Here is a 44,486-nt window from a genome sequence, read left to right as displayed (position 1 = left end):
GGCCGGCGCAGCTCGCCGTGATGTTCCCGCTGGTATCAACGGTGACTGAGCTCGACGCGCTCCTCGACGAAGTGAGCGCAATCGCCGCGGACCTCGACGACGCGGGCGTCGACTACGCGGTCCCCGAACTCGGCGCGATGGTCGAGACGCCGGCGTCGGTCTTCCTCGCCCGCGAGTTCGCCGACCGCCTCGACTTCCTCAGTATCGGGACGAACGACCTCACGCAGTACGTGATGGCCGCGGCCCGCGACGACGACCGCGTCGCCTCGTTACACGACCCGCTTCACCCGCCGGTCCTCCGCGCCATCGCGCGGACGGTCGAGGCAGCCCACGAGGGTGACGCCTGGGTCGGCATGTGCGGCGAGATGGCCGGCGACCCGGACCTCACCGAACTGCTCGTCGGACTCGGTCTCGACGAACTGAGCATGAGCGCCGTGACGATTCCCGACGTGAAGGCGGGCGTCCGGGACGTCGACGACGAGTCGGCGGCGGCGCTCTCCGAGGCGGCCCTCAGCGTCGAGACCCGCGAGGACGCGCGAGCACTCATCGACTGAGCGACCGACGACCGGGCGCTCGTCCGGGGAGAACCGGCCGCCCGCAGCGTGTTTTTCTCAGCCGTCGAAATCGACACAGCGCTCGACGACGAGGTCGAGCAGGCCGTCGGCGTCGCGGCGCTTCGTCAGCTCGGCGAACTCCTCGGCCTGAAAGAGTTTGGCGAGGTTCGAGAGGAACGACGAGTAGCCCTCGGTGTCTGTCACCAGGAGCAACACGACGACTTCGGCGTCGACGCGCTCGTCGGGGTTGTCCATGCTTCGGAAGGCGACCGACTCGCCCGCGGGCGGCAGTCCGAGGAGCACGGCCTGTTCGGAGACGTGGTCGGGGTCGGCGTGGGGGATGGCGATGCCGAAGCCCATCGTCGGGATGTCGAGCCCCGTCGGGTAGTCGGCTTCGCGTGCCAAGAGGGCGTCCGCGTAGCTCTCGTCGGCCCAGCCTCGGTCGTAGGCGTACGCGCCGAGTTCCGTGAGGACCGCTTCGTCCGTCTCGCCAGTCAGTTCGAGGCTTTCGGTTCGCATCGATGAGTCGTACGCGGGTCTCCGAGAAAAGTGTTGGTACCGGTTCGCCGACGGTTCGGCGAAGCACGGTGGCTCGTCGCGGTCGGGCCGCGGACGCCAACGGGGAACTGTCCGGTCAGTCGTCGGAGCGATTCTCCGCGCCCGCCGTGTCGACGGTCGAGCCGATTTTGTTGGGAAGGAGGCCGCCGCCCTTGCCGGTGTGTCGGCGTTCGACGGTCTCCCGCGCCTTCTCTTCTGACGCGCCGGCGACCATGTACATCCGCTGGGGCCACGTCCGGAGGGCGACCCAGATACCGAGGACGATGACGAGTCCGACCGCGAGGGCGACCGGCGCCGGGATGAGCGCCAGGATGCCCGTCGCGGGCGACCCCGCGTCAGCGACGGGCGACGTGATGAGCCCGCGGCCACCGAGGTCGAAGCCCGCGCTCCCAGCCGCCTGCGTCAGGAGCGGAGCCACCGCGGAGGAGATGTAGTGCAGCGGAATCAGCAGGATGGTCCCCGTGACGACCATCTTCACGATGTTGCCGTTCATGATGGGAACCATCAGCGCGAAGAAGAACGGGAACGTCGCCAGGTCGATGCCCCACAGCACGTCGTTGCCGGGGAGGATGATCGACATCACGATGGCGATGGGGACGATGAGCAGGCTGGACGCGATGACCGACTCGTGGCCGATGAGGATGGCCGAGTCGAGGCCGATCGCCATGTCGCGGTCTTCGAACCGCGAGGTCATGTAGTCCCGAATCGACTCCGAAAGCGGCGTCAGCCCCTCCATGAGGATACCGACCATCATCGGGAGGATGTGCATCACAGCGGCGAACGAGATGCCGGCGGTGAGGATGGCGTACCAGCTCTCGGCGACGAACAGCGCGTTACTGTAGGCGGCGATACCGATGACGAGCCCGATAGCGAGGCCCACGAAGATGGGTTCGCCGAGGATGCCGAACCGGTCTTGAATCGCGTCGGGGTCCGCTTCGATGTTTCCGAGAGGTGTCTTGTCGACCGCCCAGTGAATCGGAATCGCGGCGACGGCGTACGGCGCCGAGGTCCCGTGCGGGATGGAGATGCCGGGCGTGTCGAACGTCTCTTCGACGGCCGGTTGCGTCCAGTCCGCGGCCACGAGGACGAACAGCCCCAGCGTCAGCCCGACTGCAACCGAGTACAGCCAGTTGTTCGTGCTCATGTAGACCAGCCCGCCGATGAAGGCGAAGTGCCAGTAGTTCCAGATGTCCACGTTGAGCGTGTAGGTGAAGCCGATCGCGAAGAGGACGAGGTTCATCGCCACGAACAGCGGAATCATCCAGACGCCGAGTTCCGCGATACCGAATGCGATGGCGGCGGCGGCGGGCCAGCCGACGTCGACCGCCGGCAGCGTGATACCGGTCACCTCGACCATCTGTTGGGCCAGCGGACTGATGTTCTCGCTGAACAGCCCGATGACGAGATTGATGCCGATGAAGCCGATGCCGATGAGGATGGACGAGCGCGCCGCCTTCAACACGTCCACCCGGAACGCGAGCGCGATGAGGAAGATGATTATCGGAAGGAGGACGCTCACGCCCAACGATTGGATTACGCTGTTGATCGAATTCAACAGGGAACTCACACCACTCTGTAAGAGTACTTCTGGTACTGCCATGCTATTAACTCACAACCCTGTCTCAGGATGAGAGTGAGCCCACATAAACATTGCTATCGTTCGTGAAAAATCCGCGTCGCCGACGTGTCAATCAGTCTTCGAGCGCCGCGGCGATGTCGTCGAGGACTTCGTCTTGACCGATACCGGTCATGAACGCCGTCGTGTGGATGACCGGGATGTCGAACTTGTCTTGGTTGAGTTGCGTCGTGGTGACGATGAGGTCGAAGTTCCCCGACGAGACCTTGCCGGGAGCTTCCGTCGCCTTCGCCTTGGCGATGGTGCCGATGTCGAGGCCCCGCGCTGGGAGCTTCTCTTTCAGCGCTTCCTTGACGACCGTCGACGTCGCGACCGATGTGCCACACACTACGAGGATGTTTTTGGTTGTCATTGACGTGTATTGCACATCATCGATGACCACTAAAAAGATTGCGCCGGTCCGACGCGTCGCAGTCACCGAATGGGGCGGGACGGCGCGGCGCGAGACGGCGCGGCCCGCTGTCGGCGACCGTCTCAGGGGAAACTCGCGGCGATGTCGCGGAGGAGCGACTCCGGGTCCGACGCGAGCGACACGGCCGACGCGGCACCGGTCGCGTGACCGCCCTGTTCGAACGCGAGGCGGACGTCCTCGGCAGTCGAGATACCGCCGCCGACGAGGACACGAGTGCGCGGGTTCTCCGCCTCGACCATCGACATGAAGTCGCGAACGCGGTCGGGGTGGGTCTGCGTGATCGCGCGGTCCGACGAGATATCCTCGGGCATCTCGTATATCATCGAGTCGGGGTCGAACTCAGCGACTGCGCGACCCATCTCGATGCTGTCGACGCAGACGACCGAGTCGAGGCCGAGGTCGTGGCAGCGCTCGATTTTCCACACGAGGTCGGACAGCGTGTCGCGGTTCTCCGCGTGATTGATGACGACACCGTCGGCCCCCGCGTCCGCGATGGTCTCCGGGAGGATTTTCCCCATCCCGCGACCGGGCTCGACGGCGTCCATCGCGGGCGCGGTGACGGCGAGGTCGGTGTGTTCGGTTATCAGCCGGATGTCCGGCAGTTGCGGCGTCAACACGAAGCGCGCGTCGGTCTCCGCCTCTATCGTTTCGAGCATCCGCGCGAACGCGAGCGCGTCCTCGCCGCTCGTGTCCGGATACACCTTGAAGTTGACCTGAAAGTGGGGGTACGGGAGATTCATGGGTGGGTTCGGGGGCTCCCTCGGGGAGTCATAACAGCGTCTCCGCCTCCTCGATGGTCGCGCCCTCGTGGACGATGGCCGAGAGCGCGTCGATGATGGCCGCGGGGTCGTCCCGCTGCCAGACGTTGCGGCCGAACATCACGCCCTGCGAGCCGGCTTCGACGGCACCGTGAACCATCTCCAGTACCTCTCGGTCCGTCTCGACGGCGGGACCCCCGGCGATGTACGTCGGCACCGGCGCGTTGTGCACGATGCGCTCGAAGCCCGTCGGCGGGTACGGCGTCTTCAGGATGTCCGCGCCGAGTTCGAAGCCCAGGCGGTTGGCGTTGACGAGGTAGTCGGTGTCGAACTCGTCGTCGGCGCGCTGGCCCCAGAGGGTCGGCTCGACGATGAGCGGAATCCCCGCGTCGTCGCAGTCTTCGGCCGCGGCGGCGACGAACTCGGCGTTCTCCTTCAGCACGTCGGGGCTCTCCCGTCCGAAGACGAGCGCGACCTTCGCGGCGTCGGCCACGTCGGCGCAGTCCTCGACGCTGAACACCTGGGAGTGGATTTCTGCGTTCTCGATGTCGCCCGGCATCGTCGAGTCGTACAGGAGGTCGAGCGTGCCGATGGTGTGGACGTCGGCGGCGTCGATTCGGTCCTCGAAGCGCTTCAGGAACGGCACGCTCGCCAAGATGCCGTCGGGGCCGGCGTCCAACACCGTATCGAGGAGCGCCGCGGGGTCCTCGAACCCTTCGAGGGAGCCCCAATGGAGTCCGTGGTCGATAGCGACAGTCACCGATCGTCCGAGTGGTTGGTCCGTCATGGCTATTGGAGAATCGTCGTGGTAATCGTTCGCTCGCGCGGGCCGCACAGTTCGAAGAACATGACCTCCTCCCAGGTCCCGAGGTCGAGCTCCCCGTCGCGGAGGACGAGAAGAACCGGCCGCTTGATCATCGCGGAGATGAGGTGCGCGTGGGCGTTCGGCTGCTCGCCCGCGGTGATGTGGTCGAGGTCGTGGTAGTAGCCCTCGTCCGGGGGGGCTATCTCCTTGAACTTGTCAATCATGTCGTCGAGGAGCTTCTCTTCGTACTCGTTGGTCGAGAGCGCCGCAGACGTGTGCGGCGTCGACACGTACACGAGTCCATCGGTCACGCCGAGGTCCTCGATGGTCGCTTCCACCTCGGGAGTGACGCTCAGAATCTCGAACCTGCTGTGGCTCTCGATGGAGAAGCTCTCTGTCTGTATCTCCATACTCCGTAGCTCAGAGAGTGAGCGTAAATAGTTTTTGCCGCCCTGTCCCCGAATACGCCACAGCGACCCTATTTCCCCCGATTTCCAGCGCTGACAGTTTTACGCCCGCCGTTCGAACGGTGTCGCCGGTCCGTCCCGCCGTCGCTCCGAGCTGAACAATCGTTCTACTGAATAGAACAAACTATTTAGGACCGTCTCGACGACACACAGTCATGACAGAGAACGCGCCCCACCGGGTCGAAACGAGTCGGAAGACGATTCAGATTCTCGACGCGCTTCGAGAACACGGGTCGAGCAGCGTGACGTTCATCGCCCGAGAACTTGAGATGAACAAGAGCACGGTCCACAACCACCTCAGCACGCTCGAAGCCGAGAAGTTCGTCGTCCGCAACGGGACCGATTACGAACTCAGCCTCCGCCTGCTCGGGTTCGGGGGGTACGTACAGCACCGCCACCCGCTGTATCAGGTGGCGAAGCGCGAGGTCCACCGATTGGCGTCCCAGACCGGCGAGCTGGCGAACCTGATGGTCGAGGAGTACGGACAGGGCGTCTACCTCGCCTCCGAACAGGGCGAGCAGGCGGTCGATTTGGACATCTACCCCGGTCTCAGACGGCCGCTACACGCCATCGGCCTCGGAAAGGCGATACTGGCGCACCTCCCGTCCGAGCGCGTCGACGAAATCGTCGAGGAACACGGCCTTCCCGCGGAGACCGACCAGACCATCACCGACAGAGCGGAACTCGACGCGCAGTTGGCGACGGTCCGTGACCGCGGCTACGCCGTCGACAACGAGGAACTCATCCGAGGACTCCGGTGCGTCGGTGCGCCCATCATCGCGAAAGACGGGACCGTGCTGGGTGCAATCAGCGTCTCACAACCCGTCAGCCGCACGAACAGCGAACACTTCACCGACGAGGTTCCCGATATCGTTCAGAGCGCCGCGAACGTCATCGAACTTCACGCGAACCACTGAGGATTACGGACCTACATCTGTAATCTACATCTCGGCGACCGCTGCCCGTCTGCGGGGCTTCGTCCACACAGTTCATCTGAAGTGAACGAACGTTCCCAAATATAGAATACTGTGGTGGCCGCCGGAGATTGGCGTTTGTCCGCTGACTGCACCGAACGTCGTCAATTATCGTGAAATAGCGGCGTCTTCGCTTCGTCTGTCAATCGAACGCGATTCCAGGCCCACCGTGTGATAATCGTTACCAATCGAACGTCGTTGCGGCCGACCGGCCGGACTGCGCCCTCGCGCGCTCGTTGGGGTGCCATCCTCGGAAGGATTTAATTGCATCCTGTGTGACGGCGTGGTATGGAGAGCCCGCAACTGGTCGGCGTTCATCTCGGTACCGCGAGCGTGCATGTCGATGTGTACAGCACCGACGGCGAACGACTCGCCGGCGGCGAGGCACCCGTGGCCGAGCAGACGACGCTCGCGTGGGAGCGAGCGCTCCACGAAGCGGCGCCGGCGCTCCCGCAGACCGGCATCGGCTCGGTCGCGAGTACGTCGGGGACCGCCGTGCTCGTCGATAAGTACGGCGAGCCGGTGTTTCCCCCGCAGATGTACTTCGATTCCGCGCCCGAACAGGCGTCGAAGCTCCAGGACCTCGACCTCTCCGACCTCTCGATTAACCAGAACATCGCGTTTTCTCCGACCAGTCCGCTTCCGAAGATTCTGAAGCTGCGGGCGGAGTATCCCGACAAGTTCCAGACGGTCGAGTGGATTCTCAGCCCGACGACGTGGCTGTTGTACCGGCTCCGGTTCGACGCGTCGACGCCGTGGCGCGATATCGAGACCGACTGGACGAACGCGTTGAAGTTCGGCGCCGACGTGACGACGCCCCTCCCCACGTGGTTCGAGTCGCTGTTCGAGACGCTCGACCTGCCTCGGTCGCTCTTTCCGGCGATTCGACCGCCGGGGTCGTTCATCGGCGTCGCCGACGGCCAGTTGGCCGAGCGGACCGGCTTCGACGGCATCAAACTCTTTCAAGGACTCACCGACGGCAACGCCTCGGTGCTGGCGAACGGCGGCGTCAAACCGGGGGACTTCAGCATCACCTTCGGCGCGTCGAGCGTCGTCAAGTACGTCTCGGAGTCCGTCTCGCCCCACCCGGCGCTGTACTACCACCGTCACCCTATCGACGGCTACCTGCCCGGCGCGTCGTTCGACACTGGCAACCTCCTTCGGTGGTTCTTCGACCGCATCCTCAACTGTACGCCGGAGCGCGGGCTCGAACTCGCCCGGCAAGTCCCGAGCGGTCACGGCTACGAGATGTTCCTCAAGGGCAACCGAAGCCCGTTTTTCGACGCCGACGTCGCGGGGTCGCTCCTCGGACTCAACTACGACAACTCCCTGTCGACCGAGGAGGTCCACGGTCGGCTGGCGCGCGGGCTCATCACCGGCATCATCCTGACCGAGTGGACCTACATCTCGCTGGTCGAAGAGCACTTCGAAACCGACATCGACCGCGTGCTCGTCATCAACGACGGGACGCCGACGCTCGACGGCAACTACGACTGGTGGAACACGCTCCGGGCGTCGATATGGGACCGCCCGGTCGTCGAGATGGAGCCGCGGACGACTGCCGGCGCGGTCATGGCTCCCGCGCTCATCACGTCGATTTACAGCGACGTCGAGACGGCGGCGGAAAACCTCCTCCGGGAGCGCGACGTTATCGAACCGGACCCGTCGGTCGGCGCGGACTTCGATACCCAGAAAGAGACGTACTTCGACCGCTGGCGGGACATCGCGGAGTTCTATCAACGGGAGTGACCCCGACCGCGACGGCGTAGCCCGCCGACTGGACGACAACCGGCCGCGTCGGTGGCACGGACGCGGGAACCGTAGACGACCACGTCGCACGCGTGCCGATGCGATCGAGCGCGTTCTGCGTTTCGTGACCTGACTCCCGGAGTGTTACAAGCGTATATCTGTAATCTATGCTGTCCATCGCGCATCCGAGCGAAGCACGTGACCGGCCGGTCCGAAACGGTTTCCAACCCACATGGAAAGTGATGCACACCGACCCCGACCAGCGGCGACCATTCCAACCGGCGTTGCGGTTCCGCTGGTCGCCCGCTCGCCGCCGAGCCACTCCAACGACGCTCAAAACGTGCGCTCGCGCGGTTATCGCGGACCAAGTCCCCGCGCAGTGCACCCGACACGTCTAGTGCTTTCACCCGGAGTGGAAACGCAAGCATCGACCCAAACCGCTCGTAATCGTGGCATTACAACGCAGAGGACGCCGGAGATGTCCACTTGTCGCACACAGAGGCGGACGTTCAGAAAGCGGTTCCCCGCGTGCAACGGTTCCGTTTCGAGGCGGAGACGCAGAGCCCTCCGCCGAACGGTGGCCGGCGAGACAGCCGACAACCCGTCCCAGGGTCACGTTCTCGACCAGCGTTCGATTCAGCAGTCGCGACCGTGCTAACCCACGCCCCAAACCCAAATATTTAATCAGGGTGGAAATAGTGTGTTATCGTATGGCAACCAACGAACCACGAACGCTTGAGGCGGTTGAGCGGACCCTCGAACTCGTCGAGGCGCTGGTGGAGGAGGACTCGCTGGGGGTAACGGAACTGTCGGAGCGAACCGGACTTCCGACGAGCACCGTCTACGTCCACCTACAGACGCTCCGAGAGAACGATTACGTCGTCAAGGAGGGCAGCAAGTACCGACTCTCGCTTCAGTTCCTCCACTACGGGGGCAAGATCAGAGAGCGGCTTCCGGTCTACCGACACGGGCGAAAGGTCGTCCACGACCTGGCGAAAGAGACCGGCGAACTGGTCAATCTCGCAATCGAGGAGAACGGTCGCGGCGTCGTGATATTCATGGCGCGCGGCGACAACGCCGCCGTCGACCTCGCGCCCGTGGGGAAGCACTCGTACCTCCATCGACCGGCCTTCGGGCGGGCCATCCTCTCGTGTTTCTCGGACGACGAGGTGAACGACATCGTCGACAAGTGGGGGCTTCGAGCGGTCACCGAAAACACCGTCCGCACGCGCGAGGCGCTCTTCGAGGAACTCGACGCCACGCGGGAACGCGGGTACGCTATCGAGCGAGACGAAGGCGACGTCGGCATCAGCTGCGTCGGCGCGCCGATTCAGGACATCGAGGGCAACCCCGTCGGCGCGATCAGCGTGACCGTCCCGTCGAACAAGCTCCGGGACGACCGCGTCGAAGAGGAACTCTCACACAAGATCCTCAACGGGACCAACATCATCGAACTCAAGATAGAACACGCGTAACCGACGACACGATGTTTCCACGTCAGTTGGAAACGCCACCGAAACCACTTGACGGGTTCTCCGCGTTCGTCACGCTCGCTCGACGGCGACGCGGGCGGCGGTCCGAATCGCGTCGACCATGCTCGACTCGGATGCGATGCCCTGCCCCGCGATGTCGAACGCCGTGCCGTGGTCGACGCTCGTCCTGATAATCGGCAGTCCGACCGTCATGTTGACGCCGCTGACGGTGTCGGTACTGTCGAAGCCGAGCATCTTGATGGGGATGTGTCCCTGGTCGTGGTACATCGAGACGACGCAGTCGTAGTCGCCGGCGGCCGCCTTGACGTAGACGGTGTCCGGCGGAATGGGGCCTTCGGCGTCGATGCCCGCCTCGCAAGCCTGTTCGACCGCCGGTTCGATGGCGTCGTCGTCCTCCGTGCCGAGGAGTCCGCCCTCTCCGGCGTGGGGATTCAAGCCGGCGACGGCTATCGTCGGGTCGTCGATTCCCAGGTCGTGCAACCCCTGAGCGGTGACCGTGATGGTGTCGAGGACGTTCTCCGTCGTCACGAGGTCGCAGGCCTCGCGGAGCGGGACGTGCGTGCTCACGTGCGTGACGCGCAGTCCCCCCTCGATGAGCATCATCGAGTAGTTGTCCGTCTCGGTGTACGCCGCGAGCATTCCGGTGTGGCCCGCGAATTCGCTTCCGGCCCGTGCCGTCGCCTGCTTGTGAATCGGGGCCGTCGCGATGGCGTCGATGTCGCCTTCGATGGCGAGTTCGATGGCGCGTTCGATGTACTCCAGCGAGGCTCGTCCGTACGCTTCGTCGATTTCGCCGTGGGCGAGCGACGCGACGTTGTCGAGGTCGAGGACGGACAGCGTCGACGGGTCGGCTCGAACGTCAGCGACGGTGTCGACCGCCTCGACGGTCAGGTCGCTCCCGCACTGCGCTACCGCGTGCCGGACCACGTCCGCGTCACCGATGACGACGAGGTCCGCGTCGTCGGTCACCTGCGGTGCTGCTTTGACGATTATCTCGCTTCCGATACCACCGGGGTCTCCCATCGTCACGCCGACGAGGGGTCTCTCTCTTGCCGTCATCACCGCGTACCGATGAAGTCGAGGCAATTAACTATTGTCGTCGGGTCACCGAACGACCCCGCCTTGGTCACAAGCAACGTCTCGTCCGCCGGTCCGCCGCGAACTCTGGTGAGCGGAACCCCCTCCGCGAGTTCGATTCCCGTCAGGTCGAGCGACGTCACGTCGAGTTCGTCGAGCACCGCGATGGTCGTCGAGCCGCCGGTCGTGAACAGGCCGGTCAGCGGCCGCGACTCGTGGACTGTTCGGACGGTCGCGCGCAACGCCGCCGCGATTCGGTCTTTGACGGCGGCTTCGTCGAGTCCGAGCGCGTCCGCGGTCCGATTCACCGCATCGACGGCCCCGGGAGACGCGGCCGACGCGACGACAGCGAAGCCGTGGACGCGCTGTGCGTCGAGAAGCGGCCCGAGCGCAGAGGCCGCGGCTTCTTCGGGGCGTTCGAGCATCGCCTCGGGGTCCAGCGCCACGAGCGCGTCGTCCGGGACCGCGGCGAGTTGCTCGAACGACGTCTCGCTGACGCTCCCAGCGACGCCGAGTACCGCACCCTCGCCCCCGCCCGAGGGTGAGAGCGATAGCGCCCCCGCGAGTCCGCCGCTCCCCGCGTAGGCCACGCCGGCGGTGAGTTGGTCGGCCCCCTCGGCGAGCGACCGAAGGTGCGTCTGAGATGTCGCGTCGGCGACGACGACGGTCGGCTCGTCGTGGCGTCCGTGTATCTCGGTGAGTCGCGACCGGACGGCCTGCCGTCCCGCGTCTACGATGTCCGTGTGCACCGTTTCGACGGGATACGGAACCGACGAGAGCAACGCTACGACGGATGACGTCGAGGGGAGGTTCTCCGAGTCGGTGAGCGTCCGGAGGACCGGTTTACCGTCGACCAGTTGGACGCCGCCTTCCGTCGTCCGTCCGTTCGCGGGGAACGCCGGCGCGAGCAACAGCAGGTCCGGTGTCGCGGCGTCGAGGAGCGCCGTCAGTTCGTCAGCGACGTTCCCCCGGAGCGTCGAGTCGAGTTTCTTGTACAGGACGGGCGCGTCGTGCGCTGTCACGGCGGTTCGAACCGAGTCGTACGCCTCCGTCGGCGGCGCTTCCCGCGTCTCCGTGTCGACGACGAGAACGTCACAGTCCGCCGGTGTGCTCGGGTCGAACACGACGTTCGTCCGATACCCCCGACTGGCGAACTGACTTCCGGTGTCGTTCGCTCCGGTGATGTCGTCTGCGATGACGACGGCATTCAAATCGGCCATACCGTCCGGTTCCGCCCCGCCCCCATGAATGTTCGGCCGTTCTGTGCCACATGTCAACAATAGTTAGAAATGTATTTACATTACAATCATGAAGCAGATTCCATGGCATCGAACGAATGCCGAGACAGCGAGAGGAGTGTCACCCGACGCAGGAACGTCCTGAGAGCCGTCGGCGGCTCAGCGGTCGCCGGGCTAGCGGGGTGTATCGGCGGCGGCGGCGGCGGTGGCGGCTCAGGGTCGACGTCGACAGAAGGAAGCACGACCGGTTCGGTACAGGAAAACGGTTGGCCGGACTACAGCGGGCGCGAGATGCGCGTCGTCACCGACGAGTGTTCGGACGTGTTCAAGCGCGTCTGGGAGGACGCGTTCGCCGAGTTCGAAAACAAGACGGGCGCGTCCGTCACCCTCGAATGCGGCGCAGAGGGCCAGAGCATCCAAGAGCGTATCATTCAGCTCATTCAGTCCGGCAACCCGCCGGAGCTGTTCCCGACGTCGGTGACGCAGTCGACGCAACTCCAGAACCAGGGGACGCTCGCGCCGATGACCGACTTGGTCGAGACGGTCACGGACCGACTGGGTATGCCCCACGAGCGGTCGTTCCTCGAACGCGACGGCGAGCACTACACGATTCCCTTCTTCGCGATTCCGTACCTGCAGTGGTACCGAGAGGACGTCGCCGAGTCGACGCCGGACTCCTGGGAGAACATGCTCGGCTGGATGGAGGAAGCCAGCAACTCTGACGAGGTGACCGACGCGACGCTGCTCCCGTGGTCGACGCACTACTGTAGCGAACTCGTCGCTCAGTGCTTCCTCCGGAGTAACGGCGCGAACATGGCGACCCGGAACGACGACGGCGAGGTCGTGGTCTCTATCGACCAGGGAGAGAACCGCGAGCGCTGGATCGAGATGCTCGAATTCCGCAAACAGCTCCAGCCGTACACGGGACCCGGCTCGGACATCGGCTGCGAGGAGCGAATCAACGCGCTTCACACCGAGTCGTCGGCGCACACGACGTACGGCGGTGCGCGGCCGAAGATTCAGTCGATCGAACGCGACCGCGACTTCCACCAACACATCCGCGCCGAGCCGATTCCGGGCCCCGACGGCCCCGGGGAGTTCTTCGGCGTCATCAAGTCCATCTGCTCGTTCCAGGGGTCGAACACGGACATGGCGAAGACGTTCCTCGACCAGTTCATCTTCCAGCCGGAGTACTACGAGCGCTACATCAACATTCAGAACGCGCCGCTGTACCCGAAACAGAAAGAGGAGATCGACATGCGCGAGAAGCTTCCGGACTCCTACACCGACGCTGACATCGAGGCGTGGAAGTCGGTGACCGACGCGATTCCGCCGGCGCACGAGACCAGCCCACCGAACCCCTACGTCGATTCCATCTTCACGACGCGACCGGGGTCGACCGCCATCTCGCTCGTGATCAGCGAGGACATGGACCCAGGAGAGGCGGTCGACCAAGTCGCCGAGAGCGCCCGCGAGTCGCTGAAACAGGCGAAAGGGCCGTAACGACGCGTGAATCTCATCACAGACGCCGACGCCGGGGTCCGTCGTCTCGACGTGCCGAAGGCCCCGTAACCACGACAGCGGACCAGGTTACATTCCGAACGACACACCGATTCAAACACGATTCCAACAACAGATGACCAACGAACTTCACGGCGTAAATCCCCCGCTTATCACCCCGCTCGACGCTGACGGCCAACTGAAAGACGACGCGTTCAGAGACGAGATTCGCTACCATCTCGACGCCGGCGTTTCCGGCGTCGTCGTCGGCGGAAGCACCGGCGAAGGAATGCGGATGAGCAACGACCAGCTCCAGCACCTCTACGAGGTCGCGGTCGACGAAGTCGACGGCGCGGTTCCCGTGGTCGCGGGGGTCATCGCGCGGCAGACGCACGAGGCCACCACGAAAGCGGGACTCGCCCGCGATGCTGGCGCCGACTTCCTCATGGTGATGCCACCGACGGGGTACGCCGGCTCGCATATGGCTGACAACGACTCGATTCGCGACTACTATCGCGCGATTGCGGACGTCTCCGAGCTTCCGATCGTCATTTACGACGTCATGTCGTTGCTCGACCTCGACGCGGAACTCGTCGGCGACCTCGTCCGGGACATCCCGGAAGTCGCCGGCATCAAGGTCAGCAGCACGCTCGGCAACTTGACGCACTACCTCCGAGCCATCGGCGACGACGGCTTCGTGCTCGGCGGGATGAGCATCGCGCAGTTCCCGACGTACACGCTGGGCGTCAACGGCGGTATCGTGGGTATCAGCAGCGTCTGCCCGCGCGTCTCCGTCCAAATCTGGGAAGCCACGCAGCGCGGCGACTACGACCGCGCCCGCGAGCTTCACCTCTCTATCGTGCCGCTCATCCGCGCCGCGATGGAGGACTACGAGTCGAACTTCCCCGCCGGCGAAAAAGCCGCCATCGACGTCCTCGGGCGCGACGCGGGCCATCTCTTCCCCCCGTTCGACGAGGTGGCGAACAGCGACGAGAAACGCGCGGCGATCGAGCAGGCCGTCGCACACATGCACGAACGAGGAACCAGAGAAATGGTCCCCGCCGACGATTAGGGCAGTCGTCCCCCGTCACGGACCAGTCTGCCATCCAACCGCGACGCAGACGCCGGTGCCGTCCTGCCTGCGACGACCCGGCGTACGGTCAGCGTCCCCTGCCGGCTTCCCTTCTGTATCACTCACGTACCGTTTCCGACGCGTGTCCGGTTCGGACCCCGACGCGCTCGTCACCTCGTGTGTCACGTCACTGCCGGTGACTCTCCCAGACGGTTCGTAAAATCCCGCTCTCGGGTCGGCGTTACCAGTCGACCCAGTCTCGGTCGGCGATTCGTAGCTCGCGGTCGATATCGTCGATGCGAGCGAGTTCCTCCGACGCGAGTTCGATGTCCGCGGCGTCGAGGTTTCCTCGGATGTGGTCTTCGCTCGACGCCTTCGGGATGGGGTGGACCCCGTCTTTCGAGAGCAGCCACGCGATGGCGACCTGCGCCTCGCTGAGGCCGTTTTCGCGGGCGATATCGGTTATCTCCGGAATCTCGAAGACCTTGCCGCGGGCGAGCGGCGAGTAGGCGACGACGTCGATATCGTGACCGCGACAGTACTCGATGAGATCCGGTTGCGGGAGCAGCGGATGCAGTTCGACCTGATTGACGGCGATTGGGGCGTCGCAGGCGGCCCGCGCCTCGTCGAGCAGGTCGGTGGTGAAGTTACTCACGCCGACGTTCCGAATCAGGCCCTCGTCTCGGAGTTCGGAAAACGCGCCGAGCGTGTCGGCGGGGTCGTAGTCCTTCGCCGGCCAGTGCACGTAGAGGACGTCGACGTAGTCCACGCCGAGGCGGTCGAGGCTCTCGGAGACCGCTTCGGGGACGCGGTCGGACGCGAGGTCGCCCGGCCAGAGCTTCGTCCCCAGCGTTATCTCCTCGCGGTCGACGTCCGCTCGTTCGATTCCGTCGCCGACGTAGGCCTCGTTTTCGTACAGTTGCGCCGTGTCGATGTGGCGGTAGCCCATCTCCAGCGCCGTTCGGACGCTCTCCGCACAGGCGTCCGGGTCGGTGTTCTGCCACGTTCCGAAGCCGACTCTCGGCTCTCCAAATACCATGGTCGTCAGTACGTTCTCGCATACTCCTACAATAATCTATGGGGGAGGATACGCCTTCGAGGGTCGCGCTCCGCCCGCTTTCATCCCGTTCACCCGCTCCGACGACTGCGGTGATGGGAAGATTTTTACCGTTGGTTCATGAAGAATTGGCACGTTCCATGAGTACAATCAACAAGCATGGCTCTCGGGCTCGGGAACTACGAGACGAGGTGTTCGAGTTCCTCTCGAAAAAGAAGGTACTGGCCGCGCTGACGATTCTCCCGCCGATGTTGCTCTTCACGTTCGTGAATCTCGTTCCGATTGTCGGCGTCATCGGCGCGAGTTTCTTCAGCATCAACGCCTTCTCGAACGAGTGGCAGTGGATCGGCGTCGCCAACTTCGAGACGCTCTTGTCGAGCGATTCGTTTTACGATGCGCTCAGCCGGTCGGTCGTCTACGCGGGCGGCTCGGTCGTCATTCAGGTGGTCTTCGGCACCACCCTCGCGTTGCTACTCAACCGGTCGTTCAAGTTCGTCAACATCGCGCGGACGTTCGCGATTCTCCCGTATCTCATCCCGAACGCGGTCATCGGCTTCATGGCGCTCTGGATGCTCAACTCGCAGTGGGGAATCGTCAACCAACTCGCCGTCCAGATCGGCCTCATCCAAGGCTACGTGTCGTTCTTCGGAAGCCAGGAGTCGGCGATGCTCGCGGCGATTCTCACGAGTAGTTGGAAGGACTCCATCTTCGTCACGGTGATGGTGCTCGCTCGACTGCAGGCCATCCCGGAGAGCTTCTACGAAGCCGCGAAGATGTCCGGCGCGACGGCGTACCAGCGCTTCCGTGACATCACCTTACCGAACCTGAAGGGCGTGTTCTTCATCGTGCTGCTGCTGCGTGCGGTGTGGATGTTCAACACCTTCGACTACATCTGGGTCCTCACGCAGGGCGGCCCCCGCGGGGCGACGACGACCGCACCCATCTACGCGTACAACGTCGCCTTCGGGACGAGTCGGCTCGGTATCGCGGCGGCCGTCTCGACCGTGTTGTTCATCGTGTTGTTGGTCGCGGCGGTGTTGTACTTCCGCATCTTCGAACCGTCCGCGGAGGTGCGTGCAGAATGAGCATCCGAAACGACATCGGGCAGAAGTGGTCGAGCGTCAAGCAGCGGACCGTCGACAAGCCGTGGAACCCGCTGACGCACCTCTCGCACCAGGGTCGGTCGAGAGGGTGGAACCTGCTTTTGAACGCCCTGTTGGTGCTGCTGCTGTTCGTCGTCATCTTCCCCATCTTCTGGATGGTCAGCACGGCGCTGCGGCCGACCGACATGATCTACAACGTTCCGCAGACGCTGTTGCCGCAGGCCTTCTCGGTCGAGAACTTCGTCAACACCTTCGAGGGGACGAACTTCCCGACGTACTTCACGAACAGCATGATTCTCTCGGTCGGCGTCGTCGGCGTCACGACGTCGATGTCGACGCTCGCGGGCTACGGACTCACGCGCATCGACATCCCGCACAAGAAGACGTTCGCGAGAATCATCCTCTTTGGGTACATGTTCCCGCAGATCCTGCTCGCGATTCCGATGTTCATCTTCTGGAGTCGCATCGGCCTCATCAACAGCCACCTCGGTCTCATCCTCGCGGTCACGGCGACGGCGCTTCCGTTCGGCATCTGGCTGATGTGGAAGTTCTTCCAGAACGTCCCCATCTCGTTGGAGGAGTCCGCCCAGATGGCGGGCGCGTCGCCGTTCCGCGCGTTCTACGAAATCGCACTTCCGATGGCGAAACCCGGCGTCATCGCGGTCGCCATCTTCTCGTACGCGACGGCGTGGGGCGCGTACACGATTCCCCGCATCATCATGCCGACGAGCGAGAACTGGCCGCTGACCGTCGGTATCCACATGTTCACGATTCAGAAACAGACGCTCTGGGGAGAGGTGATGGCCGCGAGCGTGATGATGGTGATTCCGGCGTTCATCTTCGTCTTCGCGCTCCAGAAGTACCTGCTCGAAGGCTTCGAAGTCGGCGGGCAGATGTGACGCTCGGCCGACCCCCCTCACCGACGTAACCTCGATCTCTTCTCCTCTCGTTTCGAGGCCGAGAATCTGCAGCCACCGAAACGTATAATGGTAACGTCTCTCAATCTGTATGTGGTTGTCAATCATGACTATTGAGGTCAGCTCCCTGCGGAAAGAGTTCAGTTCGCCGTCCGGCACGATAACGGCCGTCGATGGCATCGACTTCAGCATCGACGAGGGTGATTTCTTCACGTTCGTCGGTCCCTCCGGGTGTGGGAAGACGACGACGCTCCGCTGTATCGCGGGGCTCGAAACGCCGACGAGCGGGAGCATCCGATTCGATGGCGAGGACATGACGGGGAAACCGGCTCACAAGCGGAACTTAGCGATGATGTTCCAGAACATCGCTCTCTACCCGCACATGAAGGTGAAAGAGAACATCTCCTACCCGCTGAAAGTCCGGAACGTTCCGAAGCAAGAGCGATACGAGAACGCCGAGGAAGCCGCGGACATCATGCAGATTCGCGAGTTGCTGGAGAAGTACCCCGGCGAACTCAGCGGTGGCCAGCAACAGCGAGCGGCCTTAGCGCGAACCATCGTCCACGAACCGGAAGCGTTCCTGATGGACGAGCCGCTGAGCGACCTCGACGCGAAGCTCAAAGTCGAGATTCGCAAGGAGATTCAGCGCGTCCACGACCGCGTGAAGAAGCCGACGATCTACGTGACCCACGACCAGGAGGAGGCGATGACGATGAGCGACCGTATCGCGGTGTTCAACGACGGCGGCATCGAGCAGATCGGGACGCCGGACGAACTCTACCAGCGGCCGACGAACCGGTTCGTGGCGAACTTCATCGGCAACCCGTCGATGAACTTCTTCGACGGCACCGTCGACCGCGCGAGCGGCGAGACGGTCGTCGTGTCGGTCGACGGCCGAGAGGTCGAGCTTCAGGTGGTCGATTCCACGGCGGTCGGCGTCGGCGACGAAGTCACGATTGGCGTCCGGCCCGAAGACGTCAGACTCGACCGGAACGGCGGTGATCTCGAAGGCGAAGTCACCCTCATCGAGCGGATCGGAAAGCAGATGCTGGCGACCATCGAGGGCCCGCAGGGCGAAGTCAGGGTGACGCTCCCGGCCGACAACTCCTACGAAAAAGGCGAGGTGATCCGCCTCGCCATCGAGGCTCGGGCGACGCATCTCTTCGATTCCGGCTCCGACGATGTCGTGACTCGCGGTCCGGACGTGTGACGGGGTGACCGATGAACTGGCTGCGTCACCGCGATTCGACCGTGCTCGACCGAGTCAGGAACCCAGCGTACACGGGTGACAATCGGTGTCTCCCCTGTACCGGCGTGAACGCCGTCTTCGCCGTCGCCCTCGCCGGAGTCGTCGCGTGGGTGGGGTCGCCGCTCTTGGGTGCCGTCGCACTCGCGGCGTCGGCCGCGGCCATCGGCCTCCGGGGGTATCTGATACCGGGGACACCGACGCTGACACAGCGGTACCTCCCCTCGCGGGCGATGGCGTATTTCGAACACGGGCCGGAACAGACGGCCGTCGATTCGCACCCGGAATCAGTCGACGTGACAGACGGCGACCGCGACAACGTCCTCGTCGAAAACGGCGTGCTTGTGCCGTGCGACGGCGGGGCCGATTTCTGTCTGACGGACGCCGTTCGTCGTGCGTGGACGGACGCAATCGACGCCATCGATGCCGACGTAGACACCGCGCTCTCGGAGTCCGCGCTCGTCGATGCCGAGCCGTCAGAGTTCGTCGTTGACGAATCGGCCGGCGACTTCGCCGTCTCCGTCGACGGGGCGCACGCCGGTCGGTGGCCCTCGCGCGAAGCGTTCCTCGCCGACGCGGCCGGTGCGGTTGCGTTGGCTGACGAACTCCCGGGCTGGCACGGGCTGTCTTCGAGAACGCGCGGCATCGCCCTCGGCGAACTTCGACTGTTCCTCGACCGCTGTCCGACCTGCGGCGGCGAACCCGATTTTCAGCATCGAACCGAAGAGACGTGCTGTCGGACGCGAACCGTCACGACGATGCGATGTGCGGACTGCGACGCCTCGTTCGTCGAAGTCGTCGGCGCGTGACCCGTTTCGCTACCGTCTGCGGTATCTTTAATATCCCCGCCCCAACTCTGTGAAACAGACGCATGCTAGCCTCACCCAAGAGAGTCGAGAGTGCCGAACACACCGTCGTCTACCACGGTGACGACGAGTTCTCGGCGTGGCCTTTCAACGGCGGGATGTGGAAGACCGACGACGGCGTGGTCGTCGCGTTCATCAACCACGACTGCGACTACTCGGTGCCGGAAAACCTCCACGACGCCAAGGTCGTTCGCTACGGGAGCGTCGTCTCCCCGACCGAGAACAAACAGAACCAGCTGAGCCACGCGCGCATCGAGACCTACGGCGCTATCCGTGCGATGCGAACCACCGACGGCGGCGACACGTGGACGGACGACGGCGTCATCTCGGATAACGTCGAGACCTCCGAACAGGTGCTCTACAACGAGATTCCGGACGTCGAACCCCACGACTTCTCGAACCGGGATACCCTCATGGCCTGTTGGTCGTCGCCGCATTCGGCCGCCTCGGACGCGGTTCCCTGGGTGAAACTGTCCGACGACGGTGGTGACTCGTGGGGCGACGCGAAGCGCCTCCCGATGTTCGACTTCGAGCGAATACAGGGCCGTCCGTCGTACATCACGCGCGAAGACGGCACGCTCCTGTTGATGCTGACGGGAAAACGGCCACGGACCCCCACGACGTGCCGATCGTGTACGCGTCGTTCGATGGGGGACAGAACTGGTCGTTCCTGTCGCAGATCGACGGGAGCGAGAAGTACCGCATGCTGTGTCCCTCGCCGGTGCTGCTCGACGACGGGACGCTCGTCGCGGCCGTTCGGTGTAAAATCTCAGTCGACTGCGAGTGGACCGAGATCTACCGCTCGACCGACGACGGGCGCAACTGGTCGTTCGTCTCGCGCGTGAACGACCTCGGCGCACCGAGCAAACTCCTGGCGTACGACGGGTCGCTCGTGTGCATCTACGGCTACCGCCACCCGCCGTACGGCATCCGCGCCCGCGTGAGTCACGACGACGGTGCCACGTGGAGCCGAGAATGGATTCTCCGGGACGACGGCGCGAACTACGACCTCGGCTACCCGCGGGCGGCCGTGCTCGACGACGGGACCATCCTCGCCACGTACTATTTCAACAAACGGGACGACGACGTCGCCGTCGACGGGGGTCCACGACACATCGCGGCCACCAGATTCGACCCGACAGAACTTCTCGCCGAGCGATGACCTCCCTGCGAACGACCTCGTAACCGCGCTTTTGCCACTAGCCGTGGCACCGTCTCGTCAGATGAGTCGCCGTTTCGATGTATCCCGACTAGTGGCTCGCTCGTCGTCCGCGGCGCAGTCCGCGGGAACTGCTATCGTCCCCGAGTAGGCATGCGACGAAAACACAGAAGACGTGATTCTGACAACAATATATTGTTTTCAATACACAATATTGTCTCTGGGCGGACTCTCTATCTGATTCGGGACAACGTTAATATCGCATCCAAATAGGATTTTATTACAATTCTGAATCGGATATCAACACACATCGTGTACACGCCGATTATATCCGAAAATACACGCGATTGGGTCAATTCTGTTAGTTGATTCGAACCGATTCACCATCCGATTTTCACGGTATATTATTGCTCATTTAATACTATACTGTTCGATGCTATCGGGAGCTCGACTTCGCCATACACTACCTGTGACAGCTCGAAGTGAACGCTATCCACCCGGTCGCGCGCGACGCTCCCCGGCGGCTACCGAGGCGAGAGAGCCCCCGCTACGTGCGGTCGAACTCGTCGTCTATCACCGCCAGCGTCCCGCCGGAGTTGAAAAGCAGGCGGCTCACGACCACCCACGTCGGCACCGCGAGGACGACCAGCGCGACGGTGCTCGCCACGGGCGACAGCGGCGGCAACAGCCCGCGGTAGAACCACACGATGGCGAACGTCAGGACGATGCGGAGCATCGGTTTGACGGCGACGTTCATCTGTCGTCGTCACCTCGGCCGTCGGTGACGAGCGTCGGTTCGGCGTCGAAGTTCTCGATGCTGAACCGCTCGTCGACGCCCTGCGCGGCGCTCGGGACGCCCGCGCCGGTTTCGAACTCGTCGACGTGGATGCAGGCGGCCTTGTGGCCGCCGGTCGCGCCCGCCACGTCGTCGAGCGTCGGGTCGACCGACGTGCACTCTTCTGTCGCCTCGGGGCACCGCGGGTTGAACGAACAGCCCGACGGCGGGTCGAGCGGCGAGGGGACCTCGCCTTCGAGCACCTGTCGCTGCCGCGCAAGTTCGGGCACCGGCTGCGGAATCGCCCCCAACAGCGCCCGCGTGTAGGGGTGTTGGGGGTTCGAGAACAGCTCGTCGGCGTCCGCGAGCTCGACGATTTCGCCGAGGTACATCACGGCCACGCGGTCGCAGACGTGACGAATCACGCTGAGGTCGTGGGCGATGAACAGAAGCGTCAGGTCGAACTCCTCCTGCAGGTCGTCGAGCAGGTTGAGAATCTGTGCCTGAATCGATACGTCGAGCGCGGAGACGGGTTCGTCGGCGACGATGAAATCCGGGTCGACAGCGAGCGCGCGGGCGATGCCGACGCGCTGGCGCTGGCCGCCGGAGAACTCGTGGGGGTAGCGGTTGGAGTACTGCGGCGGCAGGCCGACCGTCTCCATGAGTTCGTCCACGCGGGCGTCGCGTTCGCCCTCGTAGAGCCCGTGAATCTCCATCGGCTGTTTGATTATCTGTCCGACGGTCTTCCGGCGGTTGAGACTCGACGCGGGGTCCTGGAAGACGATTTGGATGCGCTTTCGCATCTCCGTCATCTCCCGGTCCGACAGCGCCGTCAGGTCCGTGCCGTCGTAGCTGACCGTCCCCTCCGTGGGCTCGTCCAGTCGGAGGACCGACCGCGCCGTCGTCGACTTGCCGGAGCCCGACTCGCCGACGAGGCCGAGCGTCTCGCCGCGCTCGATGTCGAAGCTGACGCCGTTGACGGCCTTCACCGTCTCGTCGGCCCCGAGCAGGCGGTCGATGAAGCCGTCGTTCTGGGTGAAGTGCTTGTGGAGCCCCGAGACGGACAACAGCGGCTCGTCGCTCATTGCGACTCACCTCCGTCGGTCGCGGGGGCCGTGGGGCGTCCGCCGTCCGCCTCCGCGCGCTCCGTCTCGATGGCCGACGGCGAGAGGTCGTAGCCGCGGGCGTGGAGACACGCCGCCTCCCGGCCGGGTTCGACCGCCCGCAGTTCGGGGTCGTACGACTCGCACTCGGCGGTCGCGTGGGGGCACCGCGGATGGAACGAACAGCCCGACGGCAGGTCGGTGAGGTTCGGCACGTCGCCCTCGACGGGCGTCAGCCGGTCGGTGTCGTCGGTGAGCCGCGGAATCGACCGCATGAGGCCGCGGGTGTAGGGGTGCCGCGGGTTCTCGAAGAGGGCGTCCACGCCGGCGCGCTCGACGACGCGACCGCCGTAGGCGACGGCGACGCGGTCGCAGGTCCCGGCGACGACGCCGAGGTCGTGCGTGATGAGGATGATGCTCATCCCGTACTTCTCCTGCAGTCTGTCGAGGACGTTGAATATCTGCGTCTCGATGGTCACGTCGAGCGCCGTCGTCGGCTCGTCGGCGATGAGCACGTCCGGTTCGCAGGAGATGGCCATCGCCAGCAGCGCGCGCTGACGCATCCCGCCGGAGAACTGGTGGGGGTAGTTGTCCACGCGCGAGGTCGGTTCGGGGATGCCCACGTCGGCCATGAGTTCGATGGTCCGCTCGCGGGCCGCCGCGTCCGACACGTCCTGATGGGTCTTGATGACCCGGCTGATCTGGTCGCCGACGGTGAACACGGGGTTGAGGCTCGTCATCGGGTCCTGAAACATCATCGCGATGTCGTTGCCCCGAATCGACCGCATCTCGGCCTCGCTTTTTTCGAGCAGGTCGTCGCCGCGGTAGCGGACGCTCCCCCCCTCGATGCGACCGGGGGAGTCGACGAGTTGGAGCATCGACAGCGCGGTCACGGACTTGCCGGAGCCGGACTCGCCGACGATACCGAGCGTCTCGCCCTCGTAGAGGTCGAACGACGAGCCGTCGACGGCCTTGACGGTTCCCTCGTCGGTGTAGAACCGCGTGACGAGGTCGCGGATTTCGAGCACGGGCTGTTCGTCCGGTTCGGCGCTCATCGCTCGCCTCCGTCGTTGCGGGGGTCGAGCGCGTCGCGCAGGCCGTCGCCGAGCAGGTTGAACCCGAGGATGGTGACGACGATGACGAGGCCGGGGAACACCGAGTACCACCACTCGCCGCTGTAGAGGTAGCCGCGGGCGTTCGACAGCATCAGCCCGAGGCTCGCGTTCGGCGGCTGGATGCCGAGTCCGAGGAACGACAGCGCGGCGCTGGCGAGGACGGCCGTCCCCATGTACAGCGTTCCCTGGACCACGACGGTCGGCAGGGTGTTGACGGCGATGTCCTTCACGAGGATGTGTCGGTCGCTCGCGCCGAGGGACTTCGCGGCGTCGATGTAGTCCTCTTCCATCTCCTTGAGGACCGACCCGCGCATGACGCGCGCGAAACTCGGGATGTAGACGACGCCGATGACGGCGATGACTTTCACGATGTTCGGGAGCGTGAACGAGCCGTACTCCGTGCTTCCGACCCCGAGCACGCCGAGCACCGCGATGGCGAGGATGAGACTCGGGAAGGAAAACAGGATGTCCATGAAGCGCATGATGACCTCGTCGACCCAGGTGTTGCGGTAGTAGCCGGCGATTGCGCCGGCGGTCACGCCGAGCGCCATCGCGAAGCCGACGACGCCGAGCGAGACGGTCATCAGCGTCCGCAACCCGTAGATGATGCGCGAGAGGATGTCCCGACCGTGGTGGTCGGTACCGAGGTAGGCCGTCGTCGTGCCGACGACCTCGCCGGCGTCGTTCTCGACGATCATCTCGGTGCCCATCGGCATCGGGTTGTGTTCGCCGTCCGGTGCCTCGAACTGCGTCGTCGGGTCGTGGGGGGCGAGAAACGGCGCGAACAGCGCGGTCAGGAGCATCGTGAGGATAATCGCGGTCCCCACGAGCGAGAGGGTGTTCTTGCGGAACTCCTTCCAGAACATCTCGAACTGACTGTGGTGCGTACCGGGGGCTTGCGCGGCCGGCACCGCCTCGTCCGTGTGGTCTGTCGTTGCCATGTTAGTTTCCATCGTGTCTGATGCGGGGGTCGAGGTAGGCGTACAGCACGTCCACCGCGAGGTTCGCGAAGACGAACACGCTCGCGATGAACAGGATGAGCGCCTGGATGATGCGGTAGTCGCGGCGGTCGATGGCCAGTATCAGAAGCTTGCCGATACCGGGGAGGTTGAACACCGTCTCGGTCAGAATCGCGCCGTTCATCAGTTGGCCGAGTCCGACACCGATGACGGTCACGACGGGGATGAGCGCGTTCTTCGAGGCGTCCTTGAGGACGATTTCGCGCGCGCCGATGCCCATCGCGCGGGCGGTCTTGACGTAGTCCTGACTGAGCGTGTCCAGCATCTCCGAGCGCATCATCCGGGCGATGAGCGCGGAGTAGGCCGTCCCGAGCGTGATGACCGGGAGGAACAACTGCTGGAGGTTCGCCACCGGGTCGACCCACGGCGGCGTCCAGCCGCCGGTCGCCCACGGGAACGAAAACTGCACCGCGAAGATCATGATGAGGATGATTCCCAGCCAGAAATCGGGAATCGAAATCCCCGACAGCGCGGCGATGCGCGCGGCGTGGTCCGCGGGCTTGTCCTTGCGGACGGCGCTGATGATGCCCGCCGGGATGGCGATGAGAATCGCCGTGATCATGCTGAGAATCGACAGCTCGACCGTCAGCGGGATGCGCTCGACGATGATGTCAGTCACGGGCGTCCCCTGCTGGACCGTCCACGACACGCCGAAGTCGCCTTGGATGGCGTCGAGCATCCACAGACCGTACTGGACGTACAGCGGGCGGTTGAGCCCCATCTCCAGTCGAATCTGCCTGACGAGTTCCTCGCTGCTGAGCGGGCCGAGCATCACCCGCACCGGACCGCCCGGCGCGAGGTGGACGAGCGCGAAGACGACGACGCTCACCCCGAGGAGGACGGGAACGCTCAACAGCAGGCGCTTGAGGACGAACCGGAACATGCTCACGGCTGAGTCACCTCCCGGGTCGCCGTTGGAACTCGACGTGGCTGGCGCGAACGCGTGTGCATCTGTTCGTCACTCACCCTTCGAGACGAAGCGGTAGTTGTCTTGGAACGTGCCCACGTCGTAGTCGTTGACGGCGTTGCGCCACGCCTCGAGTTTGTTGACGTAGGCGATGTCGATCTGGATGCCGTGTTCGACGAGGTACTCCTCCAGTTCCCAGACGATTTCCTTCTGTACTTGCTCGTCCGTCGACGCCTGCGCCTCGCGGAGCTTCGAGACGTACCACTCGTGGCCGTTCGAGAAGTCGCCCTCGGCGTCTTCGGGCGCGGCGGGGCCGCTCGGCGCGTAGATGTCTTCGAGGTCCTCGGACGGGTGGTGCCAGTTGTTGTGGTTGTGGTTGTTGTCGGCGTAGCCGGCGTCGAGCCACGACGTGGCGACCGGAATCGACTGCGCCCAGTCCTCCATCGCGGCGTGCCACGAATCGGTGCTGTACACCTGATTGAGGAGCGTGGACTTGTCGACGGCGGTGACGCTGGCCTCGATGCCGATTTTCGACAGCTGGTTCTGGATGACGACGGCCTCGTCTTTGAACCACGACCCCTTCGTGGCGATGATGTCCATCTCGAAGCCGTCGGGGTTGCCCGCGAGTTCGAGTTCTTTCTTGGCCTTCTCGGGGTCGTACATCTGCATCTCCTTGAGCTTCGGCGAGGTCCAGTCGCTTTCAGGGTACCACGGTCCCTTCTGGACCGCACCCTGCCCGTAGAACACCTCGTCGAGAATCTCCTCGCGGTCGATGCCGAACAGCACCGCGCGGCGGTTGTGCCGGTTGCTCATCGGGTTGCCCTCGGACTCCATCAGGTTCACGTACAGCACCTGCGTGAAGTTGCCGGGGACGGACTCGGTCGTGATGTCCGGCTGGCCGCTGAGGCTCTCGAAGTCCTTCGGGGGGACCTTGTCGGTCAGGTCGAGTTGGCCCGAACGGAGGTTCGCGAGGCGCGTGGAGTCCTCGCCGATGAAGTCGAACCTGAACTCGTCGACGGCGGGCGCGCCGTCCTTCCAGTAGTCCTCGTTCTTTTCGAGGAGGACGTGACTGCCGCTTTTCCACTCGACGAATTTGAACGCGCCGGTGCCCGCGCCGGAGGGGTCCTGCGTGAGGTCGGTCGCGAGGCCGCTCGGACCTTTGCCCTCCGCGGTGTCGCCGCGGGAGCCCTCGGGGACGATGCCTTCGAGCCCGCGCGTGAGCCACCAGTTGAGCGTCCCGAACGGCTGGGAGAGGTTGAGCCGGAGCGTCCGGTCGCCGACGATTTCGGTGTCCTCGACGAACGGGAGGCGACTCTTGACCGGCGAGTTGTTGTCGGGGTTGAGAATCCAGTCGACGGAGTACTTGAAGTCCTCGACGGTCACCTCGTCGCCGTTGTGGAACGTGATACCCTCGCGGAGCGTGTACTCGAACGCGGTCCCGCCGTCGACGGGGTCGGGAACCTCGGTCACGAGTCCGGGCTGGAGTTCGGAGTCGGGCGTCAGCTCGATGACCTCGTCGTAGACGAGGCCGCCGATGGTGCTGGTCGCGGTGTCCGTCCAGAGCGCGGGGTCGAAGTTCCACGGCTCCGCGGCGAGCGCGACGTTGACGCGGACGGTCTCTCCCGAGTCGCCCGACGAACTGCTCTCGGTGCTTCCACCGCTCGTTTCGGTCCCGTCGGAGCCACCGGAGCCACCGGAGTCACCGCCGGTGCAGCCCGCGAACGCCGTCGCGCCGACCGCACTCGCGGCCGCGATAAATTGCCGTCTGTCCATGTTTATCTCGGTAATGTTGTCGTCTGCCATTGTTTTCTGGAGCTACGTACACACCCTTGTAGCGGTACGCGTGATACCTTAGCTCATGAAACACCGTTATTTATAGCTTTGCCAAACTCTCACAATCTTGGCACTATCTCTCACTATGGTCCGGTCGAGTTCGTTGTGCTACCGCTTCCCAAACAGTTTAACGGGGTGGTTGCAATGTCGGGGGCATGGCGTACGCCAGCACGCTCTCCCTGCGAGAGTTACGACAGGACCTTCACGCCCATCCGGAGTCCGGGTGGAAGGAGTTCCGCACGACCGCACTCATCGCCGCCGCGCTCGACGAGCGCGAGTTCACGCTCCACCTCGGTTCCGACGCCGTCGCCGAAGACGAGCGCCTCGGAGTCCCCGACGACGACGCGGTCGCGGCCGCAGTCGAACGAGCACGCGAAGAAGGCGCACCCGAGGCCTACCTCGACCGGATGGACGGCGTCACGGGTCTCGTCGCCGAGAAGCGGTTCGGCGACGGGCCGACCGTCGGCGTCCGCGTCGACATGGACGCCCTCGAACGCACCGAGTCGAGCGACGAGGCACACCGCCCCGCGAAGGTCGGCTTCGCGAGCACGCACCCCAACGAGATGCACGCTTGCGGCCACGACGGCCACACCGCCATCGGCCTCGGCATCGCCCGCGACATCGACGACGACGGCGGGTTCGACGGCACGCTCCGGCTGTTCTTCCAGCCCGCGGAAGAGGGCGGGCGCGGCGGCAAGCCGATGAGCGAGACCGACCTGCTTTCCGACATCGACTACTTCCTCGCGCTCCACCTCGGCCTCGGCAACCCCACGGGGACCGTCATCGCCGCCTACGAGAACCCGCTTTCGAACGCGAAGCTCGACGTGACCTTCGAGGGCGCGCCGAGCCACGCGGGCAACGCGCCCAACGAGGGGCGCAACGCGCTGCACGCGGCGACCGCCGCGGTCCAGAACCTCTACGGGATTCCGCGCCACGCCGACGGCGCGACCCGCATCAACGTCGGGAAGTTCGAGTCGCCCAACCCCCAGAACATCATCGCCGAGGAGGCGCGCCTCCGCGTCGAGGTCCGCGGCGGGACCGCCGAGTTGAACGAGTACATGCTCGAAAAAGCCCGGCGCGTGCTCGACCACGCCGCGGGCATGCACGACGTGTCCGTCGAGACGGGGCTGTACGGGAAGACGGCGACGTTCACGGCCGACGACGAGATGATAGAGGCCGTCCTCGCGTCGGCGGCCGACCTCGACGACGTGACCGAGACGGTCCCGCGACTCGACATCGGCGGCAGCGAGGACGCCTCCTACCTCATCCGGCGCGTACAGGAACACGGCGGGAAGGCGACCTACGTCGGCATCGGTGCGAGCAACGAGTTCGGCCACCACACCTCGCGGTTCGACATCGACGAAGACGCCCTCGACATCGGCGTCGACGTAGTGTGTCAGACGATTCGAACACTCTGAAGCGGCGGTCAGACTCGGCTGTTCGACCCCGACCAGCCGCGCGTCTCGCCCGTCGTCGCCGCGCTCGTCCCGTAGAATCTGCCACGAACACGCACAATTATTACACATCGTTTGCGAGTTGAGCCGCACATGCAGGCCTCCCAGCACCGACTCCGCGAGGACATCGAAGCGAACGCCCGCTTCGGCGACATCGACGCGCCGGCGGGGCGCGGCCGCACCGTTCTGACGGGGAGCGACGCCGACCGCCGCGCCCGCGAGTACCTCGTCGAGCGACTGCGCGACGCCGGCCTCTCGGTCCGCATCGACGCCGTGGGTAACGTCGCCGGGCGGTGGGTTCCCGACGGAGCCGACCCCGACGCGGCCCCCGTCGCCGCCGGCAGTCACCTCGATTCGGTCCCCGAGGGCGGCATCTTCGACGGCCCGCTCGGCGTCTACGCGGCGCTCGAAGCGGTCCGGACGCTCCAAGAACGAGACGCCGACGTGAGCGCTCGACCGCCCAATCGACGTGGTCTCGTTCACCGAAGAGGAGGGCGCGCGCTTCTCGCACGGCCTGCTCGGGTCGTCGGTGGCGACGGGGGCGCGAGACGCCGACGACGCGCTCGCGTTCCGAGACGCCGAGGGCACGACCCTCGAAGCCCACCTCGACGCCATCGGCTTCCGCGGGACTGACACCATCGACGCCGCGGCGTGGGACGCGTGGGCCGAACTCCACATCGAACAGGGAACAGTGCTGGAGTCCGCGGGCGCGGCGGTCGGCGTCGTCGACGCTATCACCGGCATCACGACCTGCGCGGCCGACATCGTCGGCGAGGCCGACCACGCGGGCGCGACGCCGATGGACGAGCGCCGCGATGCGCTGGTCGCCGCCAGCGAGTTCGTCGTCGATTTCCGGGCCGCGGCCGACGATGTGGCGCAGAGCCAGAGCCAGACTGCCGTGGGGACCGTCGGCCAGTTCGACGTGGCCCCGAACGCGCGTAACATCGTCCCCGGAGAGGTCACGCTGCAGATGGACATCCGCGACGTGAACTACCGGGCGATGAACGCTATCGCCGAACGGGCCGACGCCGCGCTCGCGCGCCTCGAAACCACCCACCCGGTCGAGACGACGTTCGACCGCTACCGCGACCAGCGCCCCAGTCAGATGGCCGACGACTGCATCGGCGCCGCCCACGACGCCGCCGCGGCCGAGGATATCGACGCGAAACGCATGCATTCCGCGGCGATGCACGATACTGCAAATGTTGCCGAGGTAACCGATGCCGTACTCCTGTTCGCTCCGTCCGCGGACGGCCTCTCGCACAACCCACGCGAATGGACCGACTGGGCGGACTGTGCGACCGCAGCGTCGGTTCTCGCGGGGACGCTCGCACGCCTCGCCGGCGCGTGAGTTGCGGCCGACGGCCTGCCTCGTTGTGAACTAGGGACCCGTTTTCAGACAGTTCACGGCCAGATTCGCGTCTCTGTCGCGATTCCGTCGCGGCCGCGGTGTCTGTCTCGATATGTGGCACGCGGCCCCGAACTGGACCGTCTCTCGGGCAGACGTTCGTATTCCGGCGGTCTGGAGGCGCTCGAACGCGAACCACAGTTTTTCCGTACCGCTTCAGTCGAACCCTCTCCTCGTGAATCATCGAGTGTACCCTGCGAAACCTGCAGCCATTCGCTCTGCTCCGCGGTGTTGTCATCAAATACAACGGTTCTCCGAGTCGTGTGTGGTTCGACCGCGAATAGCGTCACCGAGCGGCCGAGTATCCGCGGAGAAGTCGATTCCACGCATCTGACAAGTGGGGTCGAGGGCGGCGGCCGTCACTTCCGGTGTGTCTCGAGGGAGACGCACATTCGCGCTCGCGCTGGGCGAGGGTGGCGGGCGGCTCCGGTTTCGAGTTGGGGTTGACAATTATCGACCGAAGCCGCCTTCGAGCGGCGGTCTCAACACCGATTGTCCCCATCACGTTTCGATTGCAAGATATTCGGAACAGCTATGACACCCGATAGACGTTCTCGTAGCATGCCCGAGAACCCCAACACCGATGCGCCGTCCCGCACGCTGAGCACGGTGGACACGGCGGTCAGCGTCGTCCGGGCGCTCGAGGAGTTGAACGGGGCGCGCGTCGCCGAGTTAGTCGACTACCTGGGCCTCTCGAAGTCCACGGTGTACAACCACCTCGCGACCCTGCGGAAGAACAACCTCGTCGCCAAGGAAGACGACAGCTACCATCTCAGCCTCCAGTTCCTCCTCCTGGGCGAGTACGTGCGCAACCAGCAGATACTCTACCAGGTCGGCAAGGAGGAAGTCGAGGCGCTTGCGGAGAAGACCGGCGAGTACGCCCACCTCTCGACCGAACAGCACGGTCTGCGCATCAGCCTGCTCAAGGTGCGCGGCGAGCGCGCGGTCGGCAGCCAGTACCAGCGCTCGAAGATTCAGCGACCGGACAACCTCCACGCGTCGTCGACCGGGAAGGCCATCCTCGCGTTCCTCCCGCGCAGTCGGGTGGAGGAAATCGTCGACCAACACGGCCTGCCGGCGAAGACCGAGGCGACGATTACCGACCGCGACGCGCTGTTCGACGAGCTCGACGCCATCCGCGAGCGGGGGTACGCCTGCAACGACGAGGAGGAAATCGAGGGCCTCCGCGCGGTCGGCGCGCCGATCCGCGACCGCAACGGCACCGTCCTCGGCGCGCTGAGCGTCTCCGGACCGACGAGTCGCATCAAGGGCGAGCAGTTCCGCGACACCATCCCCGAGATGGTCACGAGCACGGCCAACATCATCGAGGTGAACATGAACATGGCCGCGCGGAGTTCGAACGCCGGGCGCTTCGACTGAGCCGCCCACCCTCGACTGCCATGACATAGATATGCCCGTAATCTTTTGCGGCATCTCACTCGATTTCGGGTACGGTGTTCGGTCGAGAGGATCGGCGTTCTGACCGCCGTTTCGACTGTCTCACCGGGACTCGTCCTCGAGCCGTCATGGAAACACGATCAGGTGTGTGAATACCGTCGGTGTTGTGAGTCGGAGAACCGTCCCGCAGCCGTCGGCGGCCGTTCGAAGCGGGCGAGAACTGACCGGTCAGTCTCGTCTCTCGTGGGTGAACGGGGTCTCTCCGATGTCGATACGCTCCAAGGTGATCGTCCGTATCTCCATGTCTTCGAAGACGGCACCCCATCCGCCAACGACGGCCGTTTCATCGCCCGTGTCGAGTGTGAGGTTCTTGTACGCTCCCAGGTCAGACAGTGCCAGTCGTGACGGCGGTCGCTCGTCTCCGTAGAACGAGATGTCGGCGACGCTCCCTTCGACAGTCGTCTCTCCTCCATCCGGAAGATCGACGCCTTCGACGGTGGCCCCGAGTTCGAACCCGCTTTCCCAAAGCGGGACGATATCTCGAATGAACTCTTCGATGGTCACGTAGGTGAACTGGTCTTCGGCGTCGAGGTAGACGGTCGGGTAGAGGTTCCACAGACAGGTGAGGAAGAACCAGTGAAAGACAAACGGCAGGATACGGTCGTAGACGAGGACGCCGTAGTCTTCGTCGGAGCGCGTGTTCGGTCCGAAACACGTCCGGTTTCGGTCGATGACGACGAGGAACGGTCCCGGAATGGTGCACACACGAAGTTCCGAGAGCACCCCACTCGGGTCGAACGCTGCTGGCGGTTCATCGCCCTGGTCGATGTAGACGGACGCACGAACGACGACACCTCGGTCGCGGGCCGCTTGGAGCGCTGGGGAGAGCGACTGGAGTTGTTCGAACGACCCGGCAACCTCCACGACGGTTTCTGCGTCGTCGATGAGCTCCTGTGCGTTCTCGACGCTGTCTCGACACGCTTGGTGACGCCGACTCGCGCGTCCATCCGCTCGGGGGTCCGGTATCGCTCGCGGACCGCTTCGGCAGCCTCGTTGAGGAGTTCGCCCCTAGTTTCGAGGTCTGCCATCGCCGCCTCCGGGTCACACGGTTGCACGTAGAGTTTCTCTCGTTCGATCGTTTCGACGTACCCCTTCGATTCGAGGCTCCGGAGAACGTCGTACACTTGCGAGACGGGGACGGCGCTCTCACGGCCCACTTCGATAGCAGGCGAGACGCCCATCTCGAGGAGTGTGAGATAGGCGTCGGCTTGGTACGACGTGAGGTCCGCGTACTCGAGTGCTTTCGTCAGCGTTTCGCGGTCCATACTCGCACTCACACCATCATTCACCATGAATACTTCGCTGATGCCCGACCCTTTTTCGAGGAGCCGGTTGCGTTCGACCAGTACCAACATTACGGGCTTAATTTTGTAATGGTAATGTGCCCTCCAGCCCAGAGACACTCTAGAATATGACAGCTAAGCCGACGGCACGACTTCACGTCCCGACCGAGGAGCGAACCGACTCACCCGCCACGGACAAATACGCCGTTAGAAGCCGTCAAGCAGGCGTTTGTGATGTCAGTGAACTTATTTTTCATCACCCTATACAGAAAATTTGCTTGTGTATGATGTCTTATAGTTCGAATCAATCTGAAACAGAGAATCAAGAATATAGGTTCTAAAGCCAGATTTAAGACGATAAGAACTCTCACAGACATCATTGTACTCTGAGTTATTTTCTCAAACACTATTCTATATGACATGATGAGTAGCTTATGTATGTTTCATGTGGTCGAATGTCACGAAGTGGGACCTCCGGAAAACACCGAATGAGAGTCCAGAGGCGTCCATGAGGGCGTTCACAAACCTCGGGGCGACGGCTCGACAGGAGACAGTTCCGCGTCTGTTCTCGACGCATCGTCGAGCGGGAGGAACCGTTTGGCTGAGCTCTCGACGAAGAACTGCCAGGAAGGATATCGCCGCAAAAAACTCGCTCGGAACGGGGTCTTCAGTCCGCGACGGGGTCGGTCAGTCGGATTTCGGTTCGACGGTGATCGTGACGTCTTGCTCGCCGACACGAAGGGTGTACTCACCCGGAATCGCCGACACTCTCCCAGTTTCGTCGACGCGCCCAATCGATGCCGCATCAATGGGAATCGACACCGTCTCTGTAGCGCCGGGGTCGAGCGAGACACGCTCGAACCCGCAGAGTTCCCGGACCGGGGTTATGCGCGTTCCAGCCTGGTCGGTGACGTACACCTGTACGACGGTCGAACCGTGTCGATCCCCGACGTTCTCCACGGGAAGTTCGACTGTCGTGGTCCCGTGGGGAGACATCCGTTCGTCCGTCACGGTCATCGAGCCGAACTCGAACGCAGTGTAACTCAGCCCGTGACCGAATTCGAAGAGTGGGTCGTACGACGGAAGATGCTCGTCGGGACCGATCGGTGTCGGGTGCGGGAAGTGATTGAACCGGGTTGGAAGGTGACTCGCGGACCGGGGGACCGAAATCGGTAATCGCCCGCCGGGATCGCACGCCCCGAAGAGCGTCTCCGCGACGGCTTGGCCACCCATCGTCCCCGGGTAGTACGCCAGCAACAGCGACGGGAGATGCTCCGCCATCCACTCCACGGCCAGCGGTCGACCGGTGACGAGGACGCCGACGACAGGCGTCCCCGTCTCGTACAACGCCGTCACGAGGTCGCGCTGCGCATCGGGGAGTTCGAGCGTGGTCCGGTTCGGAAACTCGTCGGGAGCGGTCCCGCTCTCCGCGGTCGGCCCGAACTCGTGGATATACCAGTTTTCTCCGACGGCGACCACTGCGACGTCCGCATCCTTCGCCGCTTCGACTGCGGCGTCGATATCGACCGCTTCGGTTATCGTCGTCCCCTGCTCGTAGGTCACCGTCCCATCACACACGGATTCGATTCCGTCTTTGATTGAGATGACATCGGTGCCCGCCTCGTCGGGGACACTCCAACCACCGAGTTGGTGAATGGGGTTGTCCGCGTTCGGCCCAGCGACGAGGACGTCCGCAGCGGGGTCCAACGGGAGCGTGTCGTCGTTCTGCAGGAGCGTCATCGACTTCCGCGCGGTCGCTAACGCGTCGGCCCGGTGCGCATCGGCACCGACGACATCTCGCGCTTCGTTCGCATCGACGAACGCGTCTTCGAAGAGCCCGAGCCGGAATTTGAGGTCGAGGACGCGCCTGACGCTCTCGTCGAGAACGTGTTCTGCAACCGCCCCCGATTCGACGAGCGAGACGAGGTGGTCCGCGTGCGCGACCGCATCGACTGATGCGACATCGAGTCCAGCGTTGCGAGTCATTCGGACCGACTCACGGTGGTCGCTCGCGACGTGGTGGTCTTCGTGGAGCATTCGGACCCCGTTCCAATCCGAGACGACGGTGCCATCGAACCCGAGTTTCCCTCGGAGAAGGTCTGTGAGATAGTCGCGCGAGGCGTGTGCGGGTTTCCCATCGATTGCGTTGTAGCAGGGCATAACGGACGCGACTCCCTCGTCAATCGCGTCGACGAACGACGGTAAGAAGACGTTTCGAAGGAGGTACGAGGACACTTCGACGGGGGCAGTATCTTCCCCTCGTGCGGGCTCGCTATAGGCCGGGAAGTGTTTCGCGGTTGCCGCCACGGCGGTTGGGTCGCCGAGACCGTCGCCCTGGTATCCGCGTACCATCGCACCCGCCATCCGTCCGCACAAAAATGGACTCTCGCCGAACGTCTCGAAGGTGCGACCCCACCGCGGCTCTCGGGCAACGTCACACGTGGGCGAATAGTTCTGCTGTGCCCCCGACTTTCGGACTTCGGTTGCAGTGACCGCTGCTGCGCTCTCGACGCCGTCTTCATCCCACGTTGCCGCCATCCCGAGTCCGTTCGGGAACGCTGTCCCTTCGGCGACGTACGCGTGACCGTGGACAGCATCCACGTTGAACAACAGCGGGATGCCGAGTCGAGTCTTCGACAGCGCGACTTCTTGCAGGTGGTTGACCGTCTCGACCACGTCGTCGATTCGAGAGTCGAGCGCCCCGGCCCATCCGAACGACGCAACAGCGCCGACTCCGGATTCGACGATTTCGTCTTCGACCGTTTCGACCGATTTGAACTCGTCGAGCTCTCCCGCCCACGTGCCGACGAGTTGCCCGGCTTTCTCTTCGACCGTCATTCGGTCGAGAAGGTCCGCGACGCGCTTGTCGGTCGGTAGAGTCTCATCTCTGTAGGGGGGATGCTTGCTTTCTGACTGCATACAGCGAAGAGAAGACCACTACTACTTATACATTTGCCAACGCGTGGCTATCGTCGCGCAGACGGTCGTGTTTCGCGACGAGCGCGAAACCGTGTCGTGCCCTCCGACGCCGACGTGTTCGGGTGGCGCTCTCGGGAGCGTTACAACAACGAACTACCGCATCTAACCAAATATTTATTAATAATGGCTATGGTTTGTTATCAGTACGCCATGTCAGACAGTACTGACCGCTTTAGCGACTTGATCAGCCGGCGCACTTTCGTCGAACTAACCGGGACAACCGGAATCGCAGCCCTTGCGGGGTGTAGCGGTACTTCCACTGGAGGGGGAACGACTGACGACGGTGGGTCGAACGGGGACACGACCGGGTCCAACGGGGACGAGACTGGCGGTGACGATTCCGAGTCGAGTGGGACGACTGTCCTCGACAAGAAGATGGTCGGTGCCACGAACAACGGCGTCCCGACGAACCTACACCTAAACCCGGAGGCGACACAGAACTACGACGAACGAGCGGGGAACTTCGTCTTCGAACGGCTCGCGGCCTACAACTTTGCGACCGGTGAGTTCGAGCTAGCCGCGCTCGATTCGTGGTCGATCGACGGGCAGACGGTGACGCTCACGCTCCGCGACGACCTGTTGTGGGATACTGGCGAAGACGTGACTGCACGTGACGTCCTGACACAGTTCCGCCTGATGAAGAAGATGAACGCGTCGCTTTGGGACTTCACCGAGAGCGTCGAACAGGGCGAAGACGACAAGACCGTCGTTCTCAACCTCAAGCGACCATCCAACCCGGAGGTCATCAAACACACGCTCGCCAACGGGTCACTCCGACTGTTCGCGCACCATCCGACCTTCGAACGCTTCCTCGACAAAGAAGCCGAGGAACTCCAGCAGTTCAAATATGAAGGAGACGTGGTTGCGAGCGGTCCCTTCTCGGTCGCGTCGAAGTCGAAGCAGTCGTGGGAACTCACGAGGAACCCCGAATACTACGGCGCTGACAACATCAACTTCGCGGGCATCTCGCTTCTCTCGCGGGCAGACAACACCGCACTCCAACAGGGCCTGATGGGCCGCGAACTCGATTTCGTCACGAGCCTCTTCGCGCCGCCGAAGATCGTCGGCAACTTCCCCGACTCCGTCGAAGAAGTCACCATCTCTGCGAAATGGGGGTACGGTGTCCTGTTCAATCACGACGACCCCGACTTCGGGAAGCGAAACGTCCGGCAGGCGGTCGCTCACGTCATCAACCGCCAGCAGGTCGTTGATAACGCAGGGCCGCGAACGAAAGCGCCCGCACCGAAGGTTACGGGTATCGCCCCGGACGACCAGGAATCGTGGCTCGGTGATGCGTACGACTCCTTCGAGGGGTACGGCATGGCGGCGTCGCAGACGGACAAAGCCGCTGCGCTCCTCCGCGAGGCCGGCTACTCGAAGGAAGACGGCACGTGGACGCACAGCAGCGGTCGAACCCTCGGTGGGACGTACTACACCCCCGCTGGCTGGACGGACTGGACCACGGCGACGAACACTGTCGTCGACCAGTTGAACGCGTTCGGCTTCGACTTCGAAATCAGCCAGAAGCCGACGGGAGATCTCTACGGCGGCTACATCGAGTCCAACTTCAAGATCGGCGCGTTCTACTGGATGCCCGGTGGTGCACGGTCGGCGTTCCCATACTTCCCGCTCCGCTGGCAGCTCACTAACCCGGACATCGACGGCGGCCACAACTTCCCGGAGGGCGAACAGACTGTCCCCGGGATGGATGGCGGCGAGATGACTATCGACCCACTCTCGGTGGCACAGGAGATTTCGACCACGCAAGACCGAGCCACGACGGAGGAACTCATCAAGCGTGTCGCCTGGCACCACAACCAGAACCTTCCAATACTGGGGCTGGTTGCGAAGCTCGAACAGTCGTGGCTCACCAACGACGAGTGGGACATCCCGGCGGAAGGGAGCGACGACCGAGCGATCAAGTGGCCAAGCGAGTGGCTCCCGCGCCAAGGACACCTCATGGCCGAGCAATAATCGGAGTGGAGCAACGTAACCATGAGTAACTACTACGTCCGTCGGACGGCCAGGGTGTTCGCGACTATCTTCGCGGTCGCGACGCTCACGTTCGGGCTGATTCGCCTCCTCCCAGGCGGCCCCTTCACGCAGTTGCGCGCGCAACTGCTTCGGCAGGGTGTTCCGGCATCGGAGGTCGACGCCCGGATTTCGAATCTCCAGAACATCAACCCCAACGCGCCGCTCTGGCGGCAGTACCTGGATTACATGGGTGCCGTCGCGCAGGGGAACTTCGGCGAGTCAATCTCGCTGGGCGAACCGGTGGCACAGGTCATCGCCGAAGCGGTGCCGTGGACGGTGTTCGTCGTCCTGGTGTCGACGATTCTCATGTTCGCCGTCGGTATCTTCCTTGGGTCGTTACAGGCCTACTGGGAAGGTTCGCGGTTCGACAAGGCGTTCAGTGGCGTCTCGATTGGCCTCATGTCCGTCCCCTTCTACGTCGTTGCCGTCATCTCACTGTACGTCTTCGCGTACCAGTGGGGATGGTTGCCGACAGCGGGAACAGTTGGGACCAACGTCGAGAAAGAACTGAGCGTCCCGTTCTTGCTCAGCGCACTCGAACACAGTCTCTTGCCCATCTTCTCGTACACGCTGGGCGGGATTGGCGGGCAGGCGTTGGCCATGCGCGGGAACAGTATCCAGGTGCTCGGTAACGACTACGTCCGGGTCGCGAGGCTCCGCGGACTCGCCGACCGCCGTATCGCGACTCGGTACGTCGCGAGAAACGCCATCCTTCCGATGTACACCGGGTTCTTGCTGCTCCTCGGATTCCGCTTGTCGGGAACCGTCATTCTGGAGCAGATATTCTCGTACACCGGCCTCGGCTACTACATGTTCGCCGCGCTGAAGGCGAACGACTACCCGCTCATGATGGCGACGTTCCTCGTCATCACCGTCGCGCTCATCGTCGGCGTCTACATCGCCGACCTGACCTACAGCAAGATCGACCCGCGAATCAGTGCCGGAGGTTCTGATGAAGCGTACTGAGAGAGCGGAGTCCAGCGCAGCGGAGTCCAGCGCAGTGGTTACGGACGGTGCCGGGGTCGACTGGCGAGGGTCGGCCTCGTCGTCGGTGACGGTGACGCGCGAGGAGCGACTTCGAGAGTTCTACGAGGAAACGATCTTGAAACCGATGCTCGTCGCGTGGTCGGACAGCAGAACCCGACTCGGACTGCTCATCATCGGGTTCTACGTGTCATTGGCGCTCGTGGCCGTCTTCGGTCTCTGGCGAGAGCCCTCGACGAGTCAGGCCCCGCGGTACCTGACGCTGTTCGAGAACATGCAGTACCCGCTCGGGACGACTGCGTCGGGGACGGACCTCGCCGCACTCATCATCTACTCGACTCCAGACATCTTGCTGATGGTCACCTCAGGAGGACTCTGGGCGACCGGTATCGCTGTCCTCGTCGGGACCGTCGCTGGGTACAAGGGCGGTTCGGTGGGACGCGCGTTGATGTCGGTGTCGGACTTCGTCATGGCCATCCCCGGGCTCCCGCTGGTGATGATTCTCGCGATTACGTTCAATCCCAAGAACCCGATCCTGCTCGGAATCGTCATCAACATCAACTACTGGGCTGGCCTCGGCCGGTCGATCCACTCACAGGTGCTGACGATTCGAGAGAACAACTACGTCGAAGCCTCCCGGACGATGGGCGTGAGCACGCCGCGAATCATCCTGAAGGACGTGATTCCGAACATCATGCCGTACGTGACGGTCAACTTCGTGTTCGCCGCCCGGTACGTCGTGTTCGCATCGATCGGACTGTTCTTCCTCGGCGTGTTGCCGTACTCCGACCAGAACTGGGGCGTCACCCTGAACTTCGCGTACAATGGTGGTGCCCTGTTCTCTTGGAGTGCCGCACACTGGCTTCTCGTCCCGATGGCCGCGATTATCGGCCTCTCGGTCGGCCTCATCCTCCTCGGTCAGGGGATGGACCGCGTGTTCAACCCGCGCGTTCGCACTCGGCTGACGGGGGAGTCTGAGTCGACTGCTTCGGCCGACGAGAAAGACACCGGCATGACGGAGGTTCTGTAGATGACTGCCAAACAACGTGAAACGACGACCCCTACGACAGCTATGACGACAGACGACCCAATCATCGAGATCAACAACGCGGCCGTCACGTACGACGGCGGCGAGACGTTCGTGTTGGACCACGTGAGCATGTCTATCGAACGCGGCGAGATTCTCGGCATCGTGGGCGAGAGCGGAAGCGGCAAGTCGATGTTCGCCGACTCGATGCTGGATGCCATCCCCGACCCCGGACGACTGTCCGGTGAGATACTCTACCACCGCGACGATGGGACCACAGTCGACGTACTCGAACTCTCCGACGACGAACTTCGAGAGTTTCGGTGGGAGGAGGTGTCGATGGTCTTCCAGGGCGCGATGAGTTCGTTCAACCCGACGATGAAGATCGGCGGACACTTCAGAGAGACGCTGAAGGCCCACGACGCCGACGTTACGTCGGGAATGGAGTTCGCCCGCGAACTCCTCTCAGACCTGTACCTCGACGCGGACCGTGTGCTGACGTCGTACCCACACGAACTCTCCGGCGGGATGCAACAGCGGGCACTCATCGCCCTGTCGCTCATCCTCGAACCCGAAGTCCTCGTGATGGACGAACCGACCGCCGCACTCGACCTCCTGATGCAGCGTTCCATCCTGACGCTCCTCGAGGACCTACAGGAGAAGTACGACCTGACGATGGTGTTCATCACCCACGACCTGCCGCTGGTCGCCGAACTCGCCGACCGGATGGCCGTCATGTACGCCTTCCAACTCATCGAGGTCGGCGACCGTGAGCAACTCATCGCGAATAGTGGGCACCCATACACGCGAGCGTTGCTCAATGCGACGCCGGACATCGAAGCACCGCTCGAAGAGATGCGACCAATCGAAGGCCAGAGTCCAGCACCCATCAACGTTCCACAGGGGTGTTCGTTCGCACCGCGATGTCCACTTGCCACCGAAGAGTGCCGAGTTGAAGACCCGGCTTCCGCGCAACTCGACGACGGCCATGCTGTTGCCTGTCACTACGCGGAAGATGCGCGAGACGAGATTGCGCTGCACTTCGACCGTTCCGAGGAGTCCGTTCCGGTCTCGGGAGGTGGAGAGTCGTGAGCCGTGCCGGCGAATCGTCGACTGAGTTCGACCAACGCGACGAGCCACTCATCTCACTCGAAAACGTCGAAGTCCACTTCGAAAAAGACCAAGGGCTGTTCGACCTCTTCGAGGACCCGGACGTGGTCAAAGCAGTCGATGGCGTCTCGCTCGACATCGAGGAGAACGACGTCCTCGCACTCGTTGGGGAAAGCGGGTGTGGAAAGACCACACTCGGGAAGACGACCATCGGACTCCAGCGACCGACGGGCGGGACGGTGACGTACAAAGGACAGGACATCTGGGCCGCGAAAGACGGCAGCGGAGAGATACCGTTCGACGAGATTCGGTCGTCGCTCCAGATCATCCATCAGGACCCCGGGAGTTCGCTCAACCCAAACCGGCGGATTCTGAACATCCTCGCAGAGCCGATCAAGCTCACTCACCCAGAGGTCGGGACCAACGAACGCCGCGAGCGGATTCACGCGCTCCTCGAACGCGTCGGGATGAACCCCGCAGCGGACTTCGCGGACCGGTACCCACACCAGCTCAGCGGCGGGGAGAAACAGCGCGTGGCGCTCTGTCGCGCCCTCTTGATGAACCCCGACGTCATCCTCGCAGACGAGGCGATAAGCGCACTCGACGTCTCCTTACGGGTCGAAATGATGGACCTCATGCTCGACCTGCAGTCGGAGTTCGACACCTCGTTCGTGTTCGTCTCACACGACCTCTCGAACGCACGGTACTTCGCAGAACACGGGGACGGTCGAATCGGGGTGATGTATCTCGGAAATCTGGTCGAAGTCGGGCCGGCAGACCAACTCATCGGCGACCCCAGTCACCCGTACACGAACGTCCTCCGCTGGGCGACGCCGAACTTGTCCCGACAGTCGGGCGAGGCTGGTGAGCCGCCGATGCGGAACGATAGATATTCCAGACCCGGTCAACCCACCGAGCGGGTGCCGGTTCCACACGCGCTGTCCCGAAGCCCGTGAGGCGTGTCGGGAGGAGTTCCCACAACTCCAACAGTCCGGCGAGGCCGCTGGCCATCGCGTCGCCTGCTTCAGAGACGACCCGAACCACACCTATTGGGATAGTGACCCGCTGACGGAGGAGGGTGACTGATGTGAATGAGTGGTTGTCGCTTCCGCGTCCCCCGTTGGCCACCGGTGCGAACCCGTCCTCCCATCTCGACCGGAATCCGATCGATATCGGTCGAATCGAGAGCTTGATAATCAGTGCTGGACATGACACTGTATGGCACGATTAGAGACAGTTGTCGACGTTATCTGCGACCAGCGTGACCGGTTCCCGCTGTTCGTCGCAATCGGCATCGTGATGGGGCTCCTCCTCGGGTTTTCGCTGTTGTATCTCGAACCGGGAACTGCCGCGTACGCGATCGCGCTCGTCGACATTGGCCTTGTCGCGGTTACGGTGGTCGGATTCGGCGGCGGCTTTTGGCTCTGTACGAAGCGGTCCGTAGGGGAATGATGGAGTACTGGCGACAGCGCCGAACACTCGGTGGGGAACAGCCAGTCCCACGAGAAGCGTAGCAACTACGCGACGCCCAACCGCTGCTAGGCAATAATGTAAGAAAGCCATCCACATAGAAATAACATCAGAATATTTATATTTTTACCACTGTTCTGGCAACAGGCATGACTCGCCTGAGATAGCAGCGATGTGGGTGATAAACTCGTCAACTATGCTCGGATTTGACGACTTAATATTGGTTATATCTTGCAAGTATACTGAGCCAGTTACTTCTTGATGCCAATCTGACTGGACACCGAAAAACCGTTCTGGGTACGCTACCCGCTCCAGACAGTATCGTATTATCACCAGAATGGCGTCTTTCTCGGCGTCGACCACCAGTATCGGTCTCGATCCCGAGTTCGTACCCCCTCGAGTGAAAGCCACACAACCACCCCAATATTCAACTGTTTGAACAATATTATAAATCTCAGACTGCCTCGGCGGTTGGTTGTCGAGACCGGTCGATGACGTGTATTATAGAGAGAGAGTCCCACAAACAAAATCTGAATTTAATATCAATATATTTGACATTCTGTCCATGTTCGGAACGGGCGTATCACTCAGACGACAACGAACGAGTTGCTCGGTTCAGTGGGCTATCCTCGTATCGGAACGCGACTCCATCACCGACTGAGTTGGACCGTCAGTGCAGTCGCGCTTCCAGCGACTCGACGAGCGGGTCGTTGCCAATGTAGACTGGGACGCGGTCGTGGATGCCGTCGGGCGTGCCCGAAAGGAGCGACTTCTCGCCGTCCGACGACCGCCCGCCGGCGCACTCGATGATGTAGCCGATGGGAAAGCCCTCGAACTGCTGTCGGAGTTTCCCGCTCGGCGCGTCAGTCTGGGCGGGGTACGCGAAGATGCCGCCGTAGTGGAGAATCTGGTTCACGTCGCCGATCATCGACCCGCCGTAGCGGAGCTTCATCCCCTCGGTGCGTTCGGTCTCGCGGGCGAACGCCTCGAAGTCGTCGAACCAGTGGTTGGCCCGGCCGCCGAAGCTGAAGATGGCGGGGTCGTCGGGGAGCGTCAGTTCCTCGCGGAGCGGGCGCTTGATGCCCGATTCGAGGATGTACTCGCTGACGACGCCGTCGCGGGCGGCCACGAGCGTCGTCACCGGGCCGTAGAGGATGTAGCCAGCGGCGAGCAGATTCTCGCCGCCCGTGGGGAGCGGTTCGTCGTAGATGCTGTAGAGCGTCCCCATCACGTTGTTCGGCTTCAGGTTCGTCGACCCGTCGAGCGGGTCGAGCGCGACGGACACGCCCTCGCCGATGTCGATGACCTCGGCGCGCTCCTCGCTGGCGTACTCGCCGACGCCGTCGAGGGGGCGAAGCCGCTTCAACAGCAGTTCGTCGGCGTAGGTGTCGGCTTCCAACTGGCGCTCGCCGCTCGGGTTCGTGCCCTCCTCGTAGACGCGCCGGCCGGGCAGCCCCGCCCGAATCGACGGCGCGGCCGCACAGAGCGTCTCGACGACGGCGTCGACCACGTCGTCCTCCCGACTCGATTCGTCTGTCATGCGTTCGATACACTGCGGGGTCGCGGATGCGTCGAAGCGGTTCGACGGGACGCCGACGGGCGGCGCGTGGACGGGCGTCGGGGTGGTCGTCATTACCTACAGATTCCGTGGACGGAGTATAGTTCTGTCCCCGCGTGTAAGCGTTGCACCGCGACGACGACGGAGTACGTGGCGGGTTTTCGACTCGGGCGCTGTTGATGTCCTCCGCTGGTGGAGGTTGTGGGACTCGTGCTGAATACAGGTGCGAGTCGGGTATCGGTTCAGCACTCGATATTGACAGCTCAAATCGCTACGGGCAGTTTTTCTACTCAGCGGTTATGTCTCGGGGCTTGGCAGAACTAAACTA

Annotated in this window: 35 protein-coding genes and 4 pseudogenes; 20 read left to right on the top strand and 19 right to left on the bottom strand. The window is 63.5% G+C overall.

The annotated features are described in order from the left end of the window. A partial coding sequence (locus tag ATB1_RS18955; protein ID WP_343122554.1) for a putative PEP-binding protein occupies positions 1-554 on the top strand: 554 nt, incomplete at its 5' end. A 57-nt stretch (positions 555-611) separates the two neighbouring features. Here ATB1_RS18955 and ATB1_RS18950 read toward each other — a convergent pair. From ATB1_RS18950 to ATB1_RS18925, 6 genes are all read right to left on the bottom strand, one after another. Further along, the gene (locus ATB1_RS18950; RefSeq protein ID WP_042666454.1) at positions 612-1,073 is read right to left on the bottom strand and encodes a PTS sugar transporter subunit IIA; all 462 of its coding nucleotides are present in this window, start codon (positions 1,071-1,073) and stop codon (positions 612-614) included. A 115-nt stretch (positions 1,074-1,188) separates the two neighbouring features. Next, positions 1,189-2,631 carry a PTS galactitol transporter subunit IIC gene (locus ATB1_RS18945; RefSeq protein ID WP_042666453.1) on the bottom strand — a complete coding sequence of 481 codons (1,443 nt, stop codon included), beginning with the start codon at positions 2,629-2,631 and terminating at the stop codon, positions 1,189-1,191. A gap of 172 nt (positions 2,632-2,803) precedes the next feature. Further along, the gene (locus ATB1_RS18940; protein WP_042666452.1) at positions 2,804-3,100 is read right to left on the bottom strand and encodes a PTS sugar transporter subunit IIB; all 297 of its coding nucleotides are present in this window, start codon (positions 3,098-3,100) and stop codon (positions 2,804-2,806) included. A gap of 122 nt (positions 3,101-3,222) precedes the next feature. After that, positions 3,223-3,900: a triose-phosphate isomerase gene (locus tag ATB1_RS18935; protein WP_042666450.1), complete on the bottom strand. Its 678-nt coding sequence runs from the start codon at positions 3,898-3,900 to the stop codon at positions 3,223-3,225. A 28-nt stretch (positions 3,901-3,928) separates the two neighbouring features. Then, the gene (locus tag ATB1_RS18930; RefSeq protein WP_042666448.1) at positions 3,929-4,705 is read right to left on the bottom strand and encodes a class I fructose-bisphosphate aldolase; all 777 of its coding nucleotides are present in this window, start codon (positions 4,703-4,705) and stop codon (positions 3,929-3,931) included. 2 nt (positions 4,706-4,707) lie between these two features. Further along, complete coding sequence (locus ATB1_RS18925; protein WP_004967184.1) at positions 4,708-5,133, bottom strand: secondary thiamine-phosphate synthase enzyme YjbQ; 426 nt, start codon at positions 5,131-5,133, stop codon at positions 4,708-4,710. A 212-nt stretch (positions 5,134-5,345) separates the two neighbouring features. On the opposite strand from ATB1_RS18925, the gene ATB1_RS18920 reads away from it, so the two are divergent. The 3 genes from ATB1_RS18920 to ATB1_RS18910 all read left to right on the top strand — a co-directional run bounded on the left by ATB1_RS18920 (position 5,346) and on the right by ATB1_RS18910 (position 9,388). After that, the gene (locus tag ATB1_RS18920; protein ID WP_042666446.1) at positions 5,346-6,107 is read left to right on the top strand and encodes an IclR family transcriptional regulator; all 762 of its coding nucleotides are present in this window, start codon (positions 5,346-5,348) and stop codon (positions 6,105-6,107) included. Between the two features lie 345 nt (positions 6,108-6,452). Continuing rightward, the gene (locus tag ATB1_RS18915) at positions 6,453-7,913 is read left to right on the top strand and encodes an FGGY family carbohydrate kinase (RefSeq protein ID WP_042666444.1); all 1,461 of its coding nucleotides are present in this window, start codon (positions 6,453-6,455) and stop codon (positions 7,911-7,913) included. A gap of 710 nt (positions 7,914-8,623) precedes the next feature. Then, a complete protein-coding gene (locus ATB1_RS18910) occupies positions 8,624-9,388 on the top strand; it encodes an IclR family transcriptional regulator (protein ID WP_042666443.1) in 765 nt (254 codons plus the stop codon). Positions 9,389-9,457: 69 nt separating this feature from the next. Here the strand turns inward: ATB1_RS18910 and pdxA are convergent, their stop codons facing one another. Further along, on the bottom strand, positions 9,458-10,465 hold the full coding sequence (gene pdxA, locus ATB1_RS18905; protein ID WP_042666441.1) for a 4-hydroxythreonine-4-phosphate dehydrogenase PdxA: 1,008 nt from the start codon (positions 10,463-10,465) through the stop codon (positions 9,458-9,460). Further along, complete coding sequence (locus ATB1_RS18900; protein ID WP_042666439.1) at positions 10,465-11,703, bottom strand: four-carbon acid sugar kinase family protein; 1,239 nt, start codon at positions 11,701-11,703, stop codon at positions 10,465-10,467. The genes pdxA and ATB1_RS18900 overlap by 1 nt, the downstream gene beginning before the upstream one ends. Before the next feature lie 102 nt (positions 11,704-11,805). Here ATB1_RS18900 and ATB1_RS18895 point away from each other — a divergent pair, with 102 nt between their 5' ends. After that, a complete protein-coding gene (locus tag ATB1_RS18895) occupies positions 11,806-13,224 on the top strand; it encodes an ABC transporter substrate-binding protein (RefSeq protein WP_241768371.1) in 1,419 nt (472 codons plus the stop codon). Between the two features lie 133 nt (positions 13,225-13,357). Next, positions 13,358-14,293: a dihydrodipicolinate synthase family protein gene (locus tag ATB1_RS18890; RefSeq protein ID WP_042666437.1), complete on the top strand. Its 936-nt coding sequence runs from the start codon at positions 13,358-13,360 to the stop codon at positions 14,291-14,293. Between the two features lie 241 nt (positions 14,294-14,534). On the opposite strand, the gene ATB1_RS18885 is transcribed toward ATB1_RS18890, so the two are convergent. Beyond that, positions 14,535-15,332 carry an aldo/keto reductase gene (locus ATB1_RS18885; protein WP_052368171.1) on the bottom strand — a complete coding sequence of 266 codons (798 nt, stop codon included), beginning with the start codon at positions 15,330-15,332 and terminating at the stop codon, positions 14,535-14,537. Positions 15,333-15,490: 158 nt separating this feature from the next. Here ATB1_RS18885 and ATB1_RS18880 point away from each other — a divergent pair, with 158 nt between their 5' ends. From ATB1_RS18880 to ATB1_RS24240, 5 genes and pseudogenes are all read left to right on the top strand, one after another. Next, the gene (locus ATB1_RS18880) at positions 15,491-16,435 is read left to right on the top strand and encodes a carbohydrate ABC transporter permease (protein WP_042666432.1); all 945 of its coding nucleotides are present in this window, start codon (positions 15,491-15,493) and stop codon (positions 16,433-16,435) included. Beyond that, positions 16,432-17,352, top strand: coding sequence for a carbohydrate ABC transporter permease (locus ATB1_RS18875; protein ID WP_004967173.1), 921 nt, complete (start codon positions 16,432-16,434; stop codon positions 17,350-17,352). The genes ATB1_RS18880 and ATB1_RS18875 overlap by 4 nt, the downstream gene beginning before the upstream one ends. Before the next feature lie 124 nt (positions 17,353-17,476). After that, on the top strand, positions 17,477-18,580 hold the full coding sequence (locus ATB1_RS18870; protein ID WP_042666467.1) for an ABC transporter ATP-binding protein: 1,104 nt from the start codon (positions 17,477-17,479) through the stop codon (positions 18,578-18,580). Positions 18,581-18,591: 11 nt separating this feature from the next. Further along, a complete protein-coding gene (locus ATB1_RS18865; protein WP_226908654.1) occupies positions 18,592-19,425 on the top strand; it encodes a hypothetical protein in 834 nt (277 codons plus the stop codon). Between the two features lie 62 nt (positions 19,426-19,487). Beyond that, positions 19,488-20,644, top strand: a pseudogene (locus ATB1_RS24240) (sialidase family protein). A 544-nt stretch (positions 20,645-21,188) separates the two neighbouring features. Here ATB1_RS24240 and ATB1_RS18855 read toward each other — a convergent pair. The 6 genes from ATB1_RS18855 to ATB1_RS18830 all read right to left on the bottom strand — a co-directional run bounded on the left by ATB1_RS18855 (position 21,189) and on the right by ATB1_RS18830 (position 27,363). Continuing rightward, on the bottom strand, positions 21,189-21,398 hold the full coding sequence (locus ATB1_RS18855) for a hypothetical protein (protein ID WP_042666429.1): 210 nt from the start codon (positions 21,396-21,398) through the stop codon (positions 21,189-21,191). Further along, a complete protein-coding gene (locus tag ATB1_RS18850; protein ID WP_042666427.1) occupies positions 21,395-22,501 on the bottom strand; it encodes an ABC transporter ATP-binding protein in 1,107 nt (368 codons plus the stop codon). The genes ATB1_RS18855 and ATB1_RS18850 overlap by 4 nt, the downstream gene beginning before the upstream one ends. Further along, positions 22,498-23,574: an ABC transporter ATP-binding protein gene (locus tag ATB1_RS18845; RefSeq protein WP_042666425.1), complete on the bottom strand. Its 1,077-nt coding sequence runs from the start codon at positions 23,572-23,574 to the stop codon at positions 22,498-22,500. Before ATB1_RS18845 ends, ATB1_RS18850 begins: the two co-directional genes overlap by 4 nt. Beyond that, complete coding sequence (locus ATB1_RS18840; RefSeq protein ID WP_042666424.1) at positions 23,571-24,575, bottom strand: ABC transporter permease; 1,005 nt, start codon at positions 24,573-24,575, stop codon at positions 23,571-23,573. The genes ATB1_RS18845 and ATB1_RS18840 overlap by 4 nt, the downstream gene beginning before the upstream one ends. Before the next feature lies 1 nt (position 24,576). Beyond that, entirely contained in the window at positions 24,577-25,536 is a 960-nt protein-coding gene (locus tag ATB1_RS18835) for an ABC transporter permease (protein WP_042666462.1), read from the bottom strand. 75 nt (positions 25,537-25,611) lie between these two features. Continuing rightward, positions 25,612-27,363, bottom strand: a complete 1,752-nt coding sequence (locus ATB1_RS18830; RefSeq protein WP_042666423.1) for an ABC transporter substrate-binding protein — start codon at positions 27,361-27,363, stop codon at positions 25,612-25,614. Positions 27,364-27,548: 185 nt separating this feature from the next. Between ATB1_RS18830 and ATB1_RS18825 the strand changes: the two genes are divergently transcribed. The 3 genes and pseudogenes from ATB1_RS18825 to ATB1_RS18815 all read left to right on the top strand — a co-directional run bounded on the left by ATB1_RS18825 (position 27,549) and on the right by ATB1_RS18815 (position 31,635). Continuing rightward, a complete protein-coding gene (locus tag ATB1_RS18825; RefSeq protein ID WP_042666422.1) occupies positions 27,549-28,811 on the top strand; it encodes an amidohydrolase in 1,263 nt (420 codons plus the stop codon). A 129-nt stretch (positions 28,812-28,940) separates the two neighbouring features. Continuing rightward, positions 28,941-30,198: pseudogene (locus ATB1_RS18820) on the top strand (M20 family metallo-hydrolase). A 618-nt stretch (positions 30,199-30,816) separates the two neighbouring features. Beyond that, complete coding sequence (locus ATB1_RS18815; protein ID WP_042666421.1) at positions 30,817-31,635, top strand: IclR family transcriptional regulator; 819 nt, start codon at positions 30,817-30,819, stop codon at positions 31,633-31,635. A gap of 246 nt (positions 31,636-31,881) precedes the next feature. Here ATB1_RS18815 and ATB1_RS23660 read toward each other — a convergent pair whose 3' ends face one another. The 3 genes and pseudogenes from ATB1_RS23660 to ATB1_RS18805 all read right to left on the bottom strand — a co-directional run bounded on the left by ATB1_RS23660 (position 31,882) and on the right by ATB1_RS18805 (position 35,834). Beyond that, complete coding sequence (locus ATB1_RS23660) at positions 31,882-32,577, bottom strand: TrmB family transcriptional regulator sugar-binding domain-containing protein (RefSeq protein ID WP_241768368.1); 696 nt, start codon at positions 32,575-32,577, stop codon at positions 31,882-31,884. Between the two features lie 230 nt (positions 32,578-32,807). Further along, positions 32,808-32,894: pseudogene (locus ATB1_RS23655) on the bottom strand (hypothetical protein); the annotation flags it as partial. Positions 32,895-33,683: 789 nt separating this feature from the next. Continuing rightward, positions 33,684-35,834, bottom strand: a complete 2,151-nt coding sequence (locus ATB1_RS18805; protein ID WP_052368170.1) for a glycoside hydrolase family 3 N-terminal domain-containing protein — start codon at positions 35,832-35,834, stop codon at positions 33,684-33,686. A gap of 516 nt (positions 35,835-36,350) precedes the next feature. On the opposite strand from ATB1_RS18805, the gene ATB1_RS18800 reads away from it, so the two are divergent. The 6 genes and pseudogenes from ATB1_RS18800 to ATB1_RS18775 all read left to right on the top strand — a co-directional run bounded on the left by ATB1_RS18800 (position 36,351) and on the right by ATB1_RS18775 (position 42,582). Then, positions 36,351-37,949 carry an ABC transporter substrate-binding protein gene (locus tag ATB1_RS18800; RefSeq protein ID WP_052368173.1) on the top strand — a complete coding sequence of 533 codons (1,599 nt, stop codon included), beginning with the start codon at positions 36,351-36,353 and terminating at the stop codon, positions 37,947-37,949. Between the two features lie 21 nt (positions 37,950-37,970). Continuing rightward, entirely contained in the window at positions 37,971-38,975 is a 1,005-nt protein-coding gene (locus ATB1_RS18795) for an ABC transporter permease (protein WP_042666418.1), read from the top strand. Further along, entirely contained in the window at positions 38,962-40,023 is a 1,062-nt protein-coding gene (locus tag ATB1_RS18790; RefSeq protein WP_394324777.1) for an ABC transporter permease, read from the top strand. Before ATB1_RS18795 ends, ATB1_RS18790 begins: the two co-directional genes overlap by 14 nt. Positions 40,024-40,065: 42 nt before the next feature. Further along, the gene (locus tag ATB1_RS18785; protein WP_042666414.1) at positions 40,066-41,112 is read left to right on the top strand and encodes an ABC transporter ATP-binding protein; all 1,047 of its coding nucleotides are present in this window, start codon (positions 40,066-40,068) and stop codon (positions 41,110-41,112) included. After that, positions 41,109-42,216: pseudogene (locus ATB1_RS18780) on the top strand (ABC transporter ATP-binding protein). Before ATB1_RS18785 ends, ATB1_RS18780 begins: the two are co-directional and overlap by 4 nt. A gap of 132 nt (positions 42,217-42,348) precedes the next feature. Continuing rightward, positions 42,349-42,582, top strand: coding sequence for a hypothetical protein (locus ATB1_RS18775; RefSeq protein WP_042666412.1), 234 nt, complete (start codon positions 42,349-42,351; stop codon positions 42,580-42,582). Between the two features lie 688 nt (positions 42,583-43,270). Here ATB1_RS18775 and ATB1_RS18765 read toward each other — a convergent pair. Then, on the bottom strand, positions 43,271-44,140 hold the full coding sequence (locus ATB1_RS18765) for a class 1 fructose-bisphosphatase (protein WP_042666459.1): 870 nt from the start codon (positions 44,138-44,140) through the stop codon (positions 43,271-43,273). Positions 44,141-44,486 lie beyond the last annotated feature (346 nt).

This window comes from Haloferax sp. ATB1, from assembly GCF_000730175.1.
Note: the sequence above shows the minus strand (reverse complement) of the source record. Positions and strands in the feature narration are given on the sequence as shown.

Excerpts from the sequence above, each read along its gene's own strand:
- ATB1_RS18915 (WP_042666444.1), top strand. The coding sequence starts at position 6,453 with ATGGAGAGCCCGCAACTGGTCGGCGTTCATCTCGGTACCGCGAGCGTG.
- ATB1_RS18910 (WP_042666443.1), top strand. The coding sequence starts at position 8,624 with ATGGCAACCAACGAACCACGAACGCTTGAGGCGGTTGAGCGGACCCTC.
- ATB1_RS18935 (WP_042666450.1), bottom strand. The coding sequence starts at position 3,900 with ATGAATCTCCCGTACCCCCACTTTCAGGTCAACTTCAAGGTGTATCCG.
- ATB1_RS18925 (WP_004967184.1), bottom strand. The coding sequence starts at position 5,133 with ATGGAGATACAGACAGAGAGCTTCTCCATCGAGAGCCACAGCAGGTTC.
- ATB1_RS18890 (WP_042666437.1), top strand. The coding sequence starts at position 13,358 with ATGACCAACGAACTTCACGGCGTAAATCCCCCGCTTATCACCCCGCTC.
- ATB1_RS18870 (WP_042666467.1), top strand. The coding sequence starts at position 17,477 with ATGACTATTGAGGTCAGCTCCCTGCGGAAAGAGTTCAGTTCGCCGTCC.
- ATB1_RS18900 (WP_042666439.1), bottom strand. The coding sequence starts at position 11,703 with ATGGCCGATTTGAATGCCGTCGTCATCGCAGACGACATCACCGGAGCG.
- ATB1_RS18800 (WP_052368173.1), top strand. The coding sequence starts at position 36,351 with ATGGTCGGTGCCACGAACAACGGCGTCCCGACGAACCTACACCTAAAC.
- ATB1_RS18795 (WP_042666418.1), top strand. The coding sequence starts at position 37,971 with ATGAGTAACTACTACGTCCGTCGGACGGCCAGGGTGTTCGCGACTATC.
- ATB1_RS18885 (WP_052368171.1), bottom strand. The coding sequence starts at position 15,332 with ATGGTATTTGGAGAGCCGAGAGTCGGCTTCGGAACGTGGCAGAACACC.
- ATB1_RS18840 (WP_042666424.1), bottom strand. The coding sequence starts at position 24,575 with ATGGCAACGACAGACCACACGGACGAGGCGGTGCCGGCCGCGCAAGCC.
- ATB1_RS18815 (WP_042666421.1), top strand. The coding sequence starts at position 30,817 with ATGCCCGAGAACCCCAACACCGATGCGCCGTCCCGCACGCTGAGCACG.
- ATB1_RS18865 (WP_226908654.1), top strand. The coding sequence starts at position 18,592 with ATGAACTGGCTGCGTCACCGCGATTCGACCGTGCTCGACCGAGTCAGG.
- ATB1_RS18895 (WP_241768371.1), top strand. The coding sequence starts at position 11,806 with ATGGCATCGAACGAATGCCGAGACAGCGAGAGGAGTGTCACCCGACGC.
- ATB1_RS18765 (WP_042666459.1), bottom strand. The coding sequence starts at position 44,140 with ATGACAGACGAATCGAGTCGGGAGGACGACGTGGTCGACGCCGTCGTC.
- ATB1_RS18875 (WP_004967173.1), top strand. The coding sequence starts at position 16,432 with ATGAGCATCCGAAACGACATCGGGCAGAAGTGGTCGAGCGTCAAGCAG.
- ATB1_RS18845 (WP_042666425.1), bottom strand. The coding sequence starts at position 23,574 with ATGAGCGCCGAACCGGACGAACAGCCCGTGCTCGAAATCCGCGACCTC.
- ATB1_RS18830 (WP_042666423.1), bottom strand. The coding sequence starts at position 27,363 with ATGGCAGACGACAACATTACCGAGATAAACATGGACAGACGGCAATTT.
- ATB1_RS18805 (WP_052368170.1), bottom strand. The coding sequence starts at position 35,834 with ATGACGGTCGAAGAGAAAGCCGGGCAACTCGTCGGCACGTGGGCGGGA.
- ATB1_RS18880 (WP_042666432.1), top strand. The coding sequence starts at position 15,491 with ATGAGTACAATCAACAAGCATGGCTCTCGGGCTCGGGAACTACGAGAC.
- ATB1_RS18835 (WP_042666462.1), bottom strand. The coding sequence starts at position 25,536 with ATGTTCCGGTTCGTCCTCAAGCGCCTGCTGTTGAGCGTTCCCGTCCTC.
- ATB1_RS18785 (WP_042666414.1), top strand. The coding sequence starts at position 40,066 with ATGACGACAGACGACCCAATCATCGAGATCAACAACGCGGCCGTCACG.
- pdxA (WP_042666441.1), bottom strand. The coding sequence starts at position 10,465 with ATGACGGCAAGAGAGAGACCCCTCGTCGGCGTGACGATGGGAGACCCC.
- ATB1_RS18930 (WP_042666448.1), bottom strand. The coding sequence starts at position 4,705 with ATGACGGACCAACCACTCGGACGATCGGTGACTGTCGCTATCGACCAC.
- ATB1_RS18790 (WP_394324777.1), top strand. The coding sequence starts at position 38,962 with ATGAAGCGTACTGAGAGAGCGGAGTCCAGCGCAGCGGAGTCCAGCGCA.
- ATB1_RS18940 (WP_042666452.1), bottom strand. The coding sequence starts at position 3,100 with ATGACAACCAAAAACATCCTCGTAGTGTGTGGCACATCGGTCGCGACG.
- ATB1_RS18950 (WP_042666454.1), bottom strand. The coding sequence starts at position 1,073 with ATGCGAACCGAAAGCCTCGAACTGACTGGCGAGACGGACGAAGCGGTC.
- ATB1_RS18855 (WP_042666429.1), bottom strand. The coding sequence starts at position 21,398 with ATGAACGTCGCCGTCAAACCGATGCTCCGCATCGTCCTGACGTTCGCC.
- ATB1_RS18825 (WP_042666422.1), top strand. The coding sequence starts at position 27,549 with ATGGCGTACGCCAGCACGCTCTCCCTGCGAGAGTTACGACAGGACCTT.
- ATB1_RS18850 (WP_042666427.1), bottom strand. The coding sequence starts at position 22,501 with ATGAGCGACGAGCCGCTGTTGTCCGTCTCGGGGCTCCACAAGCACTTC.
- ATB1_RS18920 (WP_042666446.1), top strand. The coding sequence starts at position 5,346 with ATGACAGAGAACGCGCCCCACCGGGTCGAAACGAGTCGGAAGACGATT.
- ATB1_RS18775 (WP_042666412.1), top strand. The coding sequence starts at position 42,349 with ATGGCACGATTAGAGACAGTTGTCGACGTTATCTGCGACCAGCGTGAC.